The following is a 55,412-nucleotide window of genomic DNA, read 5'->3' on the forward strand; positions in this document are numbered from 1 at the left end:
CGCAGCACCTCCTCAGTGCCGCGAGTGAATCAAGGCTTCGCCGCCAAGGCAAGCGATTTAATGGGTCCTGAGCCTAGGCCAAGGGTGCCACACGACATGGCCAACTCTGGTCAGCTACCTAGAAGATATAGACGGCAGGTCTTTTTGTGCGGATTGCACAAGATCAAGCGTCAACTATTAGGGCGCAAAACATACATTGAGCGAAAATACATCGATTGAGCATCGAATTTGCATCATTTCCGCATCAAATCCGCAATGCATCCTCCGACCACGAAATTGGCCGGTAGAGAATCCGCCGCAAATTGCGCCTTGGGTTCGATGACTAAATCCGTCTCAGGCAGCGAGAAGCAGCTGCGCGTGACGTCGATAACTAGCAGAAATGTCGCGAATAAAGGCCAGTCGGCTACCCCGCCGGATAAATGATCCAGCGGGAATAGCGACTGCGTGGTGGGCGGTGACGGGCTCGAACCGCCGACCCTCTCGGTGTAAACGAGATGCTCTACCAACTGAGCTAACCGCCCCCGCTGCCTCGCTGCGGAGAAGCGCGCTATCTAGCGTGGCTTCGCGCAAAATCAATTGCCCATTGCTTCGCGGTAGGTTTAGGCGGACGCCATAATGATCAAACGGGTTTCAGTATTTGCCACGGGCGGCACCATCGCCGGGATTGCGGGGTCCGCGATCGCAAGGGATTATCGCGCGGGCCAGATCCGGATCGAGGATTATCTCGAACAAGCAGGCGGGCTGGGGCTGGAGGCCGAACTTTCCGGCCGCCAGATCGCCAATATCGACTCGGCAGACATGGGCCCGGCGGTGTGGAACGATCTCCATCCGGCGATCATGGGCGCACTCGCGGACGACAATTGCGACGGCGTGATCGTGACGCATGGCACCGACACGCTCGAAGAAACCGCCTTCCTGCTCGACCTGACGCTGCCCGCCACCAAGCCGGTGGTGGTCGTGGGCGCGATGCGTCCGGCCGATGCCGTTGGGTATGACGGCCTGAGGAACTTCGCCAATGCGGTGCGCGTAGCATGCGATTCCGAAGCGGCAGGGCGCGGCGTGCTGGTGGTGATGGGGGACCGCGTGTTCGCCGCACGCGACGTGCGCAAGGTGCGCACGCGCGACGTCGATGCCTTCCGCGGTTTCCCGCGCGAATCGGTTGCACTGGTGACGCCATCCTCGCTCGACTGGTTCGGCGCACCTTGGCGCGGCGATGCGGAGGCGCGGCTCGAATGGCATGATGAACTGCCGGATGTGCCGATACTTTATGTCTATGCCGGGATGCGACCGGATGCGCTGGCATGCATGGTTGGCGATGCGACGCGTGGGATCGTGATTGCTGGTATGGGCGAAGGCAACATGCCCGGCCCGGTGCGGCAAAAACTTGTTCGCCGAGTTCAAGAGGGGCTGGTTGTCGTGCGCGCCAGCCGCACCGATGAAAGCCTTGTCGACCGCAATCCAGAGGACGATGAGAACGGCTTTGTCGCTGCTCGCGCACTCGGCCCGGCCAAGGCGCGGATCCTGCTGATGCTGCTGGTCGCGAACGGGATCACCGATCCCGCCGCAATCCAGGCTGCATTCGACAATCGCTGAGGTCTAGCTCCAGGGCGTGACGAGATATTTCTCGCCCGTCTTCATCGCGCGATAATCGGTCACGGCGTCCTTGGTCAGCATCTCTTCGAGGTTGACCCGGCGCTTGTAGCTGCTGGCGAAAGTGGTGGTGAGGTTGTCGAGCACGCGCTTGCGCATCCGCATCATCGTTTCCATCCCCGCCATTTGCAGGAACGGCGTGAGCAGCCAGCCCGACAGCGTCCAGCCGAAGCCGTAGCTGGGGGTGAGGATGGTCGGGCCGAGGTCGAGCCGGCCATAGATAAACATGCGCTTCTGCTGGTTCGAGCCATAGCGGCTGTATTCGGTCATCTTGCTGACCGCGACCTGCTCCATCGCCTTGAACACATTGTCGACCGCTTGCCCGCCGCCGATCGGGTCGAAGCCATAGAAAGCGTCGGTCGCATCGATCGCATCGCGCAATTGCGCCATGAAGTTGCCGTCGGAAGAGTTGACGACATATTTCGCGCCAAGGCCCTTGAGCATGTCGACATGTTCGGCCTTGCGCACGATGTTGACCAGCTCGATCTCGTCTTCCTGGCAGATCTTGATCAGCATCTGGCCCAGGTTCGATGCGGCGGCGGTGTGGACGATCGCTTTCGCGCCATCCATCCTGGCATTTTCGACAAAGCCGAGTGCCGTCATCGGGTTCACGAAGGCGCTCGCGCCGTCTTCCGAGGAATGATCGCCCAGCGGCAGGCACATCGCCGCGTCGGCGATGCAATACTGGCTGTAGGCATTGCCGGGGACGCATGCGACGCGCTGACCCATCAGCGCTTTCGCCATGTCGCTGTCGCCCGTGGCGACCGCCGTGCCTGCGCCTTCATTGCCGGCGGGCAGCTTTGCGCCGTGGCGCGCCTTCGAACCCGTGTTGAAGGGTTCGGGCATGTTCGCGACATATTTGCCGTGCGAATATTCGGCATTCTCGAGATCGGCCGCGCCGGTCAGGATCGCGAGGTCCGAGGGGTTGATCGGCGCCGCTTCCATCTTCACGAGCACCTGGTTGCCCGTGGGGTCGGGGAAGGTCACTTCCTCGATCGCGACCGTAAGCGTGCCATCGCTTTCGAGTGTGGTGAAAAGCTGCTTTCCGGTGGTGCTCATGTCGTGGTGTCCTCTCCTGGATAGATTGCCCTCACGAAGTAGAGGCCGTGGGGCGGTGCATTCAAGCCCAATTCCTGCCTATCGCGCGCTTCCAGCGCTTCGGCCAGTTGTTCCTCGCGCCAGCGGCCCATGCCGACGAGGGCAAGGCAGCCTACCATGCTGCGCACCTGATGGTGCAGGAAACTGCGTGCTGCGGCGTGGATGCGAACTTCCTCGCCAATTCGTTCGACATCGAGCCGGTCGAGCGTCTTGACCGGGCTTTGGGCCTGGCAATGCGCCGATCGGAAGGTGGTGAAATCGTGCAGCCCGACCAGCGTCTGCGCAGCACGGTGCATAGCCTTTTCATCAAGTTCTTGTGGGACTTGCCAGGCTCGGTTGAGATCGAGTGTCAAGGGCGCACGGCGGTTGGCGATGCGATAGACATAAGCTCGTCCAACACAGGAAAAGCGCGCGTGCCAATCGTCGGGCACGATCTCGCAATGGGTCACCGCAATGGGATTTGGCCGCAAATGCGCATTGAGCGCTTCCATGAGCCGGAAGGGAGCAATCTCCTTCCCGATGTCGAAATGGCTGCGCATGGCCAGCGCGTGGACCCCGGTGTCGGTGCGGCCCGCGCTGTGCAGCGTCACCTTTTCGCCGGTTACGGCCTGCGCCGCTTCCTCGACCGACTGCTGCACGCTGGGGCCGTGCGCCTGCCGCTGCAGGCCATGGAACGGCGTGCCGTCGAATTCGAGGGTGAGCGCGAAGCGGGTCACGGCAGGATCGTGCCCTTCGTCAATGGACGCCCGCGCAGGAATTCTGCCCGGTCCATCGCCGGTTTGCCCGCGCGCTGGAGCCGCAGGGGGCGGATCGCGCCGGAACCGCAAGCGATGGAGAAATCCTCATCGAGCACTTCGCCGGGGGCGCCCGAACCCGCCGCCAGTTCGGCGCGTAGCAATTTCACGCGTTCCAGCCCATTGGTGCCTTCAAGCTCGAACCACGCGCCGGGGAATGGCGCGAGTCCGCGCGCCAGCCGCTCGATCTCTTCAGCGGGTTTCGACCAGTCGATCCGCGCTTCGGCCTTGTCGATCTTGGGGGCATAGCTCGCCTGCGCATCGTCCTGCGACTCGGCTCTGACGCCATTGAGCTTGCCGAGTGTTTCGAGCATCAGCCTGGCGCCAAGTTCCGCCAGTTCCGCGGTCAGTTCGCCGGTGGTCTTCCGGTCAACCGGCGTGGTCGCCTTGGCCAGCATGGGGCCGGTGTCGAGCCCCGCTTCCATCTGCATGATGGTGATGCCGGTCACATCGTCTCCCGCCATCACCGCACGGTGGATCGGCGCGGCACCGCGCCAGCGCGGCAGGATCGAGGCATGGATATTGAGGCAGCCGTGCTTCGGCGCGTCGAGAATCGCTTGGGGCAGGATCAGGCCGTAAGCGGCCACCACCGCAACGTTAGCCTCCAATGCCGCGAACCGCTCCTGCTCCTCGGTGTTCTTCAGAGAAACGGGATGGCGCACTTCGATTCCCAAGCGTTCGGCCGCCGCTTGCACGGGAGAGGGTTGCAGCTTCTTGCCCCGGCCCGCCGGGCGCGGTGGCTGGGTATAGGCGCACACGATCTCGTGCCCCGCAGCGTGCAGTGCTTCGAGCGCCGGGACGGCGAAATCAGGCGTTCCCATGAAGATTATGCGCATCGAAACAAAAAACTGTTCATCCTGAGCCTGTCGAAGGGTCGTCCTTACTTTGAGCGAGGGAAAAAGAAAGTGCAGGGCTTCGACAAGCTCCGCCCGAACGGTTAGTGGAAGCCCATGGCATCGCAAGAGATCGAGACATTGGCGAATGCGCTGGCTCGGCTGCCCGGGCTTGGCCCGCGCAGCGCACGGCGCGCGGTGCTGTGGCTGGTGAAGAACCGCGAACAGGCGTTGCCCGCGCTGCTTGGCGCGCTCTCGGCAGTGCGCGAGACGCTGGTCGAATGCGACACATGCGGCAATGTCGACACGAAGAACCCTTGCGGCATCTGCGCCGATCCGCGCCGCGACGCGAAGGCGCTGTGCGTGGTGGAAGACGTAGCGGATCTTTGGGCGCTCGACCGTGCGCGGCTGTTCACCGGGCGCTATCACGTGCTGGGCGGTCGGCTTTCGGCGCTCGACGGGGTACGGCCCGAAGATCTCAACATCGCCGCGCTGCTTTCGCGGGTCGAGCAGGGCGGGATCGACGAGGTGGTGCTCGCCATGAACGCCACGCTGGAGGGGCAGACCACCGCGCATTACCTTGCCGAGCGGCTCGAGGCCTTCCCTCTGCGGATCACCCAGCTGGCACACGGCTTGCCGGTGGGCGGCGAGCTCGACTATCTCGACGAAGGCACGCTGGCGCAGGCCCTGCGCGCGCGCAGGCCGGTCGGCTAGCCGATCACAATCATCGGAAACGCTCGCTTGCGATAGCGGCAGGCGGGCACTAAATGAGCGCCATGGCTATTCGTGAAATCCTGGAAGTGCCGGACCCCCGGCTCAAGGTCGTGTCCGAACCCGTGACGGTGTTCGATGATGAGCTCAAGACCCTCGTCGCCGACATGTTCGAGACGATGTATGACGCGCCCGGCATCGGCCTTGCGGCGATCCAGGTGGGCGTGCCGTTGCGCCTGCTGGTGATCGACCTCCAGCCCGACGATCCCGATGCACCGCCGGTCGAATGCGATCACGGCGGCCACAAGCACACCCATCCGGCGACCAAGAAGGAACCGCGGGTGTTCGTGAACCCGGTGATCGTCGATCCGGCGGAGGAGCTGGCGACATACCAGGAAGGCTGCCTCTCGGTCCCTGAAATCTATGCCGATGTCGATCGCCCGGCGACCTGCACAGTCCGCTATCAGGACCTCGACGGCAACCATCACGAGGAAAAGATGGAGGGGCTGATGGCCACCTGCATCCAGCACGAGATGGACCACCTCGAAGGCATCCTGTTCATCGATCACTTGAGCCGGCTCAAGCGCAGCATGGCGCTGAAGAAGCTGCAGAAGCTCCGCGCGGCGGCATAATGATTGCGCACGCCATCCGGCGTGCGATTTCCTCGCTCATTGCGATCAAAGATCGCATCGCTGCGGACGGGCAGTCGCCCTTGCGGCCCTTCGGGCCGTTCTCTCGCGCCTTCCGTCACCCCGGCCTTCGAGCTGGGTTCGAGCTTTCTTTGGAAAACTCGCTTCGGCACTAGCGTTCCCTGTCCGTTCCGCATAGAGTTGCGCGATGGATCCTACGCTTCTTGCCATTATCGCGCTTGTCCTTGGCCTCGCTATCGGGGCGGGGATCGGCTGGTTCATCGGTGCTCGTCCGGTTGCCGAGTTGAAGGCGCGCGCGGAGGAGCGCGAAAGCGAGTTCAAGCGCGCGGTGGCCGAGCTGGGCGAAGCGCAGATCGAGCTGGCGACGCTCAGGGCCAATGCCTCCAATTTCGACAAGCAGATGGCGCAGATGCGCGAAGCGCGCGAGGAAATGCTTACGCAGTTCAAGGCATTGGGCAGCGAAGTCCTGTCGCGCAGCCAGGAGGAATTCCTGAAGCGCGCCGAGGAACGCTTCAAGCAGTCCGAGGATGCGGGTGAAGCCAAGATCAAGGCGCTGCTCAACCCCGTTGGCGAGCGGCTCAAGCAATACGAACAGCAGGTTGAAACCCTGGAGAAGCAGCGTGTCGACGCCTTCGGCCAGCTCACGGGGCTGATCCAGTCGATGCGCGAAGGGCAGGAGCAGGTCCGCCGCGAAGCGCAGCGGCTGGGCAATTCGCTCACCAATGCGCCCAAGGCGCGCGGGCGCTGGGGAGAGCGGGCGCTGCAGAACCTGCTTGAACAGTGCGGCCTCGCCGAACACACCGATTTCATGATGGAGCATTCGATCGATACCGAAGACGGGCGGCTGCGCCCTGACGCGATCGTCCGTATCCCTGGCGGCAAGGTGCTGGTGATCGATTCCAAGGTTTCGCTCAACGCCTACCAGGAGGCCTTCGAGGCCGACAATGATACGGCGCGCGATGCCGCACTGGCAGACCATGTCCGCTCGATGCGCAATCATGTGCAGACGCTCGGCGCAAAGAGCTACCAGAGCCAGTTCAAGGAAGCGCCCGACTATGTCGTGATGTTTGTGCCGGGCGAGCATTTCGTCGCCGCCGCGCTCGAACACGATCCCGAACTGTGGAACTTCGCCTTCGACAAGAGGGTGCTGCTGGCGACGCCGACCAACCTTGTCGCGATCGCGCGCACGGTGGCGCAGGTGTGGCGGCAGGACGGGCTGGCGCGCGAAGCGCAGGAAATCGGCAAGATGGGTGCGGAGCTTTACGACCGGCTTCGCGTTGCGGCGGACCACCTCAAGCGCGTGGGCGGGGGGCTCGAAACCGCAGTCAACAATTACAACAAGTTCGTCGGCAGCTTCGAACGCAATGTGCTTTCGTCGGGCAAGAGGCTAGCGGAAAAGGGCATCGAAATCGGCAAGGCCGAGATCGAGGAAGTGCCGCTGGTCGAAGCCGCGCCACGCTATACCAGCGACGATTTGCTGACCGACGGATCGTAGGAAGCGGCGGAATAGCCGAGCCGCCGCGAAGGCGCCGTGTTGCCCGCCGGACATTTTTCACAAGCCAAAACCGATTCGCGCGCCTATGGGGCAGCGCAACAATTGCGGGAACGGTTACGTCCCGCCTGTACACTTTCGAAATCTGACCGGCCCTATCTTGCCGCTCGCCGCGCTCCGGCGCGCATTTCCCTTATGAGTTTATGTCCATGACCTTTGCTGACCTTCCTTCGAGCCTCAAAGCCGCGCTGGCCGAACGGAATTACGAATCCGCCACGCCTGTGCAGGCGGCCGTCCTCCAGCCGGAAGCGCTTGGCCGCGACCTCGTCGTTTCGGCGCAGACCGGATCTGGCAAGACGGTCGCCTTCGGCCTTGCCATGGCGGGCGAATTGCTCGACGCCTCGGGTGCCGTGCGCGGCGCGCCTTCGCCGCTGGCGCTGGTGATCGCACCAACCCGCGAACTAGCGCTTCAGGTCAGCCGGGAGCTGGCGTGGCTCTATCGTGGTGCCGGGGCGCGGATCGCGACATGCGTCGGCGGCATGAACCCGTCGCAGGAACGCAAGGTTCTGCGGGCTGGTGCCACGATCGTCGTCGGTACGCCGGGGCGCTTGCGCGACCATCGCGAACGCGGCGCGCTCGACCTCTCGGCGCTCGCCGCCGTCGTGCTCGACGAAGCTGACGAGATGCTCGACATGGGTTTTCGCGAAGAGCTCGAGGAAATTCTCGACGCGACCCCCGAAACGCGCCGTACGCTGCTGTTCTCGGCCACCATGCCGCGCCCGATCGAAGCGCTTGCGCGCCGCTACCAGCATGACGCCCTGCGCATCGCCACGATCAGCGACCAGCGCGGCCATGGCGATATCGCCTATCAGGCGGTCACGGTCTCTCCCCCGGAGATCGAAAACGCGGTGGTCAATCTGCTGCGTTTCCATGAGGCTGAAACGGCGATTCTGTTCTGCGCCACACGCGACAACGTGCGGCACTTGCACGCCACCCTGCAGGAGCGCGGCTTTGCGGTAGTGGCGCTGTCGGGCGAACATTCGCAGTCGGAACGCAACCAGGCCTTGCAGGCGCTGCGCGACCGGCGTGCGCGGGTGTGCGTCGCCACCGACGTTGCCGCGCGAGGGATCGACCTGCCGACGCTGAGCCTTGTCGTCCATGTCGAAATTCCGCGCGATGCCGAAACCTTGCAGCACCGTTCGGGGCGCACCGGGCGTGCTGGGAAAAAGGGCACTGCTGTGCTGATCGTGCCGTTTTCGCGGCGCAGGCGCGTCGAGGAAATGCTGCGGCGCGCGCGGATCGAAGCGCAATGGACCGACGTGCCCGATCGCGAGGCGATCAAGGCGAAGGATCGCGAGCGGCTGCTTGACGTGTTGCTGCGCCCGGTCGAAGTGGACGAGGGCGATAGCGAACTGGCCGAACGCCTGCTGGCCGAGAAGTCGCCGCAAGAGATCGCAGCCATGCTAGTCCAGGCGCACCGTTCGAAAATGCCCGAGCCCGAAGACATTGCCGCGAACACCCCCGAAGCGCGTCGCGCTGCGCAACAGGAGCGCCATCGGCCCGGTTTCGAAGACGTGGTCTGGTTCCGCATGGACATCGGCCGGCGCCAGAATGCCGATCCGCGCTGGATCCTGCCGCTGCTGTGCCGCCGCGGGCATATCACCCGCAACGAGATCGGCGCGATCCGCATCGGCCCGATGGAGACCTATTTCCAGATCCCGCAAGCGATTGCCGAGAAATTCGGCGCGGCGGCCATGCGTACGGCGGGCGCTGATGGCGACGAGGAAAGCATCCTGATCGAACGGTCGGACGGCGGCCCGCGCGAGGCCGCGCGCAGCCATCGCAAGGGCCAGCCTTCAAGGCACGAAGGCGCGGTCAAGCCGCACGTCAAGGCCAAGCCCTTCCACAAGGGCGGCGACAAGGGTAAGCACCGGAATGCAGGCGCGGCGCACGATCAGGCGCGCAAGCCAACCCGCAAGCCGAAACACGCGAAGCCAAAGGGCAAGTAACCGCGCGGCGCAATTGCCAGCCTCAGCTGTCGAGCGCCGCTAACACCTCGTAAGCCAGCACCGCGCCGGCGACCGCCGCGTTGAGCGAATCCGCACGCCCCATCATCGGCATGGTGACGCGCAAATCGCATGCCATCTCATATTCCTCGGGCAGGCCCTGCGACTCATTGCCGACGAGGATGTAGCAGGGCGTCTGATAGGGCGCAGCGCGATAGGGCACTGCGTCGCGCAGCGAAGCGGCGACCAATTGGCCCTCGCCCGAGCGCAGCCACGGCAGGAATTCCTCCCACCGCGCTTGTGCGACGTGCTGGGTGAAGATCGCGCCCATGCTGGCGCGCACCGCCTCGACGCTGAAGGGATCGGCGCAATCGTCGATCAGGATCAGCCCGCCAGCGCCCACGGCGTCGCCGGTGCGCAGCATGGTGCCAAGGTTGCCGGGATCGCGCAGCGCCTGCGCCACCAGCCAGATTTTCGCCTTGCCGCGGTTTAGCGCGGCGAGTGACGTGTCGAATTCGGCGAAAACGCCCGCCACCGCCTGCGGGTTTGCCTTGCCGGTGATCTTCGAAAGGATGTCGGGCGAAGTCTCGATCACGTCTCCACCCGCCGCCAGAACTTCGCGTTCGAGCGTGTCGAGCAGGGGATGCGGACCGCGTCCGCTCGCCATCACCAGCATTTCGGGCAAATGCCCGCATTCGCGCGCGTCGGTCAGCAGCCGCAGACCTTCGGCAAGGAATTTGCCAGCCGCCTTGCGGTGCTTCTTTTCGCGCAATGAGCGCAAATATTTTACCGTGGGATTGGAAAAGCCGGTGATCTGGCGGCGTTCAGGCTGCGGGCTCACTCTTCGCCGAATCCGTCTTCGATCATCGCGCAGAGATCGGCAAAAACCGTCTCGGCATTGTCGCCCGCCACGATCAGTTCGATCTCGTCGCCCTTGGCCGCGCCCAGCATCATCAGGCCCAGGATCGATCCGCCCGCTGCCTCGTGCCCGTCTTTCGCCACGCGTACCTGCGTATTGCCGGGAAGAGTCGCAACAGCGCCGACGAATTTGGCACTGGCGCGCGCGTGCAGCCCGCGCTTGTTGACGATGGTGAGGGACCGCCGGAGTTCGCTCACGCTTTCGCGTTCTCCTGCGCGGGGCTTTCGCCCAGGAACTCGCTTGCGACGGTGATGTAATTGCGCCCGGCCTGCTTGGCTGCGGCCACTGCATCGACCACGCCCATCGACTTGCGCGCGCCCGCAAGGCGGATCAGCATGGGCAAATTGATCCCCGCGATCACTTCGACATGCCCGCGGTCGAGCAGCGAGATGGCGAGGTTCGACGGGGTGCCTCCGAACAAGTCGGTCAGCACGATCACGCCCTGGCCCTCATCGACTCGCGCGATGGCGTCCGCAATGTCCTTGCGCCGCCGCTCCATGTCGTCATTGGGGCCGATGCAAATCGTGGCGATCGCCTGTTGCGGACCGACGACGTGCTCCATCGCATCGACGAAGTGCTCTGCCAATTGGCCATGGGTGACCAGGATCATACCGATCATGAGAAAGTGCCAGGTCCGTTCATTCCTGCGGCGCGACGCCGTGTTGTTCCTTCCAGGTATTCAACGCTTCATTCCTTCGATTTCGTCGGTCGTGCGCGATCCCAGATTGCGGTGGCGGACAGTGGGCGAAAATCCCGCATCGCGCAAGCCTTGGGCAATCTGTTCCGCGGTGAATACCGAGCGGTGCTTGCCTCCGGTGCAGCCGAAGGCGATGTGGACATAGCCCTTGCCCTGGGCCCGGTAGCGCGGGAGCAGGGTGGTGAGCAGGCCAAGGATGCGTTCGAAGCTTTCGCCGAAGCCGGGATCCTTGCGGATATGCGCGGCAACCGGCTCGTCGAGCCCGGTGAGCGGGCGCAGATCTTCGACCCAATGCGGATTGTCGAGAAACCGCATGTCGAACACGAGATCGGCGAGGGGCGGTGTGCCGCGCGCAAAGCCGAAGCTCGACACGGTCACCGTCATCGGCCCGCCCGGCCCATCGGCGAAGAGGTCGCGGATATGCTGCTGCAGATCGTTGATCGCGAAATCGCTGGTATCGATCACCACATCGGCCCAGCGCCGCAGCGGGTCGAGCAGGTCGCGTTCGGCCCTGATGCCTTCGGGCAGCGGTCGGCCTTCCGCCATCGGGTGTCGGCGGCGGGTCTCGTTGTAGCGGCGCTCGAGTTCCTGGGTCGAGCAATCCATGAACATGGTCGAGATCGAGATGTCTTCGCGCTCGCCCAGCCGGGCAACCAGCTTGATGACATCCTGCGGCACGAAACCGCGCGTGCGCGAATCGAAGCCGATCGCCAGCCGCCCCGGCCGCGCATCCGGCGCGGTGATCATGGGTTCGAGCAGGCGGACCGGCAAATTATCGACCGTCTCCCAGCCGAGATCTTCGAGCACGTGCAGCGCAGTCGACTTGCCCGCGCCGAGCATTCCGGTGACTAGCAGGATCCGCTGGCGGGTGGGAGCGCCAGTCGGCGGCGAGGCAGTGCTTTGCGGGTCGCTCATGCGGCGCATTGTCGCGCGAGCCGCGAGCCATGGGAAGGGGCAAAGCGCAACCGCACTCGATCAGTACTCTGACGGAGCCAGGCCATGCACAAGCAAGGCCCATTCTGCGCGCAGGGCTTGTATCGCATCGCCGGGGCGGAACCGCAGGAGCGGGATTGCCAACCCCAGGACGTCGCGTGTTTCGACCGGGTCCGGGAAGCGCGGCGCTTCGGCCTCGAGCGTCAGTATCAGCGCGAGCGGTGCGCTTGTAGTGGGCAGGTCGACGATGCCGACACCGCGGATTTCGAGCTTGCCGGCGATGTTGGGCGGCGGCGAGGCGGCTACTGAATCGCCTTCGCGAAGAAGCCGGACCCCGTCGTCCCCGATCAATTGCGCGCCGCGATCGATCAAAGCCAGAGCGAGGCTCGATTTGCCGCTGCCCGGCGCCCCTTCAAGAAGCAGCGCACGGCCGCCGATTGCAACGGCTGTGGCCTGGACCAGAAGATCGGCCGGGATCATGGCGCGGCCGGAAGTTCGAGCCTGAGACATGCCCCGGGCTTCCCGTCAGGGCGTGCGTCCGCTGAGAGCGTGCCGTCATGCGCCTCGGCGATGGCTCGGGCTATGGCGAGACCCAGGCCCGAGTGGTTGCCAAAATCCTCTGCCTCTGGCCGCACCGAATGGAAGCGTTCGAACACTTTCTCGCGCGAATCCTCCGGAATGCCGGGCCCCGCATCGCAAACTGTCAACGTGACGCGCTGGCCGTCGCTGGCGACCCCCACTTCGATCGGTGCGTCTGCGGGCGAGAACGACACCGCATTGTCGAACAGGTTCTCGATCACGCGCTCGAGCCGCGGCACCACCCCGGTCACCACAGCAGCGCGCCCGCGAGTTGCCAGCACGATCCGGTGATCGGCATTTTCAGCGCGGTCCTCGCGCGAACCGATGATCGCCGCCACCAGCTTGGCCATGTCGACCCGTTCGCGCGTGGCACGCGACATTTCGGCGTCGATACGGCTGGCGTCCGAAATCTCCGTGACCAGCCGGTCGATCCGCCGCACATCATGCGTGGCGATGTCGAAAAGCTTGCCCCGCAGTTCGGGGTCTTCGACGCGCGGCAGCGATTCGATCGCGCTGCGCAGCGATGCCAGCGGGTTCTTGATCTCGTGCGCGACGTCAGCCGCGAAACTGTCGACCGCGTCGATCCTTTGCCGCAGCGCGCCGGTCATGTCCGATACGGCCCGTGCGAGCCTGCCGATCTCGTCGCGCCGCTCCGGCAGGCGGGGCACTTCGACGTCGCGCCCGCGGCCCTGGCGAACCTTCACCGCAGCATTGGCGAGCAGCCGCAGCGGAGAGACGATCGTGCGCGCGAGGAACAGCGAAAGCAGGATCGATGCAGCGAGCGCCAGCAGCACCGCGATACCCAATGTCGTGCGCGCTGCACGCACGGCCATGGTGATGTCGACTGCATTGCGAGTGGTGAGCAGGGTCGCTCCGTTGAGCCCCACAGGCGCCGCAGCATTGATCACCGGGCTGCCATCGGGCGCGTCGCGCAGCTGGATCTGGGTAACGCCTTGCTCGCGCGCGCGGCGCAGTTCGGGCCATGCATCGGCCGACGAATCCTCCGGCTCGAAATAGTCGGGGATGGGATCGGCGCCTACGATCGTGTCCACGCCGCGATCCAGCGCGCGGGCGAAGTCCTCCGCAAAGGTCTCGTCGCCCGGCACATCGAGCACGAAGGCCGGCTGGTCGAGCGCGAAGCTGTCTGCCCAGAGGCGACCTTCGGCATCGAACATGCGCAGCCGCATCCGCTGTTCCTTGCCGATCTGGACTAGCAGCGCTTCCTGCCGCGAGCGCGACGCGCCGGCGAGCGCTTCGGCGGTGATCTGCGCTTCGATGCGGGCAAGCTTGTAGCGCTCGTTGAGGAGCTGCGTACGATAGGAGTCGAGATAGAAGATCCCACCGCCCAGCAACGCCAGCGGCAGTATGTTCACCACCAGGATGCGCGAGGTCAGCGGCAGCCTTGCGCTCCAGCCCAGCGGGCCGATCGTGCCGTCTGTCAGTGATTTGCCGTCGCCGTCAGCCATCGGTGAAGCTGTATCCCGCGCCGTAGAGCGTATCGATCGCCGAGAAGTCGGGATCTACCTGCCGGAACTTGCGACGCATCCGCTTGATATGGCTGTCGACCGTTCGATCATCGACGAACACATCGTCGGGATAGGCCGCGTCCATCAGCTGGTTGCGGCTCTTGATCACGCCCGGGCGCGCCGCGAGAGCCTCCAGTATCAGGAATTCGGTCACGGTGAGGGACACGGGCTGCCCGCCCCATGTGACCTGGTGCCGCGCCGGGTCCATGAACAGCTTCCCACGCGCGATCGAGGAAGTGGCCGCCTCGGACTCTCCGGTTTCGTTTGAACCCGAATGCAGCCCCGCATCCGCCCGCCGCAGGATTGCACGGATCCGGGCCGTCAGAAGCCGCAGGCTGAAGGGCTTGGCAATATAATCATCCGCGCCGAGCTCAAGCCCGGCCTCTTCGTCTGCCTCGTCGTCCTTGCTGGTCAGGAAAATCACCGGCAGGTCGGAATGCGCGCGCACATGTCGCAGCAATTCCATCCCGTCCATCTTGGGCATCTTGATATCGAACACCGCAAGGTCGGGAGGGTTGTCGATCAGTGACTTGAGTGCGGTTTCCCCGTCCGAATAGACGCGCGTAACGAAACCTTCGGATTGCAGCGCGATCGACACGGTGGTGAGGATGTTGCGATCATCATCGACCAGCGCGATCACAGTTTCTCCGCTTTTATCCGCCGGATCGCCTGTCGGCTCGACCATTGCCGGTCCCTTCATCGTGATTGCGTATCACCGACTAGCGGTTTGCGCGCCGCGAAACAACGAGTCGCCGCAGTTCCATACCGCTAAATTGGTAGTTTCCGCCTCGTCGTTTGACGGGCGGGGCGGCGGAGTTTAGAGGGCGATTCCGAATCCACGCATTCGTATGCACAGATGTATCCGCGATGCGTCGGTACGAGCGCTGAGGGATGTGCCCCACGTGGGCGAACCGGTAAAATCCAGGAGATACGCGTGCCCATTTCGCTTGCCCTTCCTCTTTCCAGCCAGGGTATTGAAACCTCCGCAACAATTCACGCCAATCTTGGCACGCCCCAGCTGGTCGAGCATGCGCTCGGCAATGGCGAAGGCGAGCTGTCGCGTTACGGCGCGCTGGTGGTGAAGACCGGGGCGCACACTGGCCGCAGCGCCAAGGACAAGTACATCGTCCGCGACGGCGAGACCGAGAACAGCGTGTGGTGGGGCAAGGTCAATGTCGAGATGTCGCCCGAACACTTCGCCGCGCTCAAGGCCGATTTCCTCGCTGCGCTGAAGGAAAAGCAGACTCTCTACGTCGCCGACCTGTTCGGCGGTTCGCAGCCGGAGCACCGCGTCAATGTGCGCGTGATCAACGAACTGGCCTGGCACAATCTGTTCATCCGCACGCTGCTGGTGCGCCCCACGGCTGACCAGCTGACCGATTTTGCGCCCGAATACACCATCATCGACCTGCCGAGCTTCCGCGCGGACCCCGAACGTCACGGTTGCCGCAGCGAAACGGTGATCGCGGTCAATTTCAGCGAAAAGCTGATCCTGATCGGCGGCACCAAATATGCTGGCGAGATGAAGAAGAGCGTGTTCGGCATCCTCAATTACCTGCTGCCGACCAAGGGCGTCATGCCGATGCACTGTTCGGCCAACATCGGCTCCGACGGCAAGACGGCGGTGTTCTTCGGACTGTCGGGCACCGGCAAGACGACGCTGTCGGCCGATGCCAGCCGCACGCTGATCGGCGATGACGAGCATGGCTGGTCGGATACGGCGGTCTTCAATTTCGAAGGCGGTTGCTACGCCAAGATGATCCGCCTTTCGGAAGAAGCCGAACCGGAAATCTACGCCACCACCCGCCGTTTCGGCACTGTGCTCGAAAACGTGGTGATGGACCCGGAGACGCGCGAACTTGATCTCGACGACAATTCGCTCGCCGAGAACACCCGCGGCGCTTACCCGATCGACTTCATTCCCAATACTTCGGCTGAGAACCTTGGTCCGGTGCCGAGCAATGTCATCATGCTGACCGCAGATGCTTTCGGCGTGCTGCCTCCGATCGCGCGGCTCACGCCCGACCAGGCGATGTACCACTTCCTGTCGGGCTACACCGCCAAGGTCGCTGGCACCGAAATCGGCGTGACCGAGCCTGAAGCGACCTTCAGCACCTGCTTTGGCGCGCCCTTCATGCCGCGCCATCCCAGCATCTACGGCAACCTGCTCAAGGAACGCATCGCCAAGGGCGGCGTCGCCTGCTGGCTGGTCAACACCGGCTGGACCGGCGGCAAGTATGGCGTGGGCAGCCGCATGCCGATCAAGGCGACGCGCGCGCTGCTCAATGCCGCGCTCGACGGCAGCCTCAACAATGCGGAATTCCGCAAGGATCCGAATTTCGGCTTCGATGTCCCGGTCAGCGTACCCGGCGTGGACAGCGCGATCCTCGATCCGCGTTCGACCTGGGAAGACAAGGCTGAATACGATCGCACCGCAGAAAAGCTGGTGCGCCTGTTCATCGATAATTTTGCTCAATTCGAAGCGCATGTTGACCAGGGCGTGCGCGAGGCGGCTCCGCATGGAGTGGTCGCCGCCTGAACCATATCGGCGAGGGGAGAGGAGAGGCCCCGTTCCCGACCGGGAACGGGGCCTTTTTTATGACATAAGCTGCTGTCATCCTGCTCTGATTGTTGAACCGGAGGAGGTTGAGACATGAGCCTGTTTGACGGGATACTTAAGGCGATCCTTGGGGCGCCAGACGACGTAAGGAACCTGGCAGCGCAAGTCGGGATAGATGCGGACATGGCGGAAAAGGCCATCGCCGCGCTCGCGCATGCGCACCAGATGCAGGGCGATACGGTCGAACTCGCATCGGCCAATACCGGGCTCGACACAGATGTGCTGTCCGAAATCGTCAAGCAGATCGGAGGCGAAGGCTCGCTGATGGAATTTGCGAACGCGGTTGGAGACAACCCGTAAGCGGCAAGCAGCCTCAGATTTCTCCGGGCACTGCAGCGCCGGGATCTTCGCCTGTTAGTTCTTCCACCGTGGCTGTCCGGGCCAGGAACCCATAGGCATCGAACGGCGTGCCTTCGGGTGCATCTTCAAGCGCAGCCATAAGTCGCCCCGCTTGCCGCGCGAGCGAGCTGCCATGTGGGTCAAATGCGACGGGCGCCAGGGTTTGCCGGGCAATCTGCACCTTGCCCTCTTCAGCCTGCATCAGCGCGGCGTTGAATTTTAGCGACTGGTCGAAGGGAGCAAGTTCGGCTGCACGCTCAAGCGCATGGCGGGCCGATTCCGTGAGGGGAATCCCCTGCTCGGCCAAGCTGCGATGGAAGTAGATCAGTGGCAAGGGGTGATCGGTCTCGAGCTTGTTGAGCGCGAGGAAGGGCTTCATCGCTGCCTCATAGGCTGCCGTACGATCCGATTCGTCGACTGCCTTGCGAAACAGCGCGTATCCCTTCTGGACAAGCGCATGCTTGGTGGCCGGATCGATTGCAAGCGCGCGATCGGCAGCGGCGATGGCTTCGCTGTCGTTTCCTGCATCGTATTCTGCCTCCGCCAGAGCGGCGAGAACATCGGCATCGTCAGGAAACGGCGCCGCAATCCTGCGAGCTTCGGGGAGCAGTTCTTGCGCCGTTTCATCGTTCACCCCCGTTGGGAGCGAATGATCACTGGCATCATGGCGGCCTTGCCTTCGCTGAGCTTCGAAACCGTAACTTTCCCGATCGGCAGCAGTTCGCCAGGAATGTTGAATGCCGTCATCCTGCGCGAGCGCAGGTATTTGTCGAGGTCCTTCTCGAGCACGTCGAGATCACCGAAAGCCAGTTCCGCGGCTTTGAGTGACGGGGTTCCCTGGATAAGCTGCAGCCAGTATTGGCCGAACTGGCCTGCGCGCTCCTCAGAGAACACCAGGTAGTGATAGAGCAGCCAGCTTCGGCCATAGAATGCGTCATACCGGGTGCGCTTCTTGGCATCATAGAGTCCGGCGTCGAACAATTCGCGGACGGCCACGTCATCCGCATAGGCAAGCTCATATCCACGGTGGAGTGCCGGCCGGCCGATCATCACGCGGCCATTATCTTCGAAAGTGGCGGACGCGAAGAATTCCGCCGAGCCTTCGCTGAGCCAGCGCGGCATTGCAAAGCTGTTGGTCGAAATCAGGTAGTGATGGGCATATTCGTGAAGCAGCACGCGCAGCGAGCCATCGGGATTTCGGCCGTTGGGTCGCACGTCCTGCACGAAAGCGCGCGATGCGCCTGCGCGGGGCAGGTAGAACCCTTGCAGGTAGCGCGAGTTGCCTCCTGCCAGTTCCTGCAGGTCGCGCACCGACCCGACCGCGAAAATCGTTACTCGGTTGGAAGGGCTGGGCGCGGCGCTCGACTTGTTGGTCACATGGGCCATCGCCGCATGATAGCGTTCGAGCATCTCGGCGAATTTTGCGAGATCCTTGGCGCTGTCATCGGCATAGATGACGAAATGATCGCTTGAGGCCATGTGCCAATCGGCATGCGCAGGTGCGGCCAAAAAACTTGCGGAAACCAAAATCCACTTAAGAACCGACTTGGTAAACATAAGCTGACCACACCTTTTTAGGCGTAGCAACATGACGCGACGCCCCCTTTTCAACTATAGTGGAATAAGGACAGGTGACTAGGTCTTAGTTCCCGCAATATAACGGTCGACATTCTTGGCGAGCACATCGAGCGGGGAATTCCCGCCCAGGATCACCGCATCGTCGAATGCCTTGAGGTCATAGGCCGCGCCCAGCTCCTGCTGTGCCCGGCTGCGTTGGCGCACGATCTCGCTATGCCCGATCTTGTAGCTGCACGCCTGGCCCGGCCAGCTGCAATAGCGATCGACTTCGCTGGCGACTTCCTCTTCCTTCGAACCATTGCGCTCGACGAAGAAGCGGCGCGCTTCCTCGCGCGTCCAGCGCTTGTGGTGCAGGCCGGTGTCGACCACCAGGCGGCAGGCGCGGAAGGCGAGCGATTGCAAATAGCCCAGCCGCCCGACCTTGAAGTCGTCATAGGCGCCGAGTTCGTCCGCGAGTTGCTCGCCATAGAGCGCCCAGCCTTCGCTGAACGCGCCAAAGGCGAGGATCGAGCGGATCAGTGGCAGGCGGTTCGAATATTCGCCTTCCCAGACATGGCCGGGGATCGCTTCGTGATAGGTAAGATCGGCAAGGTCATATTTGCGGTGTAGATCGGTGCTGCGCAAATTGATCCAGAATCGCCCGGGGATCGTGCCGTCCTTGCTGCCCGAACCGCCATAGGCACCCGGAGCTCCGGCTTCCTCGATCACTGGGATCCGGCGGACCTCCATGTTCGGATCGACCAGCGTGTTGAAGGCGCGCGGCATCTGCGCCTTGATCCACGCCAGCCGCTCGTCGATGAAGTCGAAGATCTGCTTGCGGCCGGGATCGCCCTCGGCAAATTTGTAGCGCGGGTCTTCGCTCAGCGCCTGCATCCGCTCCCCGACGGTGCCGGTGGTATAGCCGATTTCCTTCAGGATCGGGTCCATCCGGCCATGGAGCTCTTCCAGCTCAGCCAGGCCCTGCTCGTGGATTTCGTCGGGTGACATGCTGGTGGTGGTCGATGCCTTGATGGCCCAGGCGTACCATTCGTCGCCGCGCGGTTGCGCCCACATCCCTGCATCGCCCTTGGCTTCGCCGCGCAGGGACTTGAGCTCGGCGAGCTGGCGTTCGAGTGCAGGAACCACGCTGTCGCGCACGATCGCGCCGGTCCGCTCGGCGGCTGCTTTGGCGGCTTCGATTTCGCTGCGTTCCAGGGGAGTGCGATAGGTCGCCTCGGCACTGGCGACGCTCTGCTCCATCTGGGCGATCGCCTTGTCGAGCAGGAAGTCGGGCGGAACGAGGCCCATCGCGCGGGCCTGCTGCATGCGCACCAGTTCGCCGTCGAGCTGCGCCGGAAAGGCTTCGATCCGCGCGACATAGGCTTCGACGTCGCTTGCATCGCGGACCGGCTGGGTCGAATCCATGAAGCGCGGCATGTCGATATAGGCGCCGACGTTCTGGATCACGACGTAGGGCGCGTTGCGCCAGCTACCCACGGCGACATCGCCATAGGGTAGGGCGAAGCCCTCGACCGCGGTGGAATAGGCGCTTTCGACCACGTCGAAGCCGGTCAGCTGGTCCGCCGTCATGCCTTCTCGCGGATAGGCGCGCACCGCTTCCAGGTCGGTTTCGAGCGCGGCGGCGTAGCGCGCCAGCCCGTCCGGCGTCTTGTCGCTCAGCTTGGCGCGCAGCGCGGCAAAATCGCCCGTGTCGACGCCGAGGCCGGTGGCCCGCTCGGGTTCATGGCCAAGCAAATTGTAGGCGATCTGGTCGAGCATCGCATCGGGCGCGAGCTCTGAAGCGGGCGCCATGCGGCATGCTGGAAGCAAGGCGATGAGCGAGGCGCCGCCGATCCCCTTCAGGGCATCGCGGCGTGTGAGCGAGAATGTCGGCTGAGTCATTTGCTCCTGTTATCGGGAGCAATTCACGTGTCAATCGACCATCTGCCGGAGCCGGAATTCCGGTTTCGCGCAGCGGCCAATTCGCCTAACGCGCGGGGCAAGGGAGCAAGTGCCAAGTATGAATATGGTTCTTTCGATCGTGATGCTGGCGGCGGGTGCGCTGATCCTTGGAGCCTTCGTGTTGTGGCGTCGCGGCGTGCCGGCCAAGCAGCCGTTCTTGATGTTGCTGCTGGCAGCAATCGCTATCGTGAATGTGCTGATCTGGACGCTGCCCGATGAGAGCGGCGAAGCGCCGCTCGACCGGGTGCAGAAGGAAGCGGGAGACTAGCTCCCGCTCCGTATCAATCGGGCAAGACCCAGCGGATCGAGCTCGAATAGGTTCCGGCCACGGATTTGCCGGTGTTGTCGGTTGCCGGTTCGAAGCGCGCCCGCTGCGCAATCAGCCTGCAAGCGGCTTGGTCGAGCACGTCATGCCCGGTCGACTGCGTGATGCGGCAGGAAGTGACCCGGCCGCTGGGTGCAATCGCAAGGTCGAACTTCGCAGTCCCGGTCAACTCGCGGTTGATCCAGCTGGTCCTGTAGTCGCCGGTTGTGACCCAGCTGCCGGGGTCGTTGCGAGGCGTGGCGCGGCCCGATGTGAAAGTCGGGCCGGTCGAATCGCCAATGCCGTCCAGCGGGGGCAGCACCAAGGTTTCGACCTCGCCCCCAAGCGGAGGAAGCAGGGTGGTGCCATCCAGCTCGACATTGCTTTTCAGCTGACCCTTCGGCGGGATCGGCGTGACCACTTTCGTGGAAGTGGTCTTGGCTTCCTTCCTCGCCTGATCGGGCTCGGGCGGAGGCGGGGGTGGCAGCGGGATAGTCGTGCCGACCAGCGGCGGCGGTTCGGGCTCGGTCACGATCTGGGTCACGGCCAGCCCGGTTATGAGCAGCGCGCCCAGCGCGCCTGGAATGATCAATGCGCCCGCGAGCCCCGCGCTGCGCTGCCTGAAGCTTGTCTGGTCTGCGAATGCCATATGCGGCTCCTCTCTTCCTGCGGGCCGCCAAATGGCATTTGTGCTCTGTTGCGAAGGCGACTCTGCAAACATAATGTTACAACATTACATATATCAGGCAAGAAGTTTCGCGTTGCAGATCAGGACCTTTGCTGCGGGCATGGGCCTGTGAACTCAGTCGATCACGGAAACCGGCTGCGTAGCAGCCGCAAGCGCGACCGCGCGCCCGCAGCGACGCAACCTTTAGGTCGCATGAGCGAGGATAGCCAAGCGAGCGGACGCGAGCGCCGGCGCTTGAGGCCGAATTATTTTATGGGGCAGTCCGGGTTGAGCCGGAAATCGAGGTAATTGTCGACCGAGGCCATCAGGTCTTCGAGTTCGTTCTCGAAGAAGTGGTTGGCGCGCGGGATTTCCTCGTGATGGATGGTGATGTGCTTCTGCGTGCGCAGCTTGTCGACCAGCTTCTGCACGGCATTGGGCTGCACCACAGTGTCCGCCGCGCCCTGGATGAAAATGCCCGAAGCGGGGCAGGGGGCGAGGAAACTGAAGTCATACATGTTGGCAGGCGGTGCCACGGAGATGAAGCCGCGCACTTCCGGGCGACGCATCAGCAATTGCATGCCGATCAGCGCGCCGAAGCTGTAGCCTGCGACCCAGGTCGATTGCGCTTCGGGGTGGATCGACTGAACCCAGTCGAGCGCGGATGCCGCGTCGCTCAGTTCGCCAATGCCGTTGTCGAAGCTGCCCTGGCTGCGGCCCACGCCGCGAAAATTGAAGCGCAGCGTCGCGAAACCGCGATCGGCAAAGGTCTTGTACATGCGCTGCACGATCCGGTCGTTCATCGTGCCGCCGCCTTCGGGATGCGGATGCAGGATCATGGCCACAGGCGCGCGCGGGCGCGGCGGCGGAGAGAAACGACCTTCAAGACGGCCTTCGGGGCCGGGAAAGATGACTGAGGGCATCGGAAACCTTGCAGAATTGGGCCAAAACGCGCTCCGCCTGCTGGCGCCCGCGAAGTCGCTGGCTATATAGGGAGCGATGTAAAAATCGCAATCATTTCGCGCATTCGGCCACAGGGGCGACCCATTCCAGAACGCATCTATCTCGATCATGCCGCAACATCGCCGCTGCGCCCGGAAGCGAAGCGCGCGATGGGCGAGGGCTTTGCGATCTGGGCGAACCCGTCGAGCCCGCATGCCGAAGGGCGCAAGGCCAAGGCGGCGCTGGAGGATGCGCGCGAGCGGATCAAGGCAAGCCTGGGGTGGGACGGCGAACTCATATTCACCAGCGGCGCGAGCGAGGCGCTGTGGATTGCGCTCAACCGCGCCAAGGTATCTCGCCGGATCGTCAGCGCCGTAGAGCATGACGCAGTGTTCCGCGCCGCGCCGGATGCCGAGCTGTTCTCGGACGAGATTTCGATTGGCGCCGGATCGCTCTGCGCGATCCAGCACGTCAATTCGGAAACCGGCGTGATCAACCCAGTGTCGCAAATGGCGGAAACGATCCGGACCACCGGCGCGCTGCTGCTATCGGATTGCGCACAATCGGCCGGCAAGCTCGATCTGCCCGATGCCGACATGCTGGTGATCTCCGCCCACAAATTCGGCGGACCGATCGGGATCGGCGCCTTGCTGGTGCGCGATTTCAACCTGCTGGAACCCGTTGGCGGGCACGAACGCGGATACCGGCAGGGGACCGAGAATTTGCCCGGAGCGATGGGAATGGCTGCGGCGCTGGAATGCGGTGCATGGCAGACTTCGCCGGATGACCGGGCGGCATTCGCGGTGCGGCTTTCCAGAGACCGGATCACGCTTGGCGAGCAAGCCGATTACATTCTTGCGCTTACGCACCCGAAGCTGAGCGCGCAGGCGCTTCTGATCCAGCTCGATGCGATGGGTTTCGCGGTTTCAGCGGGGAGCGCCTGTTCCTCCGGCACGCTCAAGAAAAGCCGCGTGCTCGATGCATTTGGCGTGTCGGACGAAGTCGCCGCGCGCACGATCCGCGTCAGTATCGGCTGGAACACGACGCCCGAGGATCTGGAACGGTTCGCGGATGCCTGGAAGTCTTTGTCCTGACCCGTTCGGGCTGAGCCTGTCGAAGCCCTGCTTTTTATTGAAAGAAGTACAGCCCTTCGACAAGCTCAGGGCGAACGGATAGAGAGCTTGTTCAATGATCTACCTAGACTATCAGGCCACAACTCCACTTGCGCCCGAAGCGCGCGAGGCCATGCTGCGCTGGCTCGGCGGGCCGGACAGCGACAGCTTCGGCAACCCGCACTCGCCGCATCGCATGGGGCGCATGGCCGCCGCTGCGGTGGAGGCCGCCCGCGAGAAGATTGCTGCACTGTTCCCTTCGGGCGGGCGGCTGATCTTTACCAGTGGGGCGACCGAAGCGATCAACCTCGCGATCCGCGGATCGGGCGGTGACGGCCCGATTGCCGTCTCCGCGATCGAGCACGCAGCTGTGCTCGATACCGCGCAGGCACTGGGGCGGGCGCATGTCCTGGACGTCGATAGCGAAGGCCTGTGCGATCCCGCACAAGGCCTGCCAGCCGGAACGCGGCTCGCTTGCGTGATGCAGTTCAATAACGAGATCGGCACGATCCAGTCCACCGCCGAATGGTGCGCGAAAGCGAAGGAAGCGGGCGCTCTCTACCTGTGCGATGCAGTGCAGGCCTATGGCAAGCTCGCGATCGCCGATGCCGACATGATCGCCGTTTCCGCGCATAAGCTCCACGGGCCCAAGGGCGTGGGCGCGCTCTGGGTCCGCGACGGGGTCGAACTTGCCGAGCAGCAGACGGGCGGCGGGCAGGAAGGCGGGCTGCGTTCGGGAACGCTCAGCCCGGCCCTGATCGCCGGATTCGGCGCAGCCGCGGCGCTGGCGCAGGAATCGATGGAGATGGACGCCGCGCATGTCGAGACGCTGTGGGCGAGGGCGCGCGAACTGTTCGACGGCTGGACGCTCAACGGCAGCGCCGACTGCCGCTGGCACGGCAATCTCAACATCCGCAGGGACGGGCTCGATGTCGCGCGGCTGATGAGCGATTGCCGCGAAGTAATGTTCAGCGCCGGAAGCGCCTGCGCCAGCGGTTCGGGCCGCCCGAGCCATGTGCTGAAGGCAATCGGCCTGTCCGATCGCGAAGCGAAGAGCTCGATCCGGCTCGGCTTCGGGCGCTACACCACGCTTGACGAGATCGAACGGGCCGCGCAGCAGATTAACGCAGCAGCGAAGGAGCAAGGGCTTTGACGATCCGGGTTCGTTTCACCGATTCCAAAGGCGATGTGACCGAAGGCGTGGGCGAACCGGGCCAGTCGCTGCTCGAATTGGGGCAGGCGCTCGGCGTCCCGCTAGAGGGCACCTGCGAAGGCCAGATGGCGTGTTCCACCTGCCATGTGATTGTCGATGCCGAATGGTTCGACAAGCTGCCTCCCGCGAGCGAGGAAGAGGAGGACATGCTCGATTTCGCCGCTGGCGTGCGCCGGACGAGCCGTCTCTCCTGCCAGATCGACCTCACGCCGGAGCTCGACGGGCTGTCCGTATCGGTGCCCATCGAAGCGCACGACATGCAGCGGATGTGAACGACGCAGCGCGGTGCGTCGTTCCTGTGGAAACGCCTCTCCCCCCGCGCCCCGCGCATTGCTAAGCGCGTGAGCAATGCCTGACGTAATCGATATGACTGAACCTGACCCCTTTGATGCAATCGTCGACGCGCCGTTCGATTCCGCGCTGGAAGAGCGTTATCTCGTCTATGCGCTCTCGACGATTACCGCGCGTTCGCTGCCCGACCTGCGCGACGGGCTGAAGCCGGTCCATCGCCGCCTGCTGTGGGCGATGCGCCAGCTCAAGCTCGATCCCAATTCGGCATTCAAGAAATCGGCCCGCGTGGTCGGCGACGTGATCGGCAAATACCATCCGCATGGCGATGCCTCGGTCTACGACGCCATGGTCCGCCTCGCGCAGGATTTCGCGCTGCGTTACCCGCTGGTCGAAGGGCAGGGCAACTTCGGCAATATCGACGGCGATAATGCCGCTGCCTATCGCTACACTGAAGCGCGGCTGACCAAGACCGCGCTGCAATTGATGGCCGGACTCGACGAAGGCACGGTCGATTTCATCCCGACTTACAATGGAGAAGAGCAGGAGCCGGAGATATTCCCCGGCCTGTTCCCCAATTTGCTGGCCAATGGCTCAAGCGGGATCGCGGTGGGGATGGCCACCAATATCCCGAGCCACAATGTCGCCGAGATCATCGACGCCACGCTCGAGCTGATCGACAACCCGCATGTCGAGCACGCGCGGCTGATGGAGCTGTTCCAGGGCCCCGATTTCCCGACCGGCGGACAGATCATCGACAGCAAGCAGGTGATCGCGGATGCCTATGAAACCGGGCGCGGATCGTTCCGCGTGCGCGGGGTGTTCCATGCCGCGGAAGCCAAGGATGCGGCCGACCGCGATGCGGGTATCGAGCGGCTGGGCGGCGGGCAATGGCAACTGGTGATCTCCCAGATCCCCTACCAGGTGCAGAAGGGCAAGCTGATCGAGCAGATCGCAGCGGCGATCGCCGACAAGAAGCTGCCGATCCTCGAGGATGTGCGCGACGAGAGCGACGAAGCGATCCGCATCGTGCTGGTGCCGCGCAGCCGCAATGTCGATCCGGAATTGCTCAAGGAATCGGTCTTCAAGCTGACCGATCTCGAAACGCGCTTCGGGCTCAACCTCAACGTACTCGACGCCAATCGAACGCCCATGGTGATGGGGCTGAAGGAACTGCTGCAGAACTGGGTGGCGAGCCAGATCGACATCCTCCAGCGTCGCGCCCAGCACCGGCTGGACCAGATCGCGCGGCGGCTTGAGCTGGTCGAAGGCTATGTCATCGCCTTCCTCAACCTCGACCGGGTGATCGAGATCATCCGCACCGAGGATGAGCCGAAGCCGGTGATGATGGCGGAATTCAACCTCACCGACCGGCAGGCGGAAGCAATCCTCAACATGCGGCTGCGCAGCTTGCGCAGGCTCGAGGAAATGGAGCTGCGGCAGGAGAAAGACGACCTGCTGAAAGAGCAGGACGAGCTGGGCAAGCTGCTCGAAAGTCCGGCGCGCCAGCGAACACGGCTCAAGCGCGACCTTGGCAGCCTGCGCAAGGAATATGCAGAGGATACCGCGCTAGGCGCGCGCCGCACACGGATCGAGGAAGCTGCGCCCGCGGTCGAATTCAGCATGGATGCCATGATCGAGAAGGCGCCGGTTACGGTGATCCTTTCGCGCAAGGGCTGGATCCGCGCGGCGAGCGGGCATGTCCCGCTCGACCAGGAATTCAAATACAAGGAAGGCGATGGCCTCGCTTTCATTGCCCACGCGCAGACCACCGACAAGATCCTGATCGCCGCCGAGAACGGTCGCTTCTACACGCTGGGCGCGGACAAACTGCCGGGCGCGCGAGGTTTCGGCGAGCCCGTCCAGTCGATGGTCGATCTCGAAGCCGAAACCGGAATTGCAGGCATGGTGGTGCACCGGCCCGGCGCACGCCTGCTGCTCGCATCGACCCCGGGCAAGGGCTTCGTCGCGGAAGAGAGCGAACTGCTGGCCGAAACCCGCAAGGGCCGCCAGGTGGTGAACCTCAAGGACGGCGCGAAGCTGAATGTGGTGCACCCGATCGGCGAGGGGCATGACCATGTCGCTTGCGTGGGCGACAACCGCAAGCTGGTCGTCTTCAACCTCGAGGAAGTGCCCGTGCTGGCGCGCGGGCAGGGCGTGACACTGCAGCGCTATCGCGACGGTGGCCTGTCGGATGCGACAACCTTCGTCCTGTCCGAAGGCCTGAGCTGGCAGATGGGCGGGAAGGGCGATCGCACCCGTACCGAAAGCGATATCTGGCAGTGGAAGGTCGCGCGCGGTGCGGCCGGGCGCCTTCCCCCTCAGGGTTTCCCCAAGGACAATTGTTTCAGCCCGCCTCCCGCCGCGGACTGATCGGCCGCCCCAAAAGCAAGGGGCCGCGCGACGCCATGTCGCACGGCCCCTGTTTTCTGATCACGCGTTGATCAGTTGGCGACTGTCGCGGAATCGATCTGGGCCAGCGTGAACAGCGCCATCAGTGCGCCATTGGCGTCGACCGCGAAATGTTCGCGCTTGAGCGAAACAAGGCCGGTCTCGCGCTCAACCACGACGATGTCGGCATCGGTGTCGATCGACTTGATCATGCCGGCCGGCTGGGCGTCAGCCGAAACGAGTGCGGCACCTTCGACCAGCGCGGCATCGCGACCTGCAGCGGCGGCGGCGAGCTGCTCGTCCATCATGGCGTTGAGCTGCGCCTTGGTAACGGTGATGGTCGGGCCGGTTGCGCCCTGACCGAAGGAATCGAGACCCAGCGGCACCTGGTGCTTGCCGGTGTCGAGCGTGGCAACTCCATCGATGACCGAAGCAATCTTGCCCACTTCATTGCCCTCTGGGCCGTAAACTGTGGCGCCAGCCTCGATGGCCGAGGCCTGAGCTGCAATCGGGGTTGCCGCAAGCGCGGCTGCCAGGATGGCGAGCTTGGCAAATTTCATCATTATTCTCCGTTCAGTTCGTTTCAAACAGCGCCGCAAGCCGGAAAATCTGGGCGACGCCGGCGACTGTAACAGCCGTGTGACGGAGGACCGGGACAAGGCCAGTCCAATGCCGCAGCTACTTATGGAGCCGCAGCGGTGGTGCTCTATAGCCACATCAAATGCGCGAGTGCAACCGCACCCCCGAATGGCAGGTCGAGCCTGAAGCTGGGCTTAAGCGGGATCGCTTTGGCCGGAAAGCTCGCGATCGAGCAGTTCCAGCACACGGCTGCGCGAAGGGAAGCCTTCGTCGATCCAGTGCTGCTCGACCTTGCGCAGGGTGCGCGCGACCTGCGGACCGGCGGATACGCCGCGCGCGACGATCTCACCCCCTTTGAGCGGGAATTGTGGTATATTCCAATGCCTTAAATGGCTCGCGTCCGCGCCCTGCAACAGCAGCCGATCGATCGCGACCGCGCTGCCTTCGCGATAGGCGAGGGCTTGCGGGTGTTCCAAATCGGCCTGCTGGCGCGCGGCAACGGAGACGAGATGTCCCCGCTGCGCGCGCGACAGGCGCAGCCGCGCCGAAACGGTCTCGGCCACCTCGACCATCGGCGGCAAAAGCGCCGCCATTCGCCGCATCGGTTCGGGCGCGAATCCCTGCTGGCGCTCGGCTGCGACGACTTGGCCGAGCAGTTCGACCTGTTGGGGAGAAGCTTCAGGCAGCACGACCTGCAGCACGCCCAGCTGCCGCATCCGCGCGACTGTCGCATAGGGATGCGGCAATGCGAGCAACGCCGCGAGTTCGGCGGCGATGCGTTCGCGGCTAAGGCCCTTGAGCGTCGGGGCAAGTTCGGCGCAGGCTTCTTCGGCTTTGCGGTCGAGTTCCGCCCCGAACCGTGCCTGGAACCGGAAATAGCGCAGGATACGCAAGTGGTCCTCGCGAATCCGCTCGCGCGCGTCGCCGATGAAGCGCACTCGCCGCGCGGCCAGATCGTCCATCCCGCCGAAATAATCAGAAATCTCAAGCGTTTCGGGGTGCGCGTAGAGCGCGTTGATGGTAAAATCGCGCCTTGCTGCGTCCTCTTCCCACTTTTCCGCAAAGGCCACAGTGGCGCGCCGCCCGTCGGTGGCGACGTCGCGCCGCAGTGTCGTGATTTCGACCGGCCCGCCCTTCAGGATGGCAGTCACCGTGCCGTGCTCGATCCCGGTGGGCACGGTGCGGATGCCGACAAGGCGGCAACGCTCCATGACGTCATCGGGCAACAGCACGGTGGCACAATCGACATCGCTCACATCGGTCCCGAGTAGGCTGTCGCGTATCGCGCCGCCAACCCAGCGGATATTCTCGGCTCCCAGCGCATCGGTGAGCGCCTTCAGCCCTTCGCGCCGTGTCCACTCTGCCGATTGAAGCGATAAACGCACTGGAATTCCGTTCACCCTGAGCCTGTCGAAGGGTTGTCCTTCTGTTTCATGATGCAGCTAGAAGAAAATACAGGCCTTCGACAAGCTCAGGCCGAACGGGAAAGGGGAAGAAGGTCGTCTGCAGCAATCCGCCGCGCAAGATTGGCGATGATCGCCGCAGTCACGCCCCAGATGCGAAAGCCGTCGTAATGCAGCTCGAGGTAGCGCCGCGTTTCGCCGCGCCAGAACACTTCCTGCGTGGACCAATGCTCGCGCTCGAGCAGCAGCTTGAACGGTGCCTCGAACCATGCCTCGACCTCGGTGGGGTTCGGGCTGAGGTCGAGGTCGGGCGGCACCACGCCCAGCACGGGCGTGACATTGAAGCCGGTGCCGGTCAGGTAGCGGTCGGTCGGGCCGATCACGCGGACATGGCTGCTGGGCAAGGAGAGCTCTTCTTCCGCCTCGCGCAGCGCGGCAGCAATCGCGTCTTCGCCCGGGTCGATCTTGCCGCCGGGAAAGGCGACTTGCCCCGGATGGTCGCGCATGTCGCGCGGGCGCTGGGTCAGGATCACGCCCGGCTCGGGTTTGTCGGTAACGGCAATCAGCACTGCGGCGTCGGCGGTCCGCCCCGCCTGTGCAAAGCGCGCATCGGTCAGCAGGTCGGAAATATCCCTTTCATGGCCGCGCTCAAACAGCTGCGACAGGTGATCGTAGAGCGCGCTCATTGCGGCACCAGCGAGAAACTCTCGCCCATGCTGGTGACGCTCCAGTCGTCGCTTTCGGCCAGCGCGATTTCAGCCAGCTGCTGGTAGGTCGAGCGATTGAGCCGAGCCTCGCATCCGCGCCGAACTTGTAGGTAGAGCGCCGGGGTCTCCGGATTGCCTGTAGCGCGCAGGCGGTGCTCCGGCCCGACGATGACCAGTTCGTCAATGTTGAGGCGGAAGGCGAGGCCTCCATCGCGCCGCGCGACGTCGACCGCGATGAAGGCGGCATCCTCCACTTCGATTGCGGCCTTCTCGAACGGAGTGACCAGCCAGTGATTTCCGGCATCGTCGCGCAGCAGCAGCCCGGCAAAGGCACGCACCATCGCCTCGCGCCTGATCTTTTCGCCCTGGTGGAACCATGTGCCGTCTGCGGCGATCCGCATGTGGCTGTCGGTTACCCTTTCGGGCTGCCAGCTCTCGACCGGAGGCAGTTTGCGCGCGGCCACTTGCTCGGCGATCTGCGCCAGCGTCAGTTCGGCAAGGTAAGGCGGCGGTTCATAAGGCATTGCGGGGCGAGCGATGCCAGATCGCGCTCAATCCGCCAAGTCCCGCGCAGCCGCTTCGGTCAGCCAGGGGCCGAGCATGCCTTCTTCGGGAAGCACCGCCGGGTTGTCGCAGCGGGCCAGCAACCGCCCGCGTTCGAACGGGCCGGGGCAGTACCACTTGCCGGTGTGCTGCGCGGAAAAGCCAAAGAAGCGACCGTAATAATCCTCGTCGCCGATCAGCACCTGCGGCAGCGCGCCGCCTGCAGGTGAGGTCTGGGCGATCGCTTCGAGCGAGGCCAGCATCAATGCCTTGCCGTATCCCTCGCCCTGATGTTCGGGCAGGACCGCGACCGGGCCGACCATCAGCATAGGGTGCGGCCTGCCCGTCGGGTCAGTTAGCGCGACCGGCCAGATCTGGATCGTGCCCACCAGCATGTCTTCATCGTCGAGCGCGGCGAAGCTCAGCGCTTCGAGCCAGTCGGTCCCCTCGCGGATACGATAGGCGGTGCGCGCGTGACGGTCAGGACCGAAGGCACGGTCGAGCAATTGCTCGATCAGATCGGCATCGACATTGCTCAGGGGGATCAGACACGCCATTGCGCGGGCGCGCTTAGGCGGCACGATGCCCCCTGTCGATGTAAATCGTGCGGGTTTGGCCGAGGCTTACTTCGGCGTGACCTTGAGCAGCCGCGCGCCTTCGCCGTCTTCGAGCACCCACAGCGCGCCGTCCGGACCTTCGTCGATCGAGCGTAAGCGCCCGCCAATCGGGAAGCGTGCCGCTTCATGCGCGGTTTCCCCGTCGATCTCGACGCGCACCAGCGCTTCGCTGCCGAGCCCGGTGATTAGCGCATCGCCCTTCCAGCCGCCGAACATGTCGCCGCGATAGAAGATCATGTCGCTTGGGGCGATCACCGGGGTCCAATGCGCCGCGGGCTGGGCGAAGCCGTCATCCGCCGCATGATCGGGGATCGGATCGCCATTGTAATGCTCGCCGAACGAGCGCTCGGGCCAGCCATAGTTCGCGCCGGGCTTGACGAGGTTCAGCTCGTCGCCACCGGCCGGGCCGTGCTCGACTTCCCACAACCGGACTTCCGCATCCCAGTCCATGCCCAGAATATTGCGGTGGCCCCACGACCAGATTTGCGCGGTCACGCCGCCTTCGCTGGCGAGCGGGTTGCCTTCGGCTGGCGATCCGTCGAGGTTGAGCCGGACGATCGAGCCGAGCGTATTGGTCGTGTCCTGCGCCGGCTGCATCTTCTGCCGGTCACCGCTGGCGACGAACATATAGCGTTCGTCGGGCGAGAAACGGATGCGGTGCGAATAGTGGCCGCGCCCGGTTACCTTGGGCGCCTGGCGCCAGATCACTTTGAGCCCTTCGACGGCGCAGTCGCCGCCCGCCACGCAGTTCAGCGTGCCGCGGCCCACCACGGCGCCGCGCGTGTCATTTTCGCCAGCCTCGGCCCAGCTGAGGTAGATCGTGCGGCTACCAACCGTTTCCGCAGCTTCGCTCGGCAGGAAGGCCACGTCGCCGAGGCCGCCCTGGCCGCCGAAATCGACCTGCGGCGCGCCGGTGATGACGAACTGGCGGCCGGTCGCAGTATCGATGCCGCGCAGCTCGCCGGCCTTGAGCGTGATCACGAGCACTTCGGTGCCGGGCACGAAAGCAGCGGCCCAGGGGCGCTCGTAAGTCGCCACTTCCTCGACCGCCACGTCGGCGGCAGCAGGGCCAGTGTCCACATGTGCGGTGGCGCCGCAGCTTGCGAGCAGGATCGAGGCAGGGAATAGGGCGGGGGACAGTTTTGAGATCATGGTCATGGCTTCTGCAACTCACGAGATGGATTTCGGTGCCCGGCCGCTGATCGTCGGTGTGGACGAGGCGGGGCGCGGGCCCCTGGCGGGGCCGGTCGTAGCCGCGGCTGTCGTGCTTTGCCAGCCCGTTCCGAATGGTCTTGCCGATTCCAAACAGCTTTCTGCGAAGCGGCGCGAAACGCTCGACACGCGCATCCGGGCCGACTGCGCCTGGGGCCTTGGCGTGGTGGAGCCCGAAGAGATCGACCGGCTCAACATATTGGTTGCGACCATGCATGCGATGACACGCGCCGTCGCCCAGCTGGTCGAGCGCCTCGGCGCCGAGCCCGACTTCATCCTGATCGACGGCAATTTCACTCCGCACGGGCGCTGCGCCGAATGGCGCTGGCATCAGGCACGAGCGATCATCGGGGGCGATGCCAGCGAGCCTGCGATTTCGGCCGCGTCGATCGTCGCCAAGGAATGGCGCGACCGGCTGATGTGCGAAGCGGCGGAGGCGCATCCGCATTACGGATGGGAACACAACAAGGGCTATGGAACGCCCCAGCACCTTGAAGCGTTGCGCGAGCATGGACCGACCCCCCTGCATCGGCAAAGCTTTGCCCCTGTTGCGCAATTGGCGCTTCTATAATCCCGCAATTCGTCTAACCGCCGCGGCATGATCGAAGCGATTCTATACAGCCTGGTAGGCCTTGCCGGCCTTGCCATTGGCGGCGAACTCCTTGTGCGCGGCTCAGTCGGCATCGCCCAGCGGCTCGGCGTTTCCAATCTCATCACCGGGCTGGTGATCGTCGGGGCGGCGACCTCGATGCCCGAAATGGTGGCGAGCGTGGAAGCAGCGCTGGCCGGATCGCCGGGCATCGCCTGGGGCAATATCGTCGGATCGAACATTGCCAATACGCTGTTGATCCTCGGTGCAACCGCGCTTGTGATGCCGATCGCGCTCAGCGGTTCGGGGCAGCGCGACGCAGTGGTCGCGCTGGTGGTGACACTTGTTCTGTGGGCAATCACCGCAGCGCAGCTGGGCTCGGTTTGGGTCGGGGCTGCACTGCTCGCGGCGATCGTTGCCTATGTCTACTGGCGCTACAACCATCCGCACAGCGATGCGGGCGACGAGGAGGACGAGCCCGAAGCGCAGGTCCGCCTTCCGGCCGCAATCCTGCTGTTCGCGATCGGGCTGGGCCTGCTTATCGCGGGCGGCCAGGTGCTGGTGACCGGCGCGATCGACCTTGCGCGGCTCAGCGGCATCTCGGAAACGGTGATCGGCCTCACGGTCGTCGCGGTTGGCACTTCGCTCCCCGAGCTGGCGGCGTCGGTAGCCGCTGCGATCCGCGGCAAGCCCGGTCTCGCGATCGGCAATGTCGTGGGCTCGAACATCTACAACATCCTGCTGATCGGCGGCGCGACGATGACGATCGCTCCCTTCGCGGTCCCTGCGGATTTGCTGAGCTACGAAATGGTGCTGCTGGCGCTCAGCGCGGTGGCGTTCCTGCTGCTGGTGTGGCGGGCAAAGGAAATCAGCCGCATGATCGGTGCCCTGCTGGTCATCGCCTTTGCCGCCAACACCGCTTTGATGTTTGCCTGACACTTAGCGCGAGGATTGAGTCCTCGGTGCAACACCGCAGCATGTCGAGTCTGGGGAATCCCACCAGACTCAACATCTTGTGTGGGACTCTTTTCGTTCTCCCTTAGCTAACGGCCTGTTAACCATAATCGCCGATTATTTGGTGCTTGACCCGGAGTCCGTCAGGACTCACCCTGTGGATAACTGATCTGAGGGGAATGCATCATGGGGGTCCTCGAGACCGCAAAAGCGCGCGAAATGCGCGCCCGAACTGCTGTTGCCGCACCGGTGGAGCTGCCTTTAGGGCAGATCCTTTCGGGCGATTGCATCGAAGCGATGCGCAGCCTGCCGAGCGCATCGGTCGACTGCGTCTTTGCCGATCCGCCCTATAATCTGCAGCTGGGCGGCGACCTCAATCGCCCCGACGGCAGCCAGGTCGATGCGGTGACCGATCACTGGGACCAGTTCGAAAGCTTCCGCGCTTACGACGAATTCACGCGCGACTGGCTCACCGAAGCGCGCCGCGTGCTCAAGCCCGACGGCTCGCTGTGGGTGATCGGCAGCTATCACAATATCTACCGCGTCGGCGCGATCCTGCAGGACCTCGGCTTCTGGATCCTCAACGACATCGTGTGGCGCAAGTCGAACCCCATGCCCAATTTCAAGGGCACCCGCTTCACCAATGCGCATGAGACGCTGCTGTGGGCGAGCATGGGCGAGAAGGCCAAGTACCACTTCAACTATCGCGCGATGAAGACGCTCAATGACGAGCTGCAGATGCGTAGCGACTGGTTGTTGCCGATCTGCTCGGGCCCCGAGCGGCTGAAAGAGGGCGGGCACAAGGTCCATCCGACCCAGAAGCCCGAAGCGCTGCTCTATCGCGTTCTGCTCGCGACCACTGAAAAGGGCGATGTCGTGCTCGACCCGTTCTTCGGCACCGGCACCACCGGTGCGGTCGCCAAGCGCCTGGGCCGCGAATGGATCGGCTGCGAGCGCGAGAATATCTATCGCGACGCCGCGCTGAAGCGGATCGAGAAGGAACTGCCGCTCAACGAAAGCGCGCTGATGACAATGCAAAGCGCCAAGACCGCGCCGCGCGTCGCCTTCGGATCGCTGGTCGAAAGCGGCTATCTCGAGCCGGGCACCGAGGTGTTCGACAAGAAGCGCCGCTGGATCGCCACGGTGCGGGTGGACGGTTCGCTGGGTATGGGCAAGCAAACCGGCAGCATCCACAGCTTGGGCAAGGATCTGCAAGGCGCGCCGAGCTGCAACGGCTGGACCTTCTGGCACTATGAGGACGGTGGCGAGGTCAAGCCGATCGATGCCGCGCGCCAGCTCTACCTGCTTGCGACGGAGGATTGAGGCGCTGTCCTACACGCGGTTTGCTTGTTAAGGCGGGCAAATGCCATTCAAGCTCGCCCTTGATCCGCAGCCTGACGTGTGATTGAGCGCAAGGCGGATTTTCTTGTTCAGGACTATGTCGCATGTGTCGCATCGGTCCGCCCGATCCGTATTCAGCGAGGCCCGATGACCGAGAGCATCTACATTCGCCCTATCGGCTTTGCCCCAGGCCCCCAGCATGAAGATGGGCAAGCCGTGCGGCTGGCGGGTGGCATGGTCTATGCGCATCGCTTTGCGGTGATCCTGCGGCGCGATGGCAGGACTGACGAGCGCTGGCTCGCCAGCCCGGCGGAGATGGCCGAAGTGCTGGGCGGATTGCCCGCTAGCGTAGCCGATGAAGCGCAGGCGCAATGGCGCCATCTCGCTTTGGTGCATCCGGCGCTCGAGTGCGGGGCGCGGACCATCCGCCTCGACCAGCCGCAAGTGATGGGCATCCTCAATGTGACGCCCGACAGTTTCTCCGACGGCGGCGAGTTCCTCGACCGGCCCGAAGCGGGGCGCGAACATGCCGCTGCCATGCTCGAAGCGGGCGCGGCGATCATCGATATCGGCGGCGAAAGCACTCGTCCGGGCGCAGCAGCGACCTGGGAAGGCGACGAAAAGGAGCGCGTGCTCCCGGCGGTCGAATATTGCGCCGCGATGGGGGCTGCGATCAGCGTCGACACGCGCCGTGCGGGCGTGCTCGAAGCGGCGCTGGCAGCTGGGGCGCATATTGCAAATGACGTCTCCGCGATGCGGCACGATCCGCGCAGCTTCACGCTCGCGGCGAACAGCGGCCGCCCGGTGATCCTGATGCATGCGCCGGGTGACGGGGAAGACCTGCATTCCAACGCCACCTACGGCAATGTGGTGTTCGACGTATTCGACTGGCTGAAGGAACGGCGCGATGCGGCGATTGCTGCGGGCATTTCGCGCGCGAACATCATTCTCGATCCGGGCATCGGCTTCGGCAAGTCGCTGGCTGACAACCTTGCGCTGATCAATGCGCTCCCCCTGTTCCACGCGCTGGGCCAGCCGCTGCTGCTGGGCGCCAGCCGCAAGCGGATGATCGGGGCGCTGTCGAACGAAGCACCGGCGGACCAGCGGCTAGGCGGGAGCATCGCACTGGCGATCGCCGGGATGAATGCCGGGGTTCAGCTGTTGCGGGTGCACGATGTCGCCGACACCGTGCAGGCCCGCAACGTGTGGCGGGGCCTGCGCGATGCCGCGTTGACGGACTTTTCGGACTTACCCGTCTGATTGGCCGGGGGAGGCCGCCGAACCCGCCAGCAAGCCGCCATCGAGCGTCAACTCGCTGCCGGTCATGTAGGCGCTCTCGTCGCTGGCGAGATAGACGCACAACGCTGCGACTTCCTCGACCGTGCCGAAACGCTTCAGCGGGGTGTCGGCCACCATCGCCTTCATCCGTTCCTCGCGCCCGGGCTCGTCGCCCAGCAGCGCTTCCCACATCGGAGTCAGGATCGCCGCCGGTTGCACCGAATTGCAGCGGATCGCCCAGCCATTCTGTGCGGCATATAGAGCTACAGATTTGGAATGGTTGCGGATCGCTGCCTTCGATGCGGCATAGGCCGCTGCGGCGGGAATCCCGACGACGCCCGAACGCGATGACATGTTGATGATCGAGCCGGTGCCCTTGACCTTCATCGCCTTCAATGCGTAGCGGCAGCCGAGGAAGGTTCCGTCGGTGTTGACCGCGTGCACTGCGTGCCATTCGGCCAGCGAGGCATGTTCCGGATCGTGCGGGCCGGGCGAGGATTCGAAGCCGGTGATCCCGGCGTTGTTGACCAGCACGTCGATCGACGGATGCGCCATCGCCAGCCGGTCCCACTGGGCCTCGTCGCGCACGTCGAGCTCAAAGAACTCGCAGCCGATCTCTTGTGCGGCTTTCCTACCTCCGGCTTCGTCGATATCGGTCAGGACAACGGTCGCGCCTTCGTTAGCGAAAGCTTCGCAAACACCGCGACCGATGCCGCGGGCGCCGCCGGTTACAATACAAATTTTTCCCTTGAGACGGGGCATGTGAAATTCCTGTTTTACAATTGGTCATGTCGCGCCATCTGCGGCGCTGTGTTGAGTGCATTTCATCCGCCTGGGCGGTGTCACTGGACCAATTGAGGAACTCCTTTTCTTGAGCCGCGCCTTAAACCGCTCAAGCGGCGTTGTCGATACCCAGGTCCGCAAGCTTGCGGTAAAGGGTCGAACGGCCGATGCCGAGACGGCGCGCGACCTCGGTCATGCGGCCGCGATAATGACCGATCGCGAGGCGGATGACATCGGCTTCGATGTCTTCGAGCGGTCGCAGGTTCCCGTCTTCGGTGTAGAGCATCACCCCGGCACCATCGTGGAACGAGCCGTCGATATCCTGTGGCTGCTCGCCCAAAAGCTCGCTGAGCTGCGGGAAGCTTTCGGCAGTCAGTGCTTCATTGTCGCAGAACACGGCTGCGCGGAACAACACCGCCTGCAACTGCCGGACATTGCCGGGCCAGTCATAGGCCTTGAGCAGCGCCAGCGCCGAATCTGCGATCGACAGGTGCCTGAGCCCCGGTTGGTCGCCGATGCGCCCCAGGAAATGCCGCGTGAGCGCGGGAATGTCGCCAGCGCGTTCGCGCAGGGCCGGAAGCTTGATCGCCGTGTGCGCAATCTTTTCAAGCAGCACCGGATCGAACTTGCCTGCCTTGGCGAGTTCGCCAAGCGGCAAATTGCCCGCGCTGAGCAGGCGCACGTCGATGCGGAACCCGTGGCTTGCGCCGAGCGGGCGGACGATGCCGGTTTCGAGCATTTCGAGCAGCTTGCCCTGAAGGCGCTCGCTCAGCCGGTCGACCTCGTCGAGCACCAGCGTGCCTCCATCGCATTGTTGGAGCGCGCCGATCTGGCGATCGAACGCCCCGGCAAATGCGCCGGGCTCGTGTCCGAACAGCACCGATTCGATCGAATTTGCGGGAACGCCCGCAAGGTTGATGATGCGGAAAGGCGCCTTCGAACGCGGGCTGGCCGCGTGCATTGCGCGCATCAGCATTTCCTTGCCGGTTCCGCTCTCACCTTCGATCAGCACATGGCCATGGCCACGCGCCGCCTTGGCCGCTTGCGCCAGCGCAGTGCGGAACTTCGGCTCGTTGCCGACCATCGCGTCGAAGTCGAGCTTGGCCGGCATCTTCTCGGTAAGCGGCTGAAGTTCGTCCTGCGGGCGCTCGCGCTCGGTCGCAGCGCGCAGCGCTTCGAGCAAACGATCGGGCGCAACCGGCTTGATCAAATAGTCTGCAGCGCCAGCGCGCATCGCTTCGACCGCGAGCAGCGGCGATGCGCTGGTGGTGAGCATCAGGATCGGCAGGGCCGGGCGGCGGCGCTTCAATTCTTCGATCAGCTGGCAGGCATCGTCGCCTGGAACCCATTGATCGAGGATAATAGCCGAAAGCTGCATGCCGTCGCGCGTGCCCAGCATGGCGACTGCTGTGTCGGGATCGCCCGCGATGATCGTGCGCCAGCCTTCGCGCGCGGCAAGCGCACTGATCAACCGGCATTGCGCCGGTTCGTCATCAATCAGCATCAGCACGCGCTGTTCGCCCGTCGTCATCGCCACAAACCGTCCCGTCATGAAACAGGACCCTTGATTAGCGCGTGCGGGTAAAGACCCTATTAAGGCTGATCCGATGGGATGAGATTGCCCCGGATGGCCTTGTGATAGGGCCGTTTGCGCGATAGAGCGTCCCCATTCTTCAATCCAGTAGGGGACGCGTAAATGGCTTCGCATGACATGAAATCGGCCGAAAAGACCTATGGCGGCTTCATCAGCATGCTGAAATGGGCGGTTCCGGTGATCGCGGTGATCGCCCTGATCGTCATCTCAATCATCGCCAAGTAGGTCTTTTGCCTTGCGCATTGCGGTTCTGAAGGAACGTGCCGCCGGCGAGCGGCGCGTGGCAATCACTCCCGAAACGGTGCGCAAGTTCGCCGCGCTAGGCGCTGAAATCGCGGTAGAGGCAGGTGCGGGCGAACACGCCGCGATCGCCGACGGCGATTACGAGGACGCGGGCGCTGCCGTGGGTCCTGCCGCTGAAACGGTAAAGGGCGCTGACATCGTGTTGGGTGTGCAGGCGCCCGATGTCGAGCTGTTGGCCGGTACAAAGCCGGGTGCCTGGGTTGCAGCGACCTTCGATCCGTTCGGGCGCAAGGACCGAGTGTCCGCCTATGCCGAGGCGGGGCTTGAGGCCCTTTCCATGGAATTCATGCCGCGGATTACCCGTGCGCAGAGCATGGACGTGCTTTCAAGCCAGTCGAACCTGTCGGGATACAAGGCGGTGATCGCTGCGGCCGACCAGTATGGCCGTGCATTTCCGATGATGATGACCGCAGCGGGAACGGTGCAGGCGGCGCGCGTCTTCATCATGGGTGTAGGCGTGGCCGGGCTTCAGGCGATTGCGACCGCCAAGCGGTTGGGTGCGCAGGTCTCGGCCACTGACGTTCGCAGTGCGACCAAAGAGCAAATCCAGTCGCTGGGCGCGAAGGCGATCTTCGTCGAAAGCGTCGCAGGGATCGAGGGCGAAGGTAGTGGCGGCTATGCCACGGAAATGTCGGAAGAATACCAGAAGGCTCAGTCGGAGCTGGTGTCCGGCCATATCGCCAAGCAGGATATCGTCATCACCACTGCGCTGATCCCGGGGCGCGCGGCACCGCGGCTGATCAGTGATGCGCAGATCGCCTCGATGAAGCCCGGCAGCGTGATCTTCGATCTTGCGGTAGCCCAAGGCGGCAATGTCGAAGGATCGAAGCCCGACGAACTGGTGGTGCGTCACGGCGTCACCATCATGGGCTATTCGAACACGCCCAGCCACCTTGCGGCGGACGCCTCGGCGCTGTTTGCGCGCAACCTCTACAATTTCCTTTCCGCATTCTGGGACAAGGAGCAGGGCAAGCCGGTCCTCGACGAAGAGATAGGCAATGCCGTGCGCCTGACGCAGGGCGGTGAAATCGTTGACGAGAGGCTGAAGGGGTGAAGGGGGTACTTCTCCCGCTCGCTATGCTGCTGGTCGCCGCTACCCCGGCCGAGGAGAGATCGCACGCGCTTTCGGGCGAATGGACAGTCGATCTTAGGGTCAACTTGGACGATGAGCCCTATAACCAGCCGATGATTCTTGCCGTCGATCCGGAAGGAAACGTTGCTGGCAGTTTCTACAATAGCGAAATACTTGCCGGTCGCGCGGGCACGGCACAGGGTCGCACTTGCGTCGCATTCCGTACCACTGACGGTATCGGCTTCTATTACACGTCCGCTTGTGTCTTAGACGGTAAGATGGTGTGGCAGACTTGGTCCGAAGGCCGGAATTTCGTTCTTCCTTGGACCGCGACGCGACCGGATTTGAAGGACTGACATGGACTTTATTTCAATCCTCTCGATCTTCGTGCTGGCTTGCTTCGTCGGTTACTATGTTGTGTGGTCGGTCACCCCGGCGCTGCACACGCCGCTCATGGCGGTGACCAACGCGATTTCATCGGTGATCATCGTTGGTGCGCTGATTTCCGCGGCTGAAGCTGGCAGTGACATCGCCAAATGGCTCGGTCTGCTCGCTGTGGTGCTGGCCAGCGTCAACATCTTCGGCGGCTTTGCCGTTACCGAGCGCATGCTGGCGATGTACAAGAAAAAGGAGAAGAAGTGATGACCTTCTCCGTTCTTGCAGCTGCCGCGCACGGCGGAGGTACGCCCGCCTGGGCGATGCTCGCCTATCTCGTTTCGGGCGTGTTCTTCATCCTCGCGCTGCGAGGGCTTTCCAGCCCGGCGAGCAGCCGCGCAGGCAACCGCTTCGGCATGGCAGGCATGCTGATCGCAGTGGCGACCACGCTCGTCACGCATGATATCGCCAATTTGCCCGAGATCGGGATTGCGATCTTCCTGGGCGGTATCCTCGGCTTCACTATCGCCCGGCGCATCGCGATGACGCAGATGCCCGAACTGGTTGCGGCGTTCCACTCGCTCGTCGGCCTTGCTGCCGTGCTGGTGGGCTGGGCGGCCTATCTCAATCCGGGAGCGTTCGGGCTGCTGCTGGCTGATGGCGGCATTTCGCCTGTCAGCAAGATCGAGATGGGGCTCGGCATCGCGATCGGTGCGATCACATTCTCGGGCTCGGTCATCGCCTTTGCCAAATTGTCAGGCAAGATGAGCGGCGCGCCGATCCTGCTTCCCGCGCGGCATGTCATCAATCTCGGCACGCTGGCTGCGATCATCGTGCTGACCGGCCTGTTTGCGGTTGCGGCCCCCACCGAAACGATGACGCTGATCGTGGCGCTAACCGTCCTGTCCTTTGCCATCGGCTTCCTGCTGATCATCCCGATCGGCGGGGCCGACATGCCGGTCGTGGTCTCGATGCTCAACTCCTATTCGGGATGGGCCGCAGCGGCGATGGGCTTCACGCTCGGCAATACGGCGATGATCATCACCGGCGCGCTGGTAGGCTCGTCGGGCGCTATCCTGAGCTACATCATGTGCCGCGCGATGAACCGCAGCTTCATCTCAGTGATCGCAGGCGGCTTCGGCGCCGAATCCGGAGCGACCGCGGCGGCAGGTGGAGGCGAGCAGCGCCCCTACAAGCAGGGCAGCGCGGAAGACGCAGCCTTCATGCTCGAACAGGCCGAAAAGGTCATCATCATCCCCGGTTATGGCATGGCGGTGGCGCAGGCGCAGCACGCGCTGCGTGAAATGGCAGACCTGCTCAAGGAAAAGGGCGTCGAGGTCAAATATGCGATTCACCCCGTCGCGGGCCGCATGCCGGGCCACATGAACGTGCTGCTGGCGGAAGCCAACGTGCCTTATGACGAAGTGTGCGAGCTGGAAGACATCAACAGCGAATTCGCCCAGTGCGACGTCGCCTTTATCATCGGCGCGAACGATGTGGTGAACCCGGCCGCGAAGACCGACAAGACCAGCCCGATCTACGGCATGCCGGTGTTCGACGTCGACAAGGCCAAGCAGGTGTTCTTCATCAAGCGCAGCATGGGCGGCGTCGGCTATGCCGGGGTCGACAATGACGTCTTCTACATGAACCAGACCGTGATGCTGCTGGCCGATGCCAAGAAGATGGTCGAGGAAATCGTGAAGGCCCTCGACTAATGCGCAAGTTCCTGTTCGGCACCGTGGTGCTGATGTTGCTGGTCGCTATCGCATTCCAGACCGGGCTCGCCCGTCCGCTGGTCAAATGGCAGGCCGAAAGCGCGCTGCTCGATTCCGGCGTAGGCCCGAAGCGGGCGGACTGCATGGCTGACCGCATGGTCGATCGCCTCGACGTCTGGCAGCTCTACAAATTGCGGCAGGGCATGGCTCCGCGCGAAGGCGAGGCGGAACAGCCCTCTGGCCTTGGAGATCTTATCAAGCGCCTGCGCCGGGTTGGCGACGGCGAGGTAGTGGCTGTTGTCACGACCAGCTCGGGATTGTGCGCTATCGGAATCGGATGACCGCGCTGGCCCTTGCTTTTTGCGCCTCCCTCGCGGAACAATGAAGAGATGTGACGGGAGAGGTCCATATGTTCAGAATGTCTGCGGTGGCGCTTGCCCTCGCTTCCACGTCGCCGCTGATGGCGGCAACTCACTCCGTTGCTCCGGGTGAGGGTGCGCAAGAGCGCCTGCAGGAAGCGCTGATCCTGGCCGAGCCGGGCGATGAAATCGTGCTCGAGGCGGGCCGTTTCGTGCTCATGGATGGCCTCAGCCTCGACGTTGATCGCGTGACTTTGCGCGGCGTGGGGTCGAAGGAAACGGTGCTCGACTTCACCGGCCAAAGCGATTCGGGCGAGGGCCTGCTCGTGACTTCCGATAATGTGACGCTGCGCGATTTCGCGGTGGAGAATCCGAAGGGCGATGGCATCAAATCCAAGGGTGCTGACGGAATCGTCTATCAGGGCATCCGCGTCACCTGGACCGGCGGACCGCTGAGCTCCAATGGCGCATACGGCATCTATCCGGTCGAGAGCACCGGCGTGCTCATCGTGGGATGCGAAGTATCGGGCGCGTCCGACGCGGGCATCTATGTCGGGCAGAGCCGCGACATCACAGTCCGTCACTCGCTTGTGCAATACAACGTCGCGGGGATCGAAATCGAGAATAGCCGCAATGCCGTGGTCGAGGAAAACCTCGCGACGCATAATACGGGCGGCATATTGGTGTTCGACCTGCCGGGCCTGCCAGTGATGGGCGGCGGCGATGTGGTGGTCCGCCGCAACCTCGTTACGGAAAATGACGTCGACAATTTCGCGCCTCCTGGAAACATCGTCGGCGGGGTGAAGCGCGGTACCGGCATATTGGTGATGGCCAATGACAATGTGCTTTTGGTCGAGAACGTCCTGACGAAGAACGATACGGCACAGGTGATGGTGGTTTCCTACACGCTGCCGTTCGATGACGAGCGCTACAATCCCTATCCACGCAATGTGGTGGTTGCCGCCAATATCTATGAGGATGGTGGAAGCGCGCCGGATCTCGACGGGGCCGAGGCCTTGCTCGAGGCGTTCGGCGGGGCCTTGCCTCCGGTCCTGTGGGACGGGTTGCAGGATGGTGATACGATTGCATTGAGCGTTGCCGAAGGGACGGCTGGCTGGTCGCTCAACCTGCCGCGGCAGGGTGCCGACCTTGCCGAAGCCACTCCTGGCCCGCTTCAGGCGCCCGTGAGCGAGGTAGCTTCGCTGTCGCAAGTTACCGGAGCGCCTGCAGAGCTTGAAGCGCGTTTGATGTGAAGCAGGGCCTGATATTTCTGGCTGCCAGTGCGCTGGCCTTCGCTGCTGCGGTGGCGCAGGCAGCGCTTGGCTCGGCGGAAGTTTCCGACGCTGCGGTTCTGGGGGACAGGCTGCCCCAGACGCTTGGGGAGTTCGGCTTTTTCGCTGACGCTCCGCGGCAAGTTCCGGCGCCAGGTGTCGCGCCCTATCGCCTCAACGTGCCGCTATATTCGGACGGCGCCGAGAAGCTGCGCTTTGCCTATGTGCCGAAGGGAAAGCGGGCGGTAGCTGACGGCGAAGGCCTTCTGCAGTTCCCGATCGGCAGCGCGCTGATCAAGACATTCGCGTTCGGCGAGGGAAGTGGCCGCCGCCTGATCGAAACACGTGTGCTGCTCCACCGTTCCGATGGCTGGGTGGCTTTGCCCTATCGCTGGAACGCCGAGCAGACCGAAGCGAGGTTGGCGCTTGCGGGTGCGCGGCTGCCGGTTGCCACCCCTTCCGGGGAGGAACTCAATTACCGCATCCCCAACAAGAACCAGTGCAAGGAATGCCATGGCCTGAATGGCGAAGTGACGCCGATCGGCCCCAAGGCGCGCAATCTTTCAGGGGCATGGCTCGAACAAATGGTTGTGAGCGGACATCTCGACGCCAAGCCTTCGGGAGCCGATGCCTTCCCCTTGTGGGAAGCGCGCGACCAGGCGGAGCCGGCAAAGGCAGCTCGCGCATATCTCGACGTCAATTGCGCGCATTGCCATCAGCCGGGCGCAACCGCTTCGAATTCGGGATTGGACCTGCGCTGGGAGCAAACCGATCCGCATTCGATTGGCATTTTCAAGCGCCCGGTGGCTGCCGGGCGAGGGGCAGGTGGTCACGAATTCAGCATCGTTCCCGGCCAGCCCGACGATTCGATCCTGCTCTATCGCATGCAATCTATCGAGCCCGGCGTGGCCATGCCCGAACTTGGCAAGGGCACGGTCGACGCTGACGGTGTGGCTGCTGTCCGGAAATGGGTCGCGGGAATGGAGGGCAAACGATGAAACGGGTTCTGCGGATAGTCGGCATATTGCTTGCAATTGTGGTGGTCGCTTTCCTGTTCCTGCGTACACCGGATACCGATCCCGCCGAGATGCGGGCCAAATATGCGGGTGTGCCTTCCCAATTCGTGGAACTCGGCAATGGCTTAACTGTCCATCTGCGCGACGAGGGGCCGCGCGATGCGCCCGTCATCATCCTGCTGCACGGCTCCAACGCAGACCTTTCTACCTGGCAGCCTTGGGTCGATGCGCTCAAGGAAGACTATCGTGTGATCCGCTTCGACCAGCGCGGCCATGGTCTTACCGGACCGGCGCCTGATGGGGACTATTCCCCCGCCAGCTTCGTTGGCGATATCGAAGCGGTGGCCGACAATCTGGGGCTTGAACAATTCGTACTGGGTGGAAACTCGATGGGGGGCGGGCTTACCGTTGCCTATGCGATCGAACATCCGGACCGGCTCTATGGCATGGTGCTGGTCGATGCGGGCGGCGCGCCGGTGCAGCGCGAAGGTGGAGGTAACATCGGCTTCACTATTGCTCGCACGCCGGTGATCAACAGGTTGATGGAGCACCTCACGCCGCGTTCGATGGTGGAGAGGTCGCTCAGGCAAAGCGTCTCCAATGAGGAAATCGTAACCCGCGAGGCAGTTGATCGCTATTGGGAAATGCTGCGCTATCCGGGCAATCGAGCAGCTACGGTGGCGCGTTTCTCGCTTCCGCGGACGCCCTTTACTGAACAGCAGGTCGCTGCACTCGACATGCCTGCTTTGGTGATGTGGGGCGTAGAGGACGCGCTGATCCCGGTCGAGGCGGGGCGCTGGTACGACCGCGTACTGCCCGCGAGCACTCTGGTCGAATATCCCGGCATCGGTCACCTGCCGCAAGATGAAGCGCCTGGACAAAGCGTCGACGATCTGCGTGCCTGGCTGGAGCAGCTGTTCCCGCTGGCCCCGCAGGGCTGACAGGCAAAACCCGACAATCGCCGACTTGGCAGATGTCGCGCGATTGTTTCGCTTGTCGCCGTGCGGTGCCTCACCTAAGTCGCAGCCACCGATGAACCGAGCTCCTTACGCCGCCGATCCAAGTGCCAGCCGTGGCCGCGAATTTCCGCTGGAGCACGCGGGTGCGCGTGGGCCGCGCAGCGAATTCCAGCGCGACCGCGACCGCATCATACATTCGATGAGCTTCCGGCGGCTGCGCTCCAAGACGCAGGTGTTCATCTCTCCAGAAGGCGATCATTACCGCACAAGGATGACGCACAGCCTCGAAGTGGCGCAGATCGGGCGGGTGATCGCGCGTACGCTGGGCCTCGACGAAGATCTGACCGAAGCGCTTTGTCTCGCGCATGATCTGGGCCATCCACCGTTCGGCCATGCGGGCGAGGACGCGCTTGAGGAAGCGATGCAGCGGCATGGCGGGTTCGACCACAACGCTCAGGCGCTGCGCACGGTCATGCGCCTTGAAAGCCCCTATCCGGGGCACGAGGGGCTCAACCTCACATGGGACCTGCTCGAGGGGCTGGCGAAGCACAACGGGCCGATTGCTGCGCCGAACTGGGCGTTGGCCGAGCTGGACGAGGAGTTTCCGCTCGATCTCGGCCAGTGGCCCTCGCTCGAAGCGCAAGTGGCGGCGGTGGCGGACGACATCGCCTATGACAACCACGATATCGACGATGGCTTGCGCGCAGGCTTCCTGACGCTCGACGACCTGCTGGAGCTCGACTTCCTTGTCGAGCAGTGGCGCCAAGTCGAACGTCGCCATCCGCGCGAACCGCGCGACCGGCTACTGCGCGAGCTCGTCCGCGACCAGATCGGTCTGATGGTTAACGATGTGATCTCGCACACGCGCGAACAGGCGCACGGGTTCGGTTCAGTCGCTGAAGTTCGCGACGCCGGGCGCCAGCTCGGCGGCTTCTCGCCTGCCATGGCGCAGGCCGAACGCGGGCTTAAGCGCTTCATGTACGAACGACTCTACTTCCACTCTGACCAGGTTGCAGCGGCCCAGCGCGCGCGCGACGTGGTTGCGCGGTTGTTTGCCGCCTATTCGCAGGATGCCAGCTTGATGCCGCAGGAATGGCAGGATCGCCTGCCTGCAACGGATCCGCACCGTTCGCGGGTCATCGCCGATTTCATCGCCGGGATGAGCGACCGCTTCGCAATCGAACGCTGCGCTGCGATCTATGGCGAGCGGCCAAGAGGGCTGACCAATGTCTGAGCCGCTTCGCCTAGCACTGGTCGGCGCGACAGGGCTGATCGGCCGCGCGGTGATCGATGCGTGCATCGGCCGCAGCGACGTGCGCCTTGTCGCGATCGCGCGGCGTGAGATGAAGCTGCCGCGCGGCGCACGCATGGAACTGTTCGTGGCAGAGCCGGACAAGTGGGGCGAAGTGTTCGAAGCCTTGCAGCCCACCGCGCTGATTTCCGCGCTCGGCACAACCTGGAAGAAGTCCGGCGAGGATGAGGAGGCCTTTCGTGCGGTCGACCAGCAACTGGTGCTGGCGACGGCGCGGGCGGCGCATGCGGCCGGTATCCAGCGATTGGTATCGATCAGCTCGGTTGGGGCCGATCCCCGTTCGAAGAACCTGTATCTGCGGGTCAAAGGCGAGGTCGAAGGCGGACTCTCGAAGGTCGGATTGAAGCGGCTCGACCTGCTGCGCCCCGGATTGCTTAAAGGCGCGCGCGAGAATGACCGGCGTCTCGGCGAACGGCTGGCTATCATCGCCAGCCCGCTGGTCGACCCGTTCCTCAACGGAAAATTGCGCAAATACCGCTCGATCGAAGCGAGTGAGGTGGCAATGGGAGCAATCGGGCTTGCAACGCGCCGCGCTGGCGGACGCTTCACCCACGACAATGACAGTATCCGCCGTGCCGCTCGCGAATGGGCCAAGCTGGGCGGCTAGCCACCCGCGTCTGCGCGCGCTAAGCCTGCGGGCAATGAGGGGGAGAGTGCGCCGCGATGATCCGCTGGGCGACCAATCTGTTTGCGGTCTGGACAGTGCTCGGCACAGCCTGGGCATGGGTAATTCCCGAGCATTTCCTTTGGGTGGTTGACGGCAGCTTCAGGCCTTTCGGCCAATCGCTGGTGAGCGTGCTGCTGGGCGTGATCATGCTTGGGATGGGGCTTACTCTTTCGCCGCAGGATTTCGCGCGCGTTCTGAAATTGCCGCGCGCTGTTGCGAGCGGCGTGGCGTTGCAGTTCACGGTGATGCCGCTGGCGGGGATCGCCTTTGCGACAATGTTCGGTCTCGAAACCGGGCTGGCGGTCGGGCTGATTCTGGTCGCCTGCTGCCCCGGAGGCACGGCCTCGAACGTGGTCACATATCTCGCGCGCGCCAATCTGGCGCTGTCGGTTACCCTCACGCTCGCTTCCACGATGATTGCTGTGGTGGCGACACCGCTGCTGACCGGCTGGCTGGCGGGTGTCTATGTCGAGATCGACCGATGGGCGCTGTTCCAGGGAATGATCACCGTCGTGCTGCTGCCAGTGGTGGCGGGCGTTGCGCTCAATCGCCTGTTTCCCGCCGTTACTGCGCGGATTGCCACGGTTTCGCCACTCGCCTCGGTGATCGGTGTGGTGCTGATTGTCGGCGGGATCATCGCCCAGTCGAAGCCGCTGATCGTGGAATATGCTGGTGTGCTGCTGCTTGCGCTGCTGGCGCTTCACGCGACCGGTTTTGCGCTAGGCTATGCGCTCAGCGGCTTGCTGGGGCTAGGCGAGGCGGAGCGGCGCACCTGCGCGATCGAAGTGGGGATGCAAAACAGCGGGCTCGGCTCGACGCTCGCGTCTGCGCCCAGTTTCGCGTCGCAATTTGCCTCGCCGATGCAGGCTGCGCTGGCACCTGTGCCGAGCGCGGTTTCCGCAGTCTATCACGTGGTCATCGGCAGCCTGCTGGCGGCGTGGTGGCGGCGCAAGAACCAAGGAGAGAGTGAATGAGCTGGGATGCAATTTTCGGGGCGGCAAACATGCTTGCGATGATCAGCTGGGCGGCGCTGATACTGTTGCCGCGCTGGCCGGCCTTGCTCAGCGCATTGCTCTATCTCGTGGTCGGCCTGCTCAGCCTGCTCTACGCAGGGATACTGGTCGGCTTGGTCACTGGCCTGGCCGATCCGGGCGGCAGCATGGCGGGCGGCAATTTCAGCTCGATCGAAGGCGTGCAAACGCTGTTTTCAGCTAAGGGCGGGCTCACGATGGGCTGGGTGCATTACCTTGCGTTCGACCTGTTCGTTGGAATCTGGATCGCGCGCGATGCCGATGCCAAGGGCTTTTCGCGCTTCATCCAGGCTCCTATTCTCGTCGCGACCTTCATGGCCGGACCGCTAGGGCTGTTCCTCTGGTTGTTGCTGCGTGAGCCGCGCGCGCGGGCAAGCGGTCGCTGGAGCTGATGCGGCCGGGCCGGGAACCGTTGGTGCACTGGCACTTTGTAGGCTTGGAAAGCGCGGGGAGGCCTTAGTAGGCGCAAACTGGGCCAAAGTCCTGGGGAGGGGACATGAACGGATACCACACCTACATCACCTATGATGAGATCCTGAACTTCTGGGCCAAGGAGCGCCCGGAAGGCCCCGCCATCGAGCAGGATGGTCGCATCACCAGCTTTGCCGAGACCGACCGGCTGACGCGCCAGATCGTCGGCTTCTATTGGGACAAGGGGCTGAAGGCGGGCGACCGGATTGCCTGGCTCGGCAAGAATTCGGACCTCTATTGCCTGCTTTACATGGCTGCAGCGCGCTGCGGCGTGGTGATGGTGCCAATCGGCTGGCGGCTTGCCCCGCCCGAAGTGAGCTATATCCTTCAGGATACCGGTGCGAAGCTGTTGTTCACGGGTGACGAATTCGCCGAAGTCGGCCGCGAAATCGCGCCGAGCCTTCCGGCGGCTCCGCAGGTTTTCTCCGAAAGCGAAATGCGGCTTGCGATTCCGCGCTTTGCCGCTGCGGACTATGAGCCGGCGGGGGCAAACGACCCGGTGCTCCAGCTCTATACTTCAGGCACAACTGGCAACCCCAAAGGTGCGGTGCTTTCCAACGCCAACCTCTTCGCCCTGCGCAACGATGCGTTGGATGCCGAGTTGCCGTGGACGTACTACGAGCCGAATGATTGCATGCTGGTGGCCATGCCCTGCGCGCATATCGGAGGCACCGGGCTGATCAACATCGCAGCTGTCAGCGGGATTCGCGCGCTGGTGCAGGCGGAATTCACTCCGCTGGGCGTACTTGAGGCGATTGAAAGCGGCGCAAGCCAGATGTTCATTGTGCCAGCCGCTCTGCAGATGGTGGTGCAGCACCCGCGCGCCCGTGAGACCGACTTCAGCAATCTCAAATATCTCATGTATGGCGCAGCGCCGATGCCGCTCGAACTGCTGAAGGAAGCGGTGGGAACCATGCCCAACGCCCGCTTCCTGCAGGCCTATGGGATGACCGAGACCACCGGCACGATCTCGATCCTGCCGCCGGAGGATCATTCGCTCGAAGGCAACAAGCGCATGCGATCGGCGGGCAAGGCAGTGCCGGGTGTCGAGATTCGCGTGGTCGACCCGCAGGGCAACGAAGTGCCGCGTGGCGAGATCGGCGAAGTCGCGATCAAATCGCCATCGAACATGGTCGGTTACTGGCACTTGCCCGAAGCCACCGCAGAGGCGCTGCGCGGCGGGTGGATGCATACGGGCGATGCGGCCGTGATGGACGAGGATGGCTACATCTACATCCAGGATCGCATCAAGGACATGATCATCTCAGGCGGCGAGAACGTCTATCCAGCTGAAGTCGAAAGCGCGATCTATGGCCACCCGGCCGTCGCGGAAGTGGCTGTGATCGGCGTACCTAGCGAGAAATGGGGCGAGGAGGTCAAGGCCTGCGTCGTCGCCAAGCCGGGAATGGAAGTGGACGCGAATGACGTCATCGCATGGGCTCGCGAGCGGGTCGCTGCGTTCATGGCGCCCAAGAGCGTTGATGTGATCCCGCTCATGCCTCGCAATCCCAGCGGCAAGATCCTGCGGCGCGAATTGCGCAAACCCTATTGGGAAGGGCGCGAGCGGCAGGTCAATTGACGCACAGCCGAACGGCAAGTCCATGAAAAGACGCGCCCCCGCAACCGAGCGCAATCGCGATCCGCTGGCCGAAGTGCTTGCGCGCGAGTTGCCCCAAAGCGGGCTGGTGCTCGAGGTCGCAAGCGGGACCGGGGAGCATGCGTTCCACTTCGCCGGGCGCTTCCCGACGCTCGATTGGCAGCCGAGCGATCCGGATGCCGATGCGCGCGCGTCCATAGCGGCATGGCGAGCGGAATACGAAGGATCGAACCTGCGGGCGCCGCTCGAACTGGATGCAGCGTCAAGCGATTGGCCGATCGCGCACGCGGATGCGATCCTGTGCGTCAACATGGTGCATATCAGCCCATGGGAGGCGACCATGGGACTGTTTGGAGGCACCGCAAGGCTGCTCAAGCAAGGCGCTCCGTTGATCCTCTATGGCCCGTATTTCGAGGACGGGGTCGAAACGGCGCCATCGAACCTAGCGTTCGATGCAAGCCTGAAGGAGCGGAACTCGCACTGGGGGCTGCGCAAGCTGGCAGATGTCGATGTGTTGGCCAGGCAAAGCGGATTTGTGCGCACCGCGCGTTATGCGATGCCTGCGAACAATCTTACTTTGGTCTATCGCCGGAACTGAGCGCCGGACCTCAAACACAAAGCACCCGCCAATTGCTTGGCGGGTGCGAGGTATCCGTTTCTTACTGCGACGTCGAAGGTCGGATGCAACGGACCTGTAAAATCAGGTCTCTTCGTCAACCGCGTCCGCCGCCGATTTGAGGTCGTCACCGATCCCGCGGACGGTATTGCATGCGGATGCGGTGAGAGTCATCGCGGCAAGGGCAGCAACAATCAGCGTCTTGCGTAGCATGAATCGAATCCTTCTTATTGCAGGGCTTTCATAGCCGCATTTGCCGAAGATGGCGATGTTTGGGCCGCCAAAGCTATAACGTAGCGGTGGATTGTTCGCGCGGACGGGCGAGCCGATGTTCGCGCCAAGCGATCAGCAATCCTGCGCCAATTACCAGCGGTGCGCCGAACCATGTTGCGGCGGGAGGCAGTCGTTCGAACAGCCACCAGCCGAACAGCGTCGCCCAGATCAGTGCCGAATAGTCCATCACAATGACGCTTGCGACCGTGCCATAGCGCAGCGCCGTCGTGAGCAGGTACTGGCCGAGCAGGCCAGCCACGCCCAGTGTGATGAGCAGCGCCCATTGCTCCGCATTTTTCTCGTGCCAGAAGAAGGGAAGGGCAAGCAGCAATGGGGGCACTGAAAGCAGCGAAAAGTAGAACACGATGGTGAGTGAATCTTCGGTCTGCGTCAGGTCGCGAATGTAGATCGAAATCACAGCGATCATGAAGGCAGCGCCCAGCGCCACCGCTGCGCCCACCAGCGGGATGTGTCCATCGCCGGGCTGGGCAATCACCAGCACACCGGCAAAACCCAGCGCCACCGCACTCCAGCGCCAAATGCCGATCCTTTCGTGCAGGATCAGCGACGAGAGGATTACGGCCCAGATTGCCGAAGTGAAATTGAAGGTCGTCGCTTCGGCAAGCGGCAGCAAAGTTACCGAGCCAAAATTGAGCAGCATCGCGGCAAGGCCGATCATCGCCCGCATGCCGTGTTGCGGCATGCGCGTGGTTCGCAACTTTCCCAACCCGCCCGTTGCCCAGAAAAACAGCAGGATCAGCGGGATAGTCGGCAGTTGCCGCCAGAACAGGATTTCGGGGAGTGCCAACCCGCTCTCGCTCGCGAGCTTGACCAGTGCCATCATCAGCGACAGCGTTGCGGCGGCCGCCAGCCTGATCAGCAGGGCAAGCAGCGGACGTTGGCGGGATTGAGGGCTCACGCTTGCCGGTCTAAGCCCTGCGAAGAAAGGTGCAAGCGCGCAGGGGATTGCGTGGCGCTGCCGGGCACACCATGTGCTCCGCAATGCTTCAAGAACCCGAATTCCTGCTGTTCGCCAGCGAAGCGGACCTAGTCGCCCTTGCGGGAGCGAGCTTCATTCTGCTGGCGCTGCTCGCCCTGCTGGGGGATCGCCTGCGCAACCGGCGCGAACGCGTGGAACGGCTCGACCGGGTCGGCTGGGTTCCATGGACAGGAATTTTCGTCGCCTGCGCGATCATCGGCGGCGGGTTGCTGGCGATGTCGCTGCCGCAGGCGATCTTCGGAAGTTAAGGCAGCGCGCCTAGGACGGCGCGCTGCGGCTTGTCAGAGACACGCCTCCAGATAAGCTTGGTCGAAGCCGAACTGGCGCGCCTTTTCGAGCGTGTAGGGACGCAGGCCGCTTGAGCGGAACTCGCCGAGGATCTTCCCGTCGTCGGTTTCGTCGAAATATTCGAACTTGAACAGTTCCTGCGTCACGATCACGTCGCCTTCCATCCCGATCACCTCTGTGATGTTGGTTGTTCGGCGCGAACCGTCGCGAAGGCGCTTCACCTGTACGATCAGGTCGACCGATTCGGCGATCTGGCGGCTGATGGCTTCCTTCGGGATTTTGATGTCGCCCATCAGGATCATGTTTTCCATACGGCCCAGGCACTCGCGCGGGCTGTTGGCGTGCAGCGTACACATCGAACCGTCGTGGCCGGTATTCATCGCGGCGAGAAGGTCGAAGCATTCCGCGCCACGAATTTCGCCCAGGATGATGCGGTCGGGGCGCATACGCAGGGCGTTCTTCACAAGGTCGCCGATGGTAATGGCACCCTGGCCTTCGAGGTTTGGCGGGCGCGTTTCAAGCGGCAGCCAGTGCGGCTGTTGCAAGCGAAGTTCGGCCGCGTCTTCGATCGTCAGCACGCGTTCGCCCGGGTCGATCATCTTCGACAAGGCGTTGAGCATGGTCGTCTTACCCGAGCCCGTACCGCCCGAGATGACTACGTTCATGCGGCAAGCGCCGGCGATCTTGAGCGCCGTGGCCATCTTTTCGCTCATCGAGCCAAACTCTTTGAGCATGTCGATGGTAATCGGCTTCTCGGAGAATTTACGAATCGAGATCGCAGTGCCGCGCAGCGAAAGTGGCGGCACGATCACGTTCACACGGCTGCCGTCCTTGAGGCGGGCGTCGGCCAGCGGAGTGGTCTGGTCGACGCGGCGGCCGACCTGGTTCACGATGCGCTGGGCGATCTGGAATAGGTGCGATTCGTCGCGGAACTGGATCGGCGCTAGCTGCAGCTTGCCTTTCTTTTCGACGTAGGTCTGCTTCGGTCCGTTGACCATGATGTCCGACACGTCGGGGTCGTTCAGCAGCTCTTCGAGCGGCCCGAATCCGAGCAACTCGTCGATCAACACCTTTTCAAGCGCGAACTGCTCGCGGCGGTTGAGCGTGACCTTGAGTTCGGCCAGCACTTCCATGATGATCGGGCGGAATTCTTCCGACAGCTCTTCCTTGGTCAGAGTGGCCGCCGCTTCGGGATCGACGCGTTCGAGCAGGCGCGGCAGCACCTGTTCCTTGATCTTGTGGATGCTCGCTTCAAAGCCGCCGACTTCTGAATCGCCAGAGTGGTCGGCGTTCATCCGGTCGTCGAGCCGCGCCATCGCATCGTCGGCACCGCGTCCGCCGTTGGGCGCTGGCGCCTGTTGAGCAGGCTTTGTCGCCGGTTCGTTCGGCAGCGGCGGGAATTGTTCTCCGCCACCCGCCGGATTCGATGATGCAGGCGCTGCCCCGCCCGACTTCATCGGGCGGGCCACGCCAAAGGACGGACGGCCTCCGGGATTCATCCCTGCAGGTCCATTCTTCCTTCCGAATGCGCTCATTCCGAGGCCCCCAAGCGGTTAGTTGCATTTCCACGAGGCATCGCCGCGCTAGGCGAAGATGCTCTCTCGAAGCTTGGTGAATAATTCGGAAAGGTTGTTTTTTTCCTAAGGTGGCAATGATTGGGGCGGGGGCTTTCTCGCTGCCCGGTCTTCACGAGCATTCACACGCCGCTTCGTCTTGTGGGTAATGCCGACCAGCGCTTGCTTTGTCGTTCAAACGACGAAAGGGACAAGGGACAGAACGCAACTCCGGAGAATCTCGTGTGCAGCAAAACGAACGCACAGGCTTGCTGTTCGCCATTGCCGGATTTGCCACGCTTTCCGTGGGCGATGCCGTGATCAAGACCATGGCTGGTGCGTGGCCGGTCGTCGCGGTTGCCGCCCTGCGCTTCAGCATTGGTGCCGTGGCGCTTTCCGCAATCCTTGTGGTGAAGGAAGGGGGTGCCGGCTTCAGGCCGAGCAACCCATGGCTCCAGCTTGCCCGCGGCACTTGCCTGGCGCTGTCCACCCTGGCGTTCTTCTCCGCGATTTATGTGATGCCGCTGGCAGAAACCATGGCGATCACTTTTCTATCGCCAGTACTCACAGCGATCCTGAGTGGCCCGCTTCTTGGTGAAAGGGTGCGCCCGGCGGTGTGGCTGGCATCGCTTTTCGCTCTGGTGGGTGTGG

General features: G+C 63.5%; 59 protein-coding genes and 1 tRNA gene (1 of these 60 running past the window's edge). 33 read left to right on the forward strand and 27 right to left on the reverse strand.

Features of this window, described 5'->3' with window-relative positions; all coding sequences use genetic code 11:
• Positions 1-445: 445 nt before the first annotated feature.
• A tRNA-Val gene (locus VRS74_RS11600) sits at positions 446-521 on the reverse strand.
• Between the two features lie 94 nt (positions 522-615).
• Between VRS74_RS11600 and VRS74_RS11605 the strand changes: the two genes are divergently transcribed.
• Complete coding sequence (locus VRS74_RS11605) at positions 616-1,593, forward strand: asparaginase (RefSeq protein ID WP_354145389.1); 978 nt, start codon at positions 616-618, stop codon at positions 1,591-1,593.
• 3 nt (positions 1,594-1,596) lie between these two features.
• On the opposite strand, the gene VRS74_RS11610 is transcribed toward VRS74_RS11605, so the two are convergent.
• The 3 genes from VRS74_RS11610 to fmt are packed head-to-tail and all read right to left on the reverse strand — an operon-like array spanning position 1,597 to position 4,378.
• Complete coding sequence (locus tag VRS74_RS11610) at positions 1,597-2,709, reverse strand: zinc-binding dehydrogenase (RefSeq protein ID WP_354145390.1); 1,113 nt, start codon at positions 2,707-2,709, stop codon at positions 1,597-1,599.
• Positions 2,706-3,464 carry a tRNA pseudouridine(38-40) synthase TruA gene (gene truA, locus VRS74_RS11615; RefSeq protein ID WP_354145391.1) on the reverse strand — a complete coding sequence of 253 codons (759 nt, stop codon included), beginning with the start codon at positions 3,462-3,464 and terminating at the stop codon, positions 2,706-2,708. Before truA ends, VRS74_RS11610 begins: the two co-directional genes overlap by 4 nt.
• Positions 3,461-4,378, reverse strand: coding sequence for a methionyl-tRNA formyltransferase (fmt, locus tag VRS74_RS11620; protein WP_354145392.1), 918 nt, complete (start codon positions 4,376-4,378; stop codon positions 3,461-3,463). The genes truA and fmt overlap by 4 nt, the downstream gene beginning before the upstream one ends.
• Before the next feature lie 114 nt (positions 4,379-4,492).
• Between fmt and recR the strand changes: the two genes are divergently transcribed.
• The 4 genes from recR (at position 4,493) to VRS74_RS11640 (ending at position 9,237) form a co-directional block, all read left to right on the forward strand.
• Positions 4,493-5,089, forward strand: a complete 597-nt coding sequence (recR, locus tag VRS74_RS11625) for a recombination mediator RecR (RefSeq protein ID WP_354145393.1) — start codon at positions 4,493-4,495, stop codon at positions 5,087-5,089.
• 62 nt (positions 5,090-5,151) lie between these two features.
• Positions 5,152-5,718 (forward strand): peptide deformylase, encoded by a 567-nt coding sequence (gene def / locus VRS74_RS11630; RefSeq protein ID WP_354145394.1) that lies wholly within the window; start codon positions 5,152-5,154, stop codon positions 5,716-5,718.
• A gap of 205 nt (positions 5,719-5,923) precedes the next feature.
• Positions 5,924-7,231: a DNA recombination protein RmuC gene (locus tag VRS74_RS11635; protein WP_354145395.1), complete on the forward strand. Its 1,308-nt coding sequence runs from the start codon at positions 5,924-5,926 to the stop codon at positions 7,229-7,231.
• Positions 7,232-7,437: 206 nt separating this feature from the next.
• The gene (locus VRS74_RS11640; protein WP_354145457.1) at positions 7,438-9,237 is read left to right on the forward strand and encodes a DEAD/DEAH box helicase; all 1,800 of its coding nucleotides are present in this window, start codon (positions 7,438-7,440) and stop codon (positions 9,235-9,237) included.
• Positions 9,238-9,259: 22 nt separating this feature from the next.
• On the opposite strand, the gene VRS74_RS11645 is transcribed toward VRS74_RS11640, so the two are convergent.
• The 7 genes from VRS74_RS11645 to VRS74_RS11675 are packed head-to-tail and all read right to left on the reverse strand — an operon-like array spanning position 9,260 to position 14,573.
• On the reverse strand, positions 9,260-10,075 hold the full coding sequence (locus VRS74_RS11645) for a TrmH family RNA methyltransferase (protein ID WP_354145396.1): 816 nt from the start codon (positions 10,073-10,075) through the stop codon (positions 9,260-9,262).
• Entirely contained in the window at positions 10,072-10,350 is a 279-nt protein-coding gene (locus tag VRS74_RS11650; RefSeq protein ID WP_354145397.1) for an HPr family phosphocarrier protein, read from the reverse strand. Before VRS74_RS11650 ends, VRS74_RS11645 begins: the two co-directional genes overlap by 4 nt.
• Positions 10,347-10,772 (reverse strand): PTS sugar transporter subunit IIA, encoded by a 426-nt coding sequence (locus tag VRS74_RS11655; RefSeq protein WP_354145398.1) that lies wholly within the window; start codon positions 10,770-10,772, stop codon positions 10,347-10,349. The genes VRS74_RS11650 and VRS74_RS11655 overlap by 4 nt, the downstream gene beginning before the upstream one ends.
• Before the next feature lie 60 nt (positions 10,773-10,832).
• Positions 10,833-11,765, reverse strand: coding sequence for an RNase adapter RapZ (gene rapZ / locus VRS74_RS11660; protein ID WP_354145399.1), 933 nt, complete (start codon positions 11,763-11,765; stop codon positions 10,833-10,835).
• A gap of 60 nt (positions 11,766-11,825) precedes the next feature.
• On the reverse strand, positions 11,826-12,293 hold the full coding sequence (locus VRS74_RS11665) for an HPr kinase/phosphorylase (protein WP_354145400.1): 468 nt from the start codon (positions 12,291-12,293) through the stop codon (positions 11,826-11,828).
• The gene (locus tag VRS74_RS11670; protein ID WP_354145401.1) at positions 12,260-13,828 is read right to left on the reverse strand and encodes a sensor histidine kinase; all 1,569 of its coding nucleotides are present in this window, start codon (positions 13,826-13,828) and stop codon (positions 12,260-12,262) included. The genes VRS74_RS11665 and VRS74_RS11670 overlap by 34 nt, the downstream gene beginning before the upstream one ends.
• Positions 13,821-14,573, reverse strand: coding sequence for a response regulator (locus VRS74_RS11675; protein WP_354145402.1), 753 nt, complete (start codon positions 14,571-14,573; stop codon positions 13,821-13,823). Before VRS74_RS11675 ends, VRS74_RS11670 begins: the two co-directional genes overlap by 8 nt.
• 255 nt (positions 14,574-14,828) lie before the next feature.
• Between VRS74_RS11675 and VRS74_RS11680 the strand changes: the two genes are divergently transcribed.
• Together VRS74_RS11680 and VRS74_RS11685 are read left to right on the forward strand one after the other, a co-directional pair.
• Positions 14,829-16,427 carry a phosphoenolpyruvate carboxykinase gene (locus tag VRS74_RS11680; protein WP_435521401.1) on the forward strand — a complete coding sequence of 533 codons (1,599 nt, stop codon included), beginning with the start codon at positions 14,829-14,831 and terminating at the stop codon, positions 16,425-16,427.
• Between the two features lie 114 nt (positions 16,428-16,541).
• Positions 16,542-16,808 (forward strand): hypothetical protein, encoded by a 267-nt coding sequence (locus tag VRS74_RS11685; RefSeq protein ID WP_354145404.1) that lies wholly within the window; start codon positions 16,542-16,544, stop codon positions 16,806-16,808.
• Positions 16,809-16,821: 13 nt separating this feature from the next.
• Here VRS74_RS11685 and VRS74_RS11690 read toward each other — a convergent pair whose 3' ends face one another.
• The 3 genes from VRS74_RS11690 to VRS74_RS11700 all read right to left on the reverse strand — a co-directional run bounded on the left by VRS74_RS11690 (position 16,822) and on the right by VRS74_RS11700 (position 20,306).
• Entirely contained in the window at positions 16,822-17,481 is a 660-nt protein-coding gene (locus VRS74_RS11690) for a hypothetical protein (RefSeq protein WP_354145405.1), read from the reverse strand.
• Positions 17,478-18,326 (reverse strand): hypothetical protein, encoded by an 849-nt coding sequence (locus tag VRS74_RS11695; protein WP_354145406.1) that lies wholly within the window; start codon positions 18,324-18,326, stop codon positions 17,478-17,480. Before VRS74_RS11695 ends, VRS74_RS11690 begins: the two co-directional genes overlap by 4 nt.
• A 156-nt stretch (positions 18,327-18,482) precedes the next feature.
• Positions 18,483-20,306 carry a DUF885 domain-containing protein gene (locus tag VRS74_RS11700; protein WP_354145407.1) on the reverse strand — a complete coding sequence of 608 codons (1,824 nt, stop codon included), beginning with the start codon at positions 20,304-20,306 and terminating at the stop codon, positions 18,483-18,485.
• Positions 20,307-20,424: 118 nt separating this feature from the next.
• On the opposite strand from VRS74_RS11700, the gene VRS74_RS11705 reads away from it, so the two are divergent.
• Positions 20,425-20,634, forward strand: a complete 210-nt coding sequence (locus VRS74_RS11705) for a hypothetical protein (protein ID WP_354145408.1) — start codon at positions 20,425-20,427, stop codon at positions 20,632-20,634.
• 13 nt (positions 20,635-20,647) lie between these two features.
• Here VRS74_RS11705 and VRS74_RS11710 read toward each other — a convergent pair whose 3' ends face one another.
• The gene (locus tag VRS74_RS11710) at positions 20,648-21,319 is read right to left on the reverse strand and encodes an energy transducer TonB (RefSeq protein WP_354145409.1); all 672 of its coding nucleotides are present in this window, start codon (positions 21,317-21,319) and stop codon (positions 20,648-20,650) included.
• A 284-nt stretch (positions 21,320-21,603) separates the two neighbouring features.
• On the reverse strand, positions 21,604-22,260 hold the full coding sequence (locus tag VRS74_RS11715; protein ID WP_354145410.1) for an alpha/beta hydrolase: 657 nt from the start codon (positions 22,258-22,260) through the stop codon (positions 21,604-21,606).
• 135 nt (positions 22,261-22,395) lie between these two features.
• Here VRS74_RS11715 and VRS74_RS11720 point away from each other — a divergent pair, with 135 nt between their 5' ends.
• The 4 genes from VRS74_RS11720 (at position 22,396) to parC (ending at position 27,265) form a co-directional block, all read left to right on the forward strand.
• A complete protein-coding gene (locus VRS74_RS11720) occupies positions 22,396-23,373 on the forward strand; it encodes a cysteine desulfurase family protein (protein WP_354145458.1) in 978 nt (325 codons plus the stop codon).
• A gap of 94 nt (positions 23,374-23,467) precedes the next feature.
• Positions 23,468-24,544: a cysteine desulfurase family protein gene (locus tag VRS74_RS11725; protein ID WP_354145411.1), complete on the forward strand. Its 1,077-nt coding sequence runs from the start codon at positions 23,468-23,470 to the stop codon at positions 24,542-24,544.
• Complete coding sequence (locus tag VRS74_RS11730) at positions 24,541-24,876, forward strand: 2Fe-2S iron-sulfur cluster-binding protein (RefSeq protein ID WP_435521398.1); 336 nt, start codon at positions 24,541-24,543, stop codon at positions 24,874-24,876. Before VRS74_RS11725 ends, VRS74_RS11730 begins: the two co-directional genes overlap by 4 nt.
• A gap of 94 nt (positions 24,877-24,970) precedes the next feature.
• Entirely contained in the window at positions 24,971-27,265 is a 2,295-nt protein-coding gene (parC, locus tag VRS74_RS11735) for a DNA topoisomerase IV subunit A (protein ID WP_354145412.1), read from the forward strand.
• A 71-nt stretch (positions 27,266-27,336) separates the two neighbouring features.
• Here the strand turns inward: parC and VRS74_RS11740 are convergent, their stop codons facing one another.
• From VRS74_RS11740 to VRS74_RS11770, 6 genes are all read right to left on the reverse strand, one after another.
• A complete protein-coding gene (locus tag VRS74_RS11740; protein ID WP_354145413.1) occupies positions 27,337-27,846 on the reverse strand; it encodes a hypothetical protein in 510 nt (169 codons plus the stop codon).
• A gap of 210 nt (positions 27,847-28,056) precedes the next feature.
• On the reverse strand, positions 28,057-29,247 hold the full coding sequence (locus tag VRS74_RS11745; RefSeq protein WP_354145414.1) for a CCA tRNA nucleotidyltransferase: 1,191 nt from the start codon (positions 29,245-29,247) through the stop codon (positions 28,057-28,059).
• Positions 29,248-29,333: 86 nt separating this feature from the next.
• Positions 29,334-29,951, reverse strand: a complete 618-nt coding sequence (locus tag VRS74_RS11750; protein ID WP_354145415.1) for a CoA pyrophosphatase — start codon at positions 29,949-29,951, stop codon at positions 29,334-29,336.
• The gene (locus VRS74_RS11755; RefSeq protein ID WP_354145416.1) at positions 29,948-30,496 is read right to left on the reverse strand and encodes a DUF1285 domain-containing protein; all 549 of its coding nucleotides are present in this window, start codon (positions 30,494-30,496) and stop codon (positions 29,948-29,950) included. The genes VRS74_RS11750 and VRS74_RS11755 overlap by 4 nt, the downstream gene beginning before the upstream one ends.
• A 27-nt stretch (positions 30,497-30,523) precedes the next feature.
• Complete coding sequence (locus tag VRS74_RS11760) at positions 30,524-31,072, reverse strand: GNAT family N-acetyltransferase (protein ID WP_354145417.1); 549 nt, start codon at positions 31,070-31,072, stop codon at positions 30,524-30,526.
• Between the two features lie 66 nt (positions 31,073-31,138).
• Positions 31,139-32,290, reverse strand: a complete 1,152-nt coding sequence (locus tag VRS74_RS11770) for a PQQ-dependent sugar dehydrogenase (protein ID WP_354145419.1) — start codon at positions 32,288-32,290, stop codon at positions 31,139-31,141.
• On the opposite strand from VRS74_RS11770, the gene rnhB reads away from it, so the two are divergent.
• From rnhB to folP, 4 genes are all read left to right on the forward strand, one after another.
• On the forward strand, positions 32,289-32,915 hold the full coding sequence (gene rnhB / locus VRS74_RS11775; protein ID WP_435521399.1) for a ribonuclease HII: 627 nt from the start codon (positions 32,289-32,291) through the stop codon (positions 32,913-32,915). The two genes, VRS74_RS11770 and rnhB, sit on opposite strands and share 2 nt — an antisense overlap.
• A 27-nt stretch (positions 32,916-32,942) precedes the next feature.
• A complete protein-coding gene (locus VRS74_RS11780) occupies positions 32,943-33,869 on the forward strand; it encodes a calcium/sodium antiporter (RefSeq protein WP_354145421.1) in 927 nt (308 codons plus the stop codon).
• 204 nt (positions 33,870-34,073) lie between these two features.
• A complete protein-coding gene (locus VRS74_RS11785) occupies positions 34,074-35,210 on the forward strand; it encodes a site-specific DNA-methyltransferase (protein ID WP_354145422.1) in 1,137 nt (378 codons plus the stop codon).
• Positions 35,211-35,375: 165 nt separating this feature from the next.
• The gene (gene folP, locus VRS74_RS11790; RefSeq protein ID WP_354145423.1) at positions 35,376-36,488 is read left to right on the forward strand and encodes a dihydropteroate synthase; all 1,113 of its coding nucleotides are present in this window, start codon (positions 35,376-35,378) and stop codon (positions 36,486-36,488) included.
• On the opposite strand, the gene VRS74_RS11795 is transcribed toward folP, so the two are convergent.
• Together VRS74_RS11795 and VRS74_RS11800 are read right to left on the reverse strand one after the other, a co-directional pair.
• Positions 36,477-37,268, reverse strand: coding sequence for an SDR family NAD(P)-dependent oxidoreductase (locus tag VRS74_RS11795; protein ID WP_354145424.1), 792 nt, complete (start codon positions 37,266-37,268; stop codon positions 36,477-36,479). The two genes, folP and VRS74_RS11795, sit on opposite strands and share 12 nt — an antisense overlap.
• Before the next feature lie 130 nt (positions 37,269-37,398).
• A complete protein-coding gene (locus tag VRS74_RS11800; RefSeq protein WP_435521400.1) occupies positions 37,399-38,841 on the reverse strand; it encodes a sigma-54-dependent transcriptional regulator in 1,443 nt (480 codons plus the stop codon).
• 144 nt (positions 38,842-38,985) lie between these two features.
• Here VRS74_RS11800 and VRS74_RS11805 point away from each other — a divergent pair, with 144 nt between their 5' ends.
• From VRS74_RS11805 to VRS74_RS11875, 15 genes are all read left to right on the forward strand, one after another.
• On the forward strand, positions 38,986-39,108 hold the full coding sequence (locus tag VRS74_RS11805; RefSeq protein WP_354145425.1) for an aa3-type cytochrome c oxidase subunit IV: 123 nt from the start codon (positions 38,986-38,988) through the stop codon (positions 39,106-39,108).
• A gap of 10 nt (positions 39,109-39,118) precedes the next feature.
• The gene (locus VRS74_RS11810) at positions 39,119-40,240 is read left to right on the forward strand and encodes an NAD(P) transhydrogenase subunit alpha (RefSeq protein ID WP_354145426.1); all 1,122 of its coding nucleotides are present in this window, start codon (positions 39,119-39,121) and stop codon (positions 40,238-40,240) included.
• Positions 40,237-40,614 carry a hypothetical protein gene (locus VRS74_RS11815; protein ID WP_354145427.1) on the forward strand — a complete coding sequence of 126 codons (378 nt, stop codon included), beginning with the start codon at positions 40,237-40,239 and terminating at the stop codon, positions 40,612-40,614. Before VRS74_RS11810 ends, VRS74_RS11815 begins: the two co-directional genes overlap by 4 nt.
• Before the next feature lies 1 nt (position 40,615).
• Complete coding sequence (locus tag VRS74_RS11820; RefSeq protein ID WP_354145428.1) at positions 40,616-40,900, forward strand: NAD(P) transhydrogenase subunit alpha part 2; 285 nt, start codon at positions 40,616-40,618, stop codon at positions 40,898-40,900.
• Entirely contained in the window at positions 40,900-42,348 is a 1,449-nt protein-coding gene (locus VRS74_RS11825; RefSeq protein ID WP_354145429.1) for an NAD(P)(+) transhydrogenase (Re/Si-specific) subunit beta, read from the forward strand. The genes VRS74_RS11820 and VRS74_RS11825 overlap by 1 nt, the downstream gene beginning before the upstream one ends.
• The gene (locus tag VRS74_RS11830) at positions 42,348-42,689 is read left to right on the forward strand and encodes a hypothetical protein (RefSeq protein WP_354145430.1); all 342 of its coding nucleotides are present in this window, start codon (positions 42,348-42,350) and stop codon (positions 42,687-42,689) included. Before VRS74_RS11825 ends, VRS74_RS11830 begins: the two co-directional genes overlap by 1 nt.
• A gap of 68 nt (positions 42,690-42,757) precedes the next feature.
• Positions 42,758-43,960: a parallel beta-helix domain-containing protein gene (locus tag VRS74_RS11835; RefSeq protein ID WP_354145431.1), complete on the forward strand. Its 1,203-nt coding sequence runs from the start codon at positions 42,758-42,760 to the stop codon at positions 43,958-43,960.
• Positions 43,957-44,976 (forward strand): SO2930 family diheme c-type cytochrome, encoded by a 1,020-nt coding sequence (locus VRS74_RS11840; RefSeq protein ID WP_354145432.1) that lies wholly within the window; start codon positions 43,957-43,959, stop codon positions 44,974-44,976. Before VRS74_RS11835 ends, VRS74_RS11840 begins: the two co-directional genes overlap by 4 nt.
• Positions 44,973-45,935, forward strand: coding sequence for an alpha/beta fold hydrolase (locus VRS74_RS11845; protein ID WP_354145433.1), 963 nt, complete (start codon positions 44,973-44,975; stop codon positions 45,933-45,935). Before VRS74_RS11840 ends, VRS74_RS11845 begins: the two co-directional genes overlap by 4 nt.
• A gap of 91 nt (positions 45,936-46,026) precedes the next feature.
• Positions 46,027-47,187, forward strand: coding sequence for a deoxyguanosinetriphosphate triphosphohydrolase (locus VRS74_RS11850; protein ID WP_354145434.1), 1,161 nt, complete (start codon positions 46,027-46,029; stop codon positions 47,185-47,187).
• Positions 47,180-47,872 (forward strand): NAD(P)H-binding protein, encoded by a 693-nt coding sequence (locus VRS74_RS11855; RefSeq protein WP_354145435.1) that lies wholly within the window; start codon positions 47,180-47,182, stop codon positions 47,870-47,872. Before VRS74_RS11850 ends, VRS74_RS11855 begins: the two co-directional genes overlap by 8 nt.
• A gap of 56 nt (positions 47,873-47,928) precedes the next feature.
• Positions 47,929-48,906: a bile acid:sodium symporter family protein gene (locus VRS74_RS11860; RefSeq protein ID WP_354145436.1), complete on the forward strand. Its 978-nt coding sequence runs from the start codon at positions 47,929-47,931 to the stop codon at positions 48,904-48,906.
• Positions 48,903-49,355, forward strand: a complete 453-nt coding sequence (locus VRS74_RS11865; protein ID WP_354145437.1) for an ABA4-like family protein — start codon at positions 48,903-48,905, stop codon at positions 49,353-49,355. The genes VRS74_RS11860 and VRS74_RS11865 overlap by 4 nt, the downstream gene beginning before the upstream one ends.
• 104 nt (positions 49,356-49,459) lie before the next feature.
• Positions 49,460-51,013 (forward strand): long-chain-fatty-acid--CoA ligase, encoded by a 1,554-nt coding sequence (locus VRS74_RS11870; RefSeq protein ID WP_354145438.1) that lies wholly within the window; start codon positions 49,460-49,462, stop codon positions 51,011-51,013.
• A 22-nt stretch (positions 51,014-51,035) separates the two neighbouring features.
• The gene (locus VRS74_RS11875) at positions 51,036-51,629 is read left to right on the forward strand and encodes a DUF938 domain-containing protein (protein ID WP_354145439.1); all 594 of its coding nucleotides are present in this window, start codon (positions 51,036-51,038) and stop codon (positions 51,627-51,629) included.
• Positions 51,630-51,731: 102 nt separating this feature from the next.
• Here VRS74_RS11875 and VRS74_RS11880 read toward each other — a convergent pair whose 3' ends face one another.
• Both VRS74_RS11880 and VRS74_RS11885 read right to left on the reverse strand, forming a co-directional pair.
• Positions 51,732-51,860, reverse strand: coding sequence for a hypothetical protein (locus VRS74_RS11880; protein ID WP_354145440.1), 129 nt, complete (start codon positions 51,858-51,860; stop codon positions 51,732-51,734).
• A 73-nt stretch (positions 51,861-51,933) separates the two neighbouring features.
• Positions 51,934-52,839, reverse strand: coding sequence for a DMT family transporter (locus tag VRS74_RS11885; RefSeq protein ID WP_354145441.1), 906 nt, complete (start codon positions 52,837-52,839; stop codon positions 51,934-51,936).
• A gap of 83 nt (positions 52,840-52,922) precedes the next feature.
• Here VRS74_RS11885 and VRS74_RS11890 point away from each other — a divergent pair, with 83 nt between their 5' ends.
• Entirely contained in the window at positions 52,923-53,168 is a 246-nt protein-coding gene (locus tag VRS74_RS11890) for a hypothetical protein (RefSeq protein WP_354145442.1), read from the forward strand.
• A gap of 33 nt (positions 53,169-53,201) precedes the next feature.
• Here the strand turns inward: VRS74_RS11890 and VRS74_RS11895 are convergent, their stop codons facing one another.
• Complete coding sequence (locus VRS74_RS11895; protein WP_354145443.1) at positions 53,202-54,743, reverse strand: TadA family conjugal transfer-associated ATPase; 1,542 nt, start codon at positions 54,741-54,743, stop codon at positions 53,202-53,204.
• Between the two features lie 263 nt (positions 54,744-55,006).
• Here VRS74_RS11895 and VRS74_RS11900 point away from each other — a divergent pair, with 263 nt between their 5' ends.
• Positions 55,007-55,412 carry the beginning of a DMT family transporter gene (locus VRS74_RS11900; protein ID WP_354145444.1) on the forward strand. Its footprint extends 476 nt past the window's final position, so 406 of the gene's 882 nt are visible here — the first part of the coding sequence; it begins with the start codon at positions 55,007-55,009; the stop codon falls past the right edge of the window.

Source organism: Altererythrobacter litoralis, assembly GCF_036324225.1.
GTDB lineage: Bacteria > Pseudomonadota > Alphaproteobacteria > Sphingomonadales > Sphingomonadaceae > Erythrobacter > Erythrobacter litoralis_A.

Bases quoted from the DNA above. Each gene is read 5' to 3' on its own strand.
- VRS74_RS11605 (WP_354145389.1), top strand. From the start codon at position 616: ATGATCAAACGGGTTTCAGTATTTGCCACGGGCGGCACCATCGCCGGG.
- VRS74_RS11610 (WP_354145390.1), bottom strand. From the start codon at position 2,709: ATGAGCACCACCGGAAAGCAGCTTTTCACCACACTCGAAAGCGATGGC.
- fmt (WP_354145392.1), bottom strand. From the start codon at position 4,378: ATGCGCATAATCTTCATGGGAACGCCTGATTTCGCCGTCCCGGCGCTC.
- recR (WP_354145393.1), top strand. From the start codon at position 4,493: ATGGCATCGCAAGAGATCGAGACATTGGCGAATGCGCTGGCTCGGCTG.
- def (WP_354145394.1), top strand. From the start codon at position 5,152: ATGGCTATTCGTGAAATCCTGGAAGTGCCGGACCCCCGGCTCAAGGTC.
- VRS74_RS11635 (WP_354145395.1), top strand. From the start codon at position 5,924: ATGGATCCTACGCTTCTTGCCATTATCGCGCTTGTCCTTGGCCTCGCT.
- VRS74_RS11640 (WP_354145457.1), top strand. From the start codon at position 7,438: ATGACCTTTGCTGACCTTCCTTCGAGCCTCAAAGCCGCGCTGGCCGAA.
- VRS74_RS11655 (WP_354145398.1), bottom strand. From the start codon at position 10,772: ATGATCGGTATGATCCTGGTCACCCATGGCCAATTGGCAGAGCACTTC.
- rapZ (WP_354145399.1), bottom strand. From the start codon at position 11,765: ATGAGCGACCCGCAAAGCACTGCCTCGCCGCCGACTGGCGCTCCCACC.
- VRS74_RS11665 (WP_354145400.1), bottom strand. From the start codon at position 12,293: ATGTCTCAGGCTCGAACTTCCGGCCGCGCCATGATCCCGGCCGATCTT.
- VRS74_RS11670 (WP_354145401.1), bottom strand. From the start codon at position 13,828: ATGGCTGACGGCGACGGCAAATCACTGACAGACGGCACGATCGGCCCG.
- VRS74_RS11675 (WP_354145402.1), bottom strand. From the start codon at position 14,573: ATGGTCGAGCCGACAGGCGATCCGGCGGATAAAAGCGGAGAAACTGTG.
- VRS74_RS11685 (WP_354145404.1), top strand. From the start codon at position 16,542: ATGAGCCTGTTTGACGGGATACTTAAGGCGATCCTTGGGGCGCCAGAC.
- VRS74_RS11695 (WP_354145406.1), bottom strand. From the start codon at position 18,326: ATGGCCTCAAGCGATCATTTCGTCATCTATGCCGATGACAGCGCCAAG.
- VRS74_RS11700 (WP_354145407.1), bottom strand. From the start codon at position 20,306: ATGACTCAGCCGACATTCTCGCTCACACGCCGCGATGCCCTGAAGGGG.
- VRS74_RS11705 (WP_354145408.1), top strand. From the start codon at position 20,425: ATGAATATGGTTCTTTCGATCGTGATGCTGGCGGCGGGTGCGCTGATC.
- VRS74_RS11710 (WP_354145409.1), bottom strand. From the start codon at position 21,319: ATGGCATTCGCAGACCAGACAAGCTTCAGGCAGCGCAGCGCGGGGCTC.
- VRS74_RS11715 (WP_354145410.1), bottom strand. From the start codon at position 22,260: ATGCCCTCAGTCATCTTTCCCGGCCCCGAAGGCCGTCTTGAAGGTCGT.
- VRS74_RS11725 (WP_354145411.1), top strand. From the start codon at position 23,468: ATGATCTACCTAGACTATCAGGCCACAACTCCACTTGCGCCCGAAGCG.
- parC (WP_354145412.1), top strand. From the start codon at position 24,971: ATGACTGAACCTGACCCCTTTGATGCAATCGTCGACGCGCCGTTCGAT.
- VRS74_RS11740 (WP_354145413.1), bottom strand. From the start codon at position 27,846: ATGATGAAATTTGCCAAGCTCGCCATCCTGGCAGCCGCGCTTGCGGCA.
- VRS74_RS11750 (WP_354145415.1), bottom strand. From the start codon at position 29,951: ATGAGCGCGCTCTACGATCACCTGTCGCAGCTGTTTGAGCGCGGCCAT.
- VRS74_RS11755 (WP_354145416.1), bottom strand. From the start codon at position 30,496: ATGCCTTATGAACCGCCGCCTTACCTTGCCGAACTGACGCTGGCGCAG.
- VRS74_RS11760 (WP_354145417.1), bottom strand. From the start codon at position 31,072: ATGGCGTGTCTGATCCCCCTGAGCAATGTCGATGCCGATCTGATCGAG.
- rnhB (WP_435521399.1), top strand. From the start codon at position 32,289: ATGGCTTCTGCAACTCACGAGATGGATTTCGGTGCCCGGCCGCTGATC.
- VRS74_RS11770 (WP_354145419.1), bottom strand. From the start codon at position 32,290: ATGACCATGATCTCAAAACTGTCCCCCGCCCTATTCCCTGCCTCGATC.
- VRS74_RS11780 (WP_354145421.1), top strand. From the start codon at position 32,943: ATGATCGAAGCGATTCTATACAGCCTGGTAGGCCTTGCCGGCCTTGCC.
- VRS74_RS11785 (WP_354145422.1), top strand. From the start codon at position 34,074: ATGGGGGTCCTCGAGACCGCAAAAGCGCGCGAAATGCGCGCCCGAACT.
- folP (WP_354145423.1), top strand. From the start codon at position 35,376: ATGACCGAGAGCATCTACATTCGCCCTATCGGCTTTGCCCCAGGCCCC.
- VRS74_RS11795 (WP_354145424.1), bottom strand. From the start codon at position 37,268: ATGCCCCGTCTCAAGGGAAAAATTTGTATTGTAACCGGCGGCGCCCGC.
- VRS74_RS11800 (WP_435521400.1), bottom strand. From the start codon at position 38,841: ATGACGGGACGGTTTGTGGCGATGACGACGGGCGAACAGCGCGTGCTG.
- VRS74_RS11805 (WP_354145425.1), top strand. From the start codon at position 38,986: ATGGCTTCGCATGACATGAAATCGGCCGAAAAGACCTATGGCGGCTTC.
- VRS74_RS11820 (WP_354145428.1), top strand. From the start codon at position 40,616: ATGGACTTTATTTCAATCCTCTCGATCTTCGTGCTGGCTTGCTTCGTC.
- VRS74_RS11825 (WP_354145429.1), top strand. From the start codon at position 40,900: ATGACCTTCTCCGTTCTTGCAGCTGCCGCGCACGGCGGAGGTACGCCC.
- VRS74_RS11830 (WP_354145430.1), top strand. From the start codon at position 42,348: ATGCGCAAGTTCCTGTTCGGCACCGTGGTGCTGATGTTGCTGGTCGCT.
- VRS74_RS11835 (WP_354145431.1), top strand. From the start codon at position 42,758: ATGTTCAGAATGTCTGCGGTGGCGCTTGCCCTCGCTTCCACGTCGCCG.
- VRS74_RS11845 (WP_354145433.1), top strand. From the start codon at position 44,973: ATGAAACGGGTTCTGCGGATAGTCGGCATATTGCTTGCAATTGTGGTG.
- VRS74_RS11850 (WP_354145434.1), top strand. From the start codon at position 46,027: ATGAACCGAGCTCCTTACGCCGCCGATCCAAGTGCCAGCCGTGGCCGC.
- VRS74_RS11855 (WP_354145435.1), top strand. From the start codon at position 47,180: ATGTCTGAGCCGCTTCGCCTAGCACTGGTCGGCGCGACAGGGCTGATC.
- VRS74_RS11860 (WP_354145436.1), top strand. From the start codon at position 47,929: ATGATCCGCTGGGCGACCAATCTGTTTGCGGTCTGGACAGTGCTCGGC.
- VRS74_RS11865 (WP_354145437.1), top strand. From the start codon at position 48,903: ATGAGCTGGGATGCAATTTTCGGGGCGGCAAACATGCTTGCGATGATC.
- VRS74_RS11870 (WP_354145438.1), top strand. From the start codon at position 49,460: ATGAACGGATACCACACCTACATCACCTATGATGAGATCCTGAACTTC.
- VRS74_RS11875 (WP_354145439.1), top strand. From the start codon at position 51,036: ATGAAAAGACGCGCCCCCGCAACCGAGCGCAATCGCGATCCGCTGGCC.
- VRS74_RS11880 (WP_354145440.1), bottom strand. From the start codon at position 51,860: ATGCTACGCAAGACGCTGATTGTTGCTGCCCTTGCCGCGATGACTCTC.
- VRS74_RS11890 (WP_354145442.1), top strand. From the start codon at position 52,923: ATGCTTCAAGAACCCGAATTCCTGCTGTTCGCCAGCGAAGCGGACCTA.
- VRS74_RS11895 (WP_354145443.1), bottom strand. From the start codon at position 54,743: ATGAGCGCATTCGGAAGGAAGAATGGACCTGCAGGGATGAATCCCGGA.